The 57,671-nt window shown below is 36.6% G+C and carries 56 protein-coding genes and 4 pseudogenes; 28 read left to right on the top strand and 32 right to left on the bottom strand.

The features are described from left to right. Positions 1 to 68 precede the first annotated feature (68 nt). The 3 genes from CVV77_RS16265 (at position 69) to CVV77_RS16255 (ending at position 912) form a co-directional block, all read left to right on the top strand. The gene (locus CVV77_RS16265; RefSeq protein WP_088112513.1) at positions 69 to 218 is read left to right on the top strand and encodes a hypothetical protein; all 150 of its coding nucleotides are present in this window, start codon (positions 69 to 71) and stop codon (positions 216 to 218) included. Next, positions 215 to 391 carry a hypothetical protein gene (locus CVV77_RS16260; protein ID WP_080010745.1) on the top strand — a complete coding sequence of 59 codons (177 nt, stop codon included), beginning with the start codon at positions 215 to 217 and terminating at the stop codon, positions 389 to 391. The genes CVV77_RS16265 and CVV77_RS16260 overlap by 4 nt, the downstream gene beginning before the upstream one ends. 83 nt (positions 392 to 474) lie before the next feature. Next, complete coding sequence (locus tag CVV77_RS16255) at positions 475 to 912, top strand: carboxymuconolactone decarboxylase family protein (RefSeq protein ID WP_100275902.1); 438 nt, start codon at positions 475 to 477, stop codon at positions 910 to 912. Between the two features lie 88 nt (positions 913 to 1,000). Here CVV77_RS16255 and CVV77_RS16250 read toward each other — a convergent pair whose 3' ends face one another. Then, positions 1,001 to 1,681 (bottom strand): ArsR/SmtB family transcription factor, encoded by a 681-nt coding sequence (locus CVV77_RS16250; RefSeq protein WP_100275901.1) that lies wholly within the window; start codon positions 1,679 to 1,681, stop codon positions 1,001 to 1,003. Positions 1,682 to 1,770: 89 nt separating this feature from the next. Between CVV77_RS16250 and CVV77_RS16245 the strand changes: the two genes are divergently transcribed. Next, positions 1,771 to 2,388, top strand: coding sequence for a flavin reductase family protein (locus CVV77_RS16245; protein WP_100275900.1), 618 nt, complete (start codon positions 1,771 to 1,773; stop codon positions 2,386 to 2,388). A gap of 120 nt (positions 2,389 to 2,508) precedes the next feature. Further along, a complete protein-coding gene (locus tag CVV77_RS16240; RefSeq protein WP_100275899.1) occupies positions 2,509 to 3,951 on the top strand; it encodes a pyridoxal phosphate-dependent decarboxylase family protein in 1,443 nt (480 codons plus the stop codon). Between the two features lie 70 nt (positions 3,952 to 4,021). Here the strand turns inward: CVV77_RS16240 and CVV77_RS16235 are convergent, their stop codons facing one another. Further along, positions 4,022 to 5,470, bottom strand: a complete 1,449-nt coding sequence (locus CVV77_RS16235; protein WP_100275898.1) for an aminotransferase-like domain-containing protein — start codon at positions 5,468 to 5,470, stop codon at positions 4,022 to 4,024. Between the two features lie 134 nt (positions 5,471 to 5,604). On the opposite strand from CVV77_RS16235, the gene CVV77_RS16230 reads away from it, so the two are divergent. Beyond that, entirely contained in the window at positions 5,605 to 6,525 is a 921-nt protein-coding gene (locus tag CVV77_RS16230) for a DMT family transporter (RefSeq protein ID WP_100275897.1), read from the top strand. A gap of 115 nt (positions 6,526 to 6,640) precedes the next feature. Here CVV77_RS16230 and CVV77_RS16225 read toward each other — a convergent pair whose 3' ends face one another. From CVV77_RS16225 to CVV77_RS16210, 4 genes are all read right to left on the bottom strand, one after another. Continuing rightward, a complete protein-coding gene (locus tag CVV77_RS16225) occupies positions 6,641 to 7,387 on the bottom strand; it encodes a MerR family transcriptional regulator (RefSeq protein WP_100275896.1) in 747 nt (248 codons plus the stop codon). Positions 7,388 to 7,536: 149 nt separating this feature from the next. Continuing rightward, positions 7,537 to 8,835 carry an arsenical efflux pump membrane protein ArsB gene (locus CVV77_RS16220; RefSeq protein WP_060398002.1) on the bottom strand — a complete coding sequence of 433 codons (1,299 nt, stop codon included), beginning with the start codon at positions 8,833 to 8,835 and terminating at the stop codon, positions 7,537 to 7,539. A 12-nt stretch (positions 8,836 to 8,847) separates the two neighbouring features. After that, on the bottom strand, positions 8,848 to 9,195 hold the full coding sequence (locus tag CVV77_RS16215; RefSeq protein ID WP_019257581.1) for a metal-responsive transcriptional regulator AseR: 348 nt from the start codon (positions 9,193 to 9,195) through the stop codon (positions 8,848 to 8,850). Positions 9,196 to 9,249: 54 nt separating this feature from the next. Continuing rightward, positions 9,250 to 10,902, bottom strand: coding sequence for an FAD-dependent oxidoreductase (locus tag CVV77_RS16210; RefSeq protein ID WP_100275895.1), 1,653 nt, complete (start codon positions 10,900 to 10,902; stop codon positions 9,250 to 9,252). A gap of 392 nt (positions 10,903 to 11,294) precedes the next feature. Between CVV77_RS16210 and CVV77_RS22510 the strand changes: the two are divergent. After that, positions 11,295 to 11,630 (top strand): annotated as a pseudogene (locus CVV77_RS22510) (flavoprotein); the annotation flags it as partial. A 33-nt stretch (positions 11,631 to 11,663) separates the two neighbouring features. Here CVV77_RS22510 and CVV77_RS22090 read toward each other — a convergent pair. Together CVV77_RS22090 and CVV77_RS16195 are read right to left on the bottom strand one after the other, a co-directional pair. Next, positions 11,664 to 12,108: pseudogene (locus CVV77_RS22090) on the bottom strand (arsinothricin resistance N-acetyltransferase ArsN1 family A). A gap of 147 nt (positions 12,109 to 12,255) precedes the next feature. Next, entirely contained in the window at positions 12,256 to 12,834 is a 579-nt protein-coding gene (locus tag CVV77_RS16195) for a TetR/AcrR family transcriptional regulator (protein ID WP_019257578.1), read from the bottom strand. A 266-nt stretch (positions 12,835 to 13,100) separates the two neighbouring features. On the opposite strand from CVV77_RS16195, the gene CVV77_RS16190 reads away from it, so the two are divergent. After that, positions 13,101 to 14,291, top strand: coding sequence for an MFS transporter (locus tag CVV77_RS16190; protein WP_100275892.1), 1,191 nt, complete (start codon positions 13,101 to 13,103; stop codon positions 14,289 to 14,291). Positions 14,292 to 14,452: 161 nt separating this feature from the next. Here CVV77_RS16190 and CVV77_RS16185 read toward each other — a convergent pair whose 3' ends face one another. Next, a complete protein-coding gene (locus tag CVV77_RS16185; protein WP_019257576.1) occupies positions 14,453 to 15,325 on the bottom strand; it encodes a YitT family protein in 873 nt (290 codons plus the stop codon). A 413-nt stretch (positions 15,326 to 15,738) separates the two neighbouring features. Here CVV77_RS16185 and CVV77_RS16180 point away from each other — a divergent pair, with 413 nt between their 5' ends. Further along, entirely contained in the window at positions 15,739 to 16,068 is a 330-nt protein-coding gene (locus tag CVV77_RS16180; RefSeq protein WP_088111489.1) for a winged helix-turn-helix transcriptional regulator, read from the top strand. An 83-nt stretch (positions 16,069 to 16,151) separates the two neighbouring features. Further along, on the top strand, positions 16,152 to 16,724 hold the full coding sequence (locus CVV77_RS16175; protein ID WP_100275891.1) for an alpha/beta hydrolase: 573 nt from the start codon (positions 16,152 to 16,154) through the stop codon (positions 16,722 to 16,724). Between the two features lie 51 nt (positions 16,725 to 16,775). Here the strand turns inward: CVV77_RS16175 and CVV77_RS16170 are convergent, their stop codons facing one another. Together CVV77_RS16170 and pdxR are read right to left on the bottom strand one after the other, a co-directional pair. Continuing rightward, complete coding sequence (locus CVV77_RS16170) at positions 16,776 to 17,201, bottom strand: MaoC family dehydratase (RefSeq protein WP_003240530.1); 426 nt, start codon at positions 17,199 to 17,201, stop codon at positions 16,776 to 16,778. A 448-nt stretch (positions 17,202 to 17,649) separates the two neighbouring features. Further along, on the bottom strand, positions 17,650 to 19,041 hold the full coding sequence (gene pdxR, locus CVV77_RS16165) for a MocR-like pyridoxine biosynthesis transcription factor PdxR (RefSeq protein ID WP_032732234.1): 1,392 nt from the start codon (positions 19,039 to 19,041) through the stop codon (positions 17,650 to 17,652). 154 nt (positions 19,042 to 19,195) lie between these two features. Between pdxR and CVV77_RS16160 the strand changes: the two genes are divergently transcribed. From CVV77_RS16160 to CVV77_RS16150, 3 genes are all read left to right on the top strand, one after another. Then, positions 19,196 to 20,059 carry a DMT family transporter gene (locus tag CVV77_RS16160; RefSeq protein WP_100275890.1) on the top strand — a complete coding sequence of 288 codons (864 nt, stop codon included), beginning with the start codon at positions 19,196 to 19,198 and terminating at the stop codon, positions 20,057 to 20,059. A gap of 383 nt (positions 20,060 to 20,442) precedes the next feature. Beyond that, the gene (locus tag CVV77_RS16155; protein WP_019257571.1) at positions 20,443 to 20,961 is read left to right on the top strand and encodes a TetR/AcrR family transcriptional regulator; all 519 of its coding nucleotides are present in this window, start codon (positions 20,443 to 20,445) and stop codon (positions 20,959 to 20,961) included. Between the two features lie 75 nt (positions 20,962 to 21,036). After that, positions 21,037 to 21,990: an SDR family NAD(P)-dependent oxidoreductase gene (locus tag CVV77_RS16150; protein WP_100275889.1), complete on the top strand. Its 954-nt coding sequence runs from the start codon at positions 21,037 to 21,039 to the stop codon at positions 21,988 to 21,990. 281 nt (positions 21,991 to 22,271) lie between these two features. On the opposite strand, the gene CVV77_RS16145 is transcribed toward CVV77_RS16150, so the two are convergent. Further along, complete coding sequence (locus tag CVV77_RS16145; RefSeq protein WP_019257569.1) at positions 22,272 to 22,682, bottom strand: Lrp/AsnC family transcriptional regulator; 411 nt, start codon at positions 22,680 to 22,682, stop codon at positions 22,272 to 22,274. Positions 22,683 to 22,888: 206 nt separating this feature from the next. Between CVV77_RS16145 and CVV77_RS16140 the strand changes: the two genes are divergently transcribed. The 3 genes from CVV77_RS16140 to CVV77_RS16130 all read left to right on the top strand — a co-directional run bounded on the left by CVV77_RS16140 (position 22,889) and on the right by CVV77_RS16130 (position 24,809). Continuing rightward, positions 22,889 to 23,650, top strand: a complete 762-nt coding sequence (locus tag CVV77_RS16140) for an MBL fold metallo-hydrolase (RefSeq protein WP_100275888.1) — start codon at positions 22,889 to 22,891, stop codon at positions 23,648 to 23,650. 272 nt (positions 23,651 to 23,922) lie between these two features. Continuing rightward, positions 23,923 to 24,093 carry an ester cyclase gene (locus CVV77_RS22505; protein WP_250622092.1) on the top strand — a complete coding sequence of 57 codons (171 nt, stop codon included), beginning with the start codon at positions 23,923 to 23,925 and terminating at the stop codon, positions 24,091 to 24,093. 356 nt (positions 24,094 to 24,449) lie between these two features. Continuing rightward, positions 24,450 to 24,809, top strand: a complete 360-nt coding sequence (locus tag CVV77_RS16130) for a winged helix-turn-helix transcriptional regulator (RefSeq protein ID WP_100275887.1) — start codon at positions 24,450 to 24,452, stop codon at positions 24,807 to 24,809. Between the two features lie 69 nt (positions 24,810 to 24,878). On the opposite strand, the gene CVV77_RS16125 is transcribed toward CVV77_RS16130, so the two are convergent. The 5 genes from CVV77_RS16125 to CVV77_RS16105 form a co-directional block, all read right to left on the bottom strand. Then, a complete protein-coding gene (locus CVV77_RS16125) occupies positions 24,879 to 25,406 on the bottom strand; it encodes an NAD(P)H-dependent oxidoreductase (protein ID WP_100275886.1) in 528 nt (175 codons plus the stop codon). A 388-nt stretch (positions 25,407 to 25,794) separates the two neighbouring features. Continuing rightward, entirely contained in the window at positions 25,795 to 26,427 is a 633-nt protein-coding gene (locus CVV77_RS16120; RefSeq protein WP_181280845.1) for a TVP38/TMEM64 family protein, read from the bottom strand. Positions 26,428 to 26,546: 119 nt separating this feature from the next. Next, complete coding sequence (locus CVV77_RS16115) at positions 26,547 to 27,635, bottom strand: sensor histidine kinase (protein WP_100275885.1); 1,089 nt, start codon at positions 27,633 to 27,635, stop codon at positions 26,547 to 26,549. Continuing rightward, positions 27,632 to 28,318 (bottom strand): response regulator transcription factor, encoded by a 687-nt coding sequence (locus CVV77_RS16110; RefSeq protein ID WP_100275884.1) that lies wholly within the window; start codon positions 28,316 to 28,318, stop codon positions 27,632 to 27,634. Before CVV77_RS16110 ends, CVV77_RS16115 begins: the two co-directional genes overlap by 4 nt. Further along, positions 28,308 to 28,898 carry a class I SAM-dependent methyltransferase gene (locus CVV77_RS16105; protein ID WP_100275883.1) on the bottom strand — a complete coding sequence of 197 codons (591 nt, stop codon included), beginning with the start codon at positions 28,896 to 28,898 and terminating at the stop codon, positions 28,308 to 28,310. Before CVV77_RS16105 ends, CVV77_RS16110 begins: the two co-directional genes overlap by 11 nt. Before the next feature lie 694 nt (positions 28,899 to 29,592). Between CVV77_RS16105 and CVV77_RS16100 the strand changes: the two genes are divergently transcribed. Continuing rightward, positions 29,593 to 30,450 (top strand): YitT family protein, encoded by an 858-nt coding sequence (locus tag CVV77_RS16100; RefSeq protein ID WP_100275882.1) that lies wholly within the window; start codon positions 29,593 to 29,595, stop codon positions 30,448 to 30,450. A 179-nt stretch (positions 30,451 to 30,629) separates the two neighbouring features. On the opposite strand, the gene CVV77_RS16095 is transcribed toward CVV77_RS16100, so the two are convergent. Next, positions 30,630 to 31,175 (bottom strand): TetR/AcrR family transcriptional regulator, encoded by a 546-nt coding sequence (locus tag CVV77_RS16095; protein ID WP_100275881.1) that lies wholly within the window; start codon positions 31,173 to 31,175, stop codon positions 30,630 to 30,632. Between the two features lie 353 nt (positions 31,176 to 31,528). On the opposite strand from CVV77_RS16095, the gene CVV77_RS16090 reads away from it, so the two are divergent. Beyond that, positions 31,529 to 31,810, top strand: coding sequence for an HPr family phosphocarrier protein (locus CVV77_RS16090; protein WP_100275880.1), 282 nt, complete (start codon positions 31,529 to 31,531; stop codon positions 31,808 to 31,810). 101 nt (positions 31,811 to 31,911) lie between these two features. Next, a complete protein-coding gene (locus tag CVV77_RS16085; RefSeq protein WP_100275879.1) occupies positions 31,912 to 33,081 on the top strand; it encodes an MFS transporter in 1,170 nt (389 codons plus the stop codon). 125 nt (positions 33,082 to 33,206) lie between these two features. Here the strand turns inward: CVV77_RS16085 and CVV77_RS16080 are convergent, their stop codons facing one another. Together CVV77_RS16080 and CVV77_RS16075 are read right to left on the bottom strand one after the other, a co-directional pair. Further along, positions 33,207 to 33,800, bottom strand: coding sequence for a YdeI/OmpD-associated family protein (locus CVV77_RS16080; protein ID WP_019257557.1), 594 nt, complete (start codon positions 33,798 to 33,800; stop codon positions 33,207 to 33,209). 566 nt (positions 33,801 to 34,366) lie between these two features. Continuing rightward, entirely contained in the window at positions 34,367 to 34,744 is a 378-nt protein-coding gene (locus CVV77_RS16075; RefSeq protein ID WP_100275878.1) for a hypothetical protein, read from the bottom strand. A 490-nt stretch (positions 34,745 to 35,234) separates the two neighbouring features. Between CVV77_RS16075 and CVV77_RS16070 the strand changes: the two genes are divergently transcribed. Both CVV77_RS16070 and CVV77_RS16065 read left to right on the top strand, forming a co-directional pair. After that, entirely contained in the window at positions 35,235 to 36,122 is an 888-nt protein-coding gene (locus CVV77_RS16070) for an AraC family transcriptional regulator (protein ID WP_100275877.1), read from the top strand. 635 nt (positions 36,123 to 36,757) lie between these two features. Beyond that, on the top strand, positions 36,758 to 37,219 hold the full coding sequence (locus tag CVV77_RS16065) for a CarD family transcriptional regulator (protein ID WP_003240494.1): 462 nt from the start codon (positions 36,758 to 36,760) through the stop codon (positions 37,217 to 37,219). 625 nt (positions 37,220 to 37,844) lie between these two features. Here the strand turns inward: CVV77_RS16065 and cspC are convergent. Beyond that, the gene (cspC, locus tag CVV77_RS16060) at positions 37,845 to 38,048 is read right to left on the bottom strand and encodes a cold shock protein CspC (protein ID WP_003240492.1); all 204 of its coding nucleotides are present in this window, start codon (positions 38,046 to 38,048) and stop codon (positions 37,845 to 37,847) included. Between the two features lie 793 nt (positions 38,049 to 38,841). Here cspC and desA point away from each other — a divergent pair. Together desA and CVV77_RS16050 are read left to right on the top strand one after the other, a co-directional pair. Next, positions 38,842 to 39,867: a Delta(5) desaturase DesA gene (desA, locus tag CVV77_RS16055; protein ID WP_100275876.1), complete on the top strand. Its 1,026-nt coding sequence runs from the start codon at positions 38,842 to 38,844 to the stop codon at positions 39,865 to 39,867. A gap of 853 nt (positions 39,868 to 40,720) precedes the next feature. Continuing rightward, positions 40,721 to 41,173 (top strand): hypothetical protein, encoded by a 453-nt coding sequence (locus tag CVV77_RS16050; protein ID WP_100275875.1) that lies wholly within the window; start codon positions 40,721 to 40,723, stop codon positions 41,171 to 41,173. Between the two features lie 725 nt (positions 41,174 to 41,898). On the opposite strand, the gene CVV77_RS16045 is transcribed toward CVV77_RS16050, so the two are convergent. From CVV77_RS16045 to CVV77_RS16035, 3 genes are all read right to left on the bottom strand, one after another. Then, a complete protein-coding gene (locus CVV77_RS16045; RefSeq protein WP_019257552.1) occupies positions 41,899 to 42,816 on the bottom strand; it encodes an EamA family transporter in 918 nt (305 codons plus the stop codon). Positions 42,817 to 43,573: 757 nt separating this feature from the next. Beyond that, positions 43,574 to 43,930 carry a DUF2178 domain-containing protein gene (locus tag CVV77_RS16040; protein WP_100275874.1) on the bottom strand — a complete coding sequence of 119 codons (357 nt, stop codon included), beginning with the start codon at positions 43,928 to 43,930 and terminating at the stop codon, positions 43,574 to 43,576. Beyond that, entirely contained in the window at positions 43,920 to 44,159 is a 240-nt protein-coding gene (locus tag CVV77_RS16035; protein ID WP_100275873.1) for a helix-turn-helix transcriptional regulator, read from the bottom strand. Before CVV77_RS16035 ends, CVV77_RS16040 begins: the two co-directional genes overlap by 11 nt. Before the next feature lie 304 nt (positions 44,160 to 44,463). On the opposite strand from CVV77_RS16035, the gene CVV77_RS16030 reads away from it, so the two are divergent. The 4 genes and pseudogenes from CVV77_RS16030 to CVV77_RS16015 form a co-directional block, all read left to right on the top strand. Then, entirely contained in the window at positions 44,464 to 45,081 is a 618-nt protein-coding gene (locus tag CVV77_RS16030; protein WP_100275872.1) for a hypothetical protein, read from the top strand. Positions 45,082 to 45,775: 694 nt separating this feature from the next. Next, positions 45,776 to 46,039, top strand: coding sequence for a prephenate dehydratase domain-containing protein (locus tag CVV77_RS22710; RefSeq protein ID WP_100275871.1), 264 nt, complete (start codon positions 45,776 to 45,778; stop codon positions 46,037 to 46,039). A gap of 199 nt (positions 46,040 to 46,238) precedes the next feature. After that, positions 46,239 to 46,943: an alpha/beta hydrolase gene (locus tag CVV77_RS16020; protein ID WP_395940383.1), complete on the top strand. Its 705-nt coding sequence runs from the start codon at positions 46,239 to 46,241 to the stop codon at positions 46,941 to 46,943. 467 nt (positions 46,944 to 47,410) lie between these two features. Then, positions 47,411 to 47,569, top strand: a pseudogene (locus CVV77_RS16015) (DUF255 domain-containing protein); the annotation flags it as partial. 101 nt (positions 47,570 to 47,670) lie between these two features. On the opposite strand, the gene CVV77_RS16010 reads toward CVV77_RS16015, so the two are convergent. Continuing rightward, positions 47,671 to 48,090: a universal stress protein gene (locus CVV77_RS16010; protein ID WP_100275869.1), complete on the bottom strand. Its 420-nt coding sequence runs from the start codon at positions 48,088 to 48,090 to the stop codon at positions 47,671 to 47,673. 17 nt (positions 48,091 to 48,107) lie between these two features. Continuing rightward, on the bottom strand, positions 48,108 to 49,574 hold the full coding sequence (locus tag CVV77_RS16005; RefSeq protein WP_100275868.1) for a SulP family inorganic anion transporter: 1,467 nt from the start codon (positions 49,572 to 49,574) through the stop codon (positions 48,108 to 48,110). Between the two features lie 217 nt (positions 49,575 to 49,791). Between CVV77_RS16005 and CVV77_RS16000 the strand changes: the two genes are divergently transcribed. Then, positions 49,792 to 50,373, top strand: coding sequence for a recombinase family protein (locus CVV77_RS16000; protein WP_100275867.1), 582 nt, complete (start codon positions 49,792 to 49,794; stop codon positions 50,371 to 50,373). A 102-nt stretch (positions 50,374 to 50,475) separates the two neighbouring features. Here CVV77_RS16000 and CVV77_RS15995 read toward each other — a convergent pair. From CVV77_RS15995 to CVV77_RS22705, 6 genes and pseudogenes are all read right to left on the bottom strand, one after another. Then, positions 50,476 to 51,016, bottom strand: a pseudogene (locus CVV77_RS15995) (cupin domain-containing protein). Positions 51,017 to 52,101: 1,085 nt separating this feature from the next. Further along, the gene (locus tag CVV77_RS15985; protein WP_181280844.1) at positions 52,102 to 52,464 is read right to left on the bottom strand and encodes a hypothetical protein; all 363 of its coding nucleotides are present in this window, start codon (positions 52,462 to 52,464) and stop codon (positions 52,102 to 52,104) included. Between the two features lie 296 nt (positions 52,465 to 52,760). Next, positions 52,761 to 54,494, bottom strand: a complete 1,734-nt coding sequence (locus tag CVV77_RS15980; RefSeq protein ID WP_100275866.1) for an ABC transporter ATP-binding protein — start codon at positions 54,492 to 54,494, stop codon at positions 52,761 to 52,763. 165 nt (positions 54,495 to 54,659) lie between these two features. Continuing rightward, a complete protein-coding gene (gene lanKC / locus CVV77_RS15975; protein WP_100275865.1) occupies positions 54,660 to 57,230 on the bottom strand; it encodes a class III lanthionine synthetase LanKC in 2,571 nt (856 codons plus the stop codon). 21 nt (positions 57,231 to 57,251) lie between these two features. Beyond that, positions 57,252 to 57,431 (bottom strand): hypothetical protein, encoded by a 180-nt coding sequence (locus CVV77_RS15970; RefSeq protein WP_100275864.1) that lies wholly within the window; start codon positions 57,429 to 57,431, stop codon positions 57,252 to 57,254. Between the two features lie 111 nt (positions 57,432 to 57,542). After that, positions 57,543 to 57,671, bottom strand: a complete 129-nt coding sequence (locus tag CVV77_RS22705; RefSeq protein WP_198508146.1) for a class III lanthipeptide — start codon at positions 57,669 to 57,671, stop codon at positions 57,543 to 57,545.

The raw sequence follows: 57,671 nt of genomic DNA, 5'->3' as shown, positions 1-57,671 counted from the left end.
CGTTTTATCTTTCCAAATTTACATTTACAATAATGAGGAACTCACTATTCATTGAAGGAATGATCATCATGAAATCGATTGATCTCACAATTTTATCATTAAAAAGAAAAGGAATCCGAACTGAAAAAGTGTTAAAAAATCAGTGCCCTGATCGATTAAGCAATAAGAAAGACAAAAATACTCAATCAAAGATCACTTGTAAAGAAAAAGAGGAATGAACATGTATTGGTTTTTAGGTGCTTTATTATATTTTCTTATCGGTACTTGTGTATTCATTGGAGTCATTAGAGACAGTCACTCAGGCTCATGGATCCTGCTTGTATTAGCAGCTCCACTCATCATTTTGGGCTATCCCTATTTTTATTCAAAGCAGCTTCTTGCCAAAAGATAGGGAAGTATAATGCCACTGCACATTGGTAAAATGATCAATACCGGGATACAATCTAAGTATCTTAAGGAAAGGAGTCTTGCCTTATGAGTCAAAGAGTGTCCTACTATGATACTGCACCTGAAGGTATGAAGATGATGATGGATATGGAGAAATACACGAAGCAATCTTCAATTAACCGAACCACGAGAGAACTGATCAAAATCAGAGTTTCTCAAATAAACGGCTGTGCTTTTTGCTTAGATATGCATACTTCCGATGCCCGCAAAATGGGCGAAACTGAACAGCGAATTTACTGTTTAAGCGCTTGGAATGAATGTGATTTTTATTCACCTGAAGAGAAAGCGGCTCTCGAACTGTCTGAGCACATCACTCTCATTCCATCTAAAAGGGTTCCTGATGAGCTGTACCATCGAGTGCGGGAACATTATGATGAAAAACAATATGTTGACCTTGTTCTCATCATCAATCAGATAAACAGTTGGAATCGCATCTCTATTGCAATGGGGAATAAAGCAACTTAAACATAAAAAGAAGGAGTAAGATATTATCGAATCCCACTCCTTCTTTATTATATGTGAGTAAAAATGCCTCTCCTCCAATGCTCAAACCCTAAATATACATTTTCAAATACTTCTCAAATGCGATTTTGCCGCTTGGTGTAATCTTAACCGCTCTCGTTTTCGGCATACGAACGATCCATTTTTCTTCTAACATGCGTACCAATAGGGCATTTCCTAACGCTCCTGCAAGATGATGCTGCCGCTCACTCCAATCTAAACAGCAGCGGGCAAATGCCCTCCTCTTATTTCGTTGCTGCTCTTCGTTGATGCCAAAATTCGAAAAGAACAAAGAGCCCTCTGACGTCACCTCAAAGTTTAAATCGACTTTTTTTAACATCCCCTGCTCAACTAGTGAATTTGTGATTTGCACGCCCACATAACCTGCCAGATGATCATAACAGGTGCGGGCAAAATGCAAGTCACTTTTCTCTTTTGAATCTTTTAAAGACGTGACTTTTTCTTTAGGCGCAATACTAAGCAACTGTTCGATCACGCTGGCAGCCTCTGAGTTAGACAATCTATAATACCGATGCCTTCCATGCTTCTCTACGCTGATCAGCTTTGCTTCAAGCAATTTATTCAGGTGAAAACTTGCGGTTTGAGGTTTAATGTTAGCGAGATATGCAAGCTCTCCTGCAGGGTGTATCCTTCCATCCATTAGGCTGAGAAGAATAGAAGAACGAGAGGGATCAGATAGCAACGAAGAAATTTTTGCAATATTAGGATTCATGATTTTCCTCCTTACATTCATATTTCGATGATAGTTGAAATGTTAAACCTTTACAATATGTATGTAATGATGACAAGGAGGAATAAGCGTTGGACATTGAACAAGACACTCATTTTAAAGAAATCAAACCAAAAATCATGTATTATGGGTCCTCAACATTTCTTCTTTCCACATTGAATGAGGATGGCACCACTAATATTAGTCCTATGTCTTCTTCTTGGGCTCTTGGAAACTATATTGTCCTTGGAGTAGGCCTGGGAGGAAAAGCCATTGAAAATTTGGAAAGACACAAAGAATGTGTCATAAACTTGCCTGGCCCTGATTTATGGGAACACGTTGAAAGAATTTCGTCTTATAGCGGAAAAAAGAATGTGCCGCCTTTGAAGAAACAGCTCGGGTTTACATATAAAAAAGAAAAATATGAGGCAGCGGGTTTAACACCTTTGAAATCAAAGACAGTAGCACCAACACGAATTAAAGAATGCCCTATCCACATTGAAGCCGAAGTCAAACATATTCGGATACCAGAATATGAACCATCATTTGCGATTGTAGAGACACAAGCATTACATTTTCACGCCGAGGAAAGGATCATATTGAACGAAAACCATATAAACCCTTCTAAATGGAGTCCGCTTATCTATAATTTTAGACATTATTTTGGTTTAGGAAGAGAGAGAGGAAAAACCTTTCGTTCAGAAACATGACCCTTTTTAAGACAGCTATTTTAGTAACCATTGTTATTAGCAGATAAAGAGCATACTCATCCTCATGCTGTCATCATGATATAATTGAAAAAATTGTAATGACAGGAGAGTGAGGCCTCTATGGAATTATCTTTTTTACCTAACAACGCATTCATAGACCCTAATGGAGACAATGTAAATGAAATAAGGGGCTTAGTCGATCAATTAGTCGGATTAGTTATTGAAAACTCAAGTCATGCTGCAAAGAGAGAGACACTGCCTTCCATGGAGTCATTTGATTATAGTGATATCCCCGAGACTGGTATAGAACTTGAAAAACTCTTGCTAAACTTGCAGGGTATCATCAAAAACTCAATGAATCCTCAAAACCCAAGATATATGGGCCATATGGATTCGATCCCCACTCTCATGTCATGCTTGGGTGACTTCATAAGCAGTTCCATTAATAACAATATGCTAAGCCTTGAGATGTCTCCTGTTTTTTCAAAAATGGAAGCACAGTTACTCAAAACCATTGCCCGTATGTTTGGATATGATGATATGTCAGGGGGAGTCATGACAAGCGGCGGGAGCCTCGCTAATCTTCATGCACTTACAGCAGCGAGAAATTATCAATTAAATGTGAAAAAGACTGGTGTATTCGGACTTTCTGGACAGCCTGTCATCTTTGTTTCAGATGTAAGCCATACTTCCCTGCACAAAGCTGCTATGATCCTAGGTTTAGGAACCTCCAGTATCATTCCAGTAAAAAGTAACAAACTTGCTCGCATGGATATTCATGATTTAGAAACAAAAATTCATCGTGCAAAAAGTGAAGGCAAAATCCCATTGGCTGTTGTCGCAACTGCTGGAACTACTGTGACAGGAAGTATAGATCCAATTTTGCCTATCGCAAGAATCACAAAGGAAAACGGACTGTGGTTACATGTAGATGCAGCATATGGCGGCGCTCTAGTTTTTTCTGAAGAATATCGTAATAAACTGGCTGGTATTGAAATGGCTGATTCCATTACTTTTAATCCGCAAAAGTGGATGTACATCACAAAGACCTGTGCAATGACTCTTTTTAAAAACCGTGAAATCCTTGAAACTGATTTTCGTATATCTGCCCCGTATATGAACGATACTGATTTTATTAATCTAGGAGAAATAGGTGTTCAGGGCACAAGACATGCGGATATTTTAAAATTATACTTATCACTTCAACACATAGGAACAAAAGGATACAATCAGTTGATAAACGAAAGCTTCGCATTAAACGAAAAATTTATAAAACAAGTGAAACAACGGCCTTTTCTTGAGCTTTATTGCGAGCCAGATACAAACATCTGCTGCTTCCGGGGTATACCGATTGACATTGATAAGGGCCAATGGGATAACTGGAACCTGGAACTGCAGCAGTTCTTATTAAAAGAAGAAAATGTCTTCTTGTCATTGCCAGATTTTAAGGAACATCGCTGGCTGCGGGCAGTGTTACTCAATCCATTTATATCAGACACGCTTATACAAGAACTTTTTAGGAAAATAGATCAATTTTATGGTGAATATAAACAAACTGTTTAATAAAACTCATCAGATCAAGTGATTTTAGACTTGGTCTCTTTTTTTAGAAAATATCCATTTGGATAAATAGCTACCTGCTTGCCAATTCTTTAATCATCAAGCCCAATTCATAAATCCCTTTTTGAAGGTCTTCAAGGGATGCATAAGCATATGATAAGCGTACATAATTCCCCTTCTCCTGAGCATAGATACTGCCGAGATTAAGAAGAATCCCTTTTGATAAGGCTTTCGCATAAAGTAATTTCATTGATATAGTAGGCAATATTTTTATCCAGACAAAGAATCCTCCCTTAGGAACATTCCATGTTGCAACATTCTTCAAATGGGTTTCTAAAGCACTCAAGACCAATTCCCTTCTCACCTTTAATTGCTGTCTAACGAATTCTACATGCCGCTGGTATTGGCCGGATGTAAACCACTCTGCCGCTACTCTCTGGGATAACGAACTGGATCCGTAATCTGTTTGCATTTTAATGTCGGATAAACGTTCGATCACAGGTTCCGGTCCGACGATCCATCCGATCCTCAAGCCCGGGCTTAACGTTTTCGATAAACTGCCTATGTATAGCACATGCCCACTTTTATCTATTGTTTTGATAGGATCTGGCGGCACTTCATCGATCCATAACTCACGATAAATGTCATCTTCAATAATGGGAAGCTGTGTATTCTCACTTGCTGCTAAGATTTCTTCTCGTCGCTTTTTGGACATTAAAATACCGGTCGGATTATGAAAACATGGATTTGTATATAATATAGCCCTTCCCCGTTCTCCTCTAGGCATATAAATATTTTCCGGCAAAAGCCCGTCTCGATCCATAGGAAGGCCAGTCAGTTTCATACCGGCAGATTGAAACACGTGTAATGAATAAAGGTAGGATGGCTGATCAAGATAAACGGTTGATCCTCTTTGCAAAAGGCCCATTGATATCAGCTGTAAGGCCTGCAACGCTCCAGAAACAATCAGAATGGAAGAAGGTGAAGCATTGATTCCAATAGTTCTTAAATAGTTGCTTAATGCCTCTCTCAATGGGAAATAACCTTTTGGATCCTCATATCCGAATGCTTCCATGTTTTGAGATACCTTGCCCATCATCTCTTTCATAGCAGCCAAAGGAAAAATCTCAGTTGAAAGTTCGCCTTTGCTGAGCTGTATTAGATCCGTATTTGATTCCGATTGGTTTATCTCTTGAACGATTTTTTGGCTAGGCTGCTGGATTCCAGAGGTTACATATTGATCCCAATTAGGAGCAGAATTTTTAGCCAGCAGTGTCCATGTATTGTTGATAACAACTGTGCCCTTCCCCATTCTGCCTTCTATTAACCCGTCTGCCATTAATTCCTCTAAGGCTGTAATCACTGTGCTTCGATTTACCTGAAAGTCTTTTGCAAGCGTGCGCTGGCTTGGAATCTTGCTTCCAATCGGCCACTCTCCATTTCCTATTTTCTCCTTTATAAAATGAATGATTTGTATGTACTTAGGAAGTTTTTTCATCTTTTTTTCTTCTGGAAAGCTCATGATAAGCAGTCTCCTTCAAACTAAATTGGTTGGATTAAAATCCTTTTAACTGGTTGAAGCCAAAACACCAAATCTTTATTAGTATAGAAACACATTAAATAACTGGTTGGTTTTTGTAAAGAGGAGGGAGAAATATGCGAAAGAAAACAGTTCAAATGATCATATCTAACAGTCTGATGATCGGTTTGTGGGCATCAGCTTTTCCTGGGATTCGCGCAGGCCTGGAAGATTACACACCAGAACATCTTGCTTTATTTCGTTTATTAGTCGGCTCTCTGGCATTATTGCTTTTTGCGGTTTTTACACAGATGCGCTTACCTGACATGAAGGACATTCCTGCCATTTTCTTTTTAGGATTTTTAGGTTTTGCACTCTATCACAGTTTGCTGAATATCGGTGAAAAAACAGTGAGTGCCGGAGTTGCAAGCTTACTCGTCACCACGGCACCGATCTTTTCTGCTATGTTATCCTGCCTGTTTTTTAGGGAGCATTTTGGATTTACTAAATGGATAGGCTCTATCATCAGTTTATTCGGTGTGTCATTAATTGCATTTGGGACAGGAGACTATACATATTCATTGAAAGGTATTGTGGTCATTCTGCTGGCAGCTTTTTCAGAAAGCATTTACTTCGTTTTTCAACCCCGTTATATAAAAAAATATGGTTTTATTCCATTCGTTACATTTGCAATTTGGGGCGGAACAGTACCTATGCTTGTTTTTTTGCCAGGCTTAGGCGGAGAGATGATAAACGCATCCATGAACGCAACATTGTCTATTGTTTATTTAGGTTTATTGCCAACAGTTGTGCCATACTTTGCACTTGCATATGTCACTTCACTCGTCGGTGCTTCAGAAGCAACCCTTTCACTTTATGTAACACCGGCTTTAGCCTTGATCATTTCTTGGGTGTGGATAGGTGAAATACCCGTATTCTTCTCCCTGCTAGGCGGGGTGGTGACAATCGGCGGAGTGTGTTTCACCTACCTCAAAGGAAATAAAATGAATCAGATTTTAATCCCCCATTTTTCTTCTAAAAGGGGTAACAAACTCTAAAGCAAAAAAGATACCAAACATCGTTTGGTATCTCCTTTATTCGTTCCTGGTAAAAACATATTTTCATTTATAACCTCTTTTTGAAACTGGGCAATAAATAGCTTATGATTGAATGCTATTTTATATTTTCCAAATAAGCAGCTGCTGCTTTATTCAGGAAATAAGCGTAACCTGTTTGCAATTGCTCAAGCATATTTCTATGAAACTCATCAGCGATGAAAAACTCTGTCTGATTTAGAAAGTCTTGCGGTGTTGATGGATGCCCCTTTTTTCTCAAAAAGGCTAAGTGTTCTTTTACTCGATCCAAAACGTTTGGATCGTTTGCAGAGAAGCCTTCTTGCAAGAATCGAACCATACCTTCATTAAATGACTGCGCTTCTATGGCAGAATCGTTCATTGCTTCTACATCAATTGTTTGATTGGATAAATCAAAATCATACTCTTTTTTCAAATGTTCATTTTGGTCTTTTAAGGCTTCTTCCCATTCATCTTCAGTTTCAAAACCTTTAAACATTGTTTCCATATCTAAATCGACTCCTTCTTTGGCGCTTTTGATAGAGGAATTGATTGTCTTGACCAGTCCTTTAAATCGTTCGATTTTTTGTTCTAATAAATATTTTTGCTGGATCAGCATATTTTCTCTATCAGTTTCTCCATCTAATAATTGTTGAATTTCTTTGAGAGGAAAATCCAGTTCTTTGTAAAAAAGGATTTGCTGTAATCGTTCGATATCCTTTTTTCCGTATAAACGGTAGCCTGCTTCCGTCGTTTGCTCCGGAATCAAAAGGCCTAATTTGTGATAGTAATGTAACGTCTTCACTGTTGTGTGAGCTAACTTTGCAACTTCACGAACGGTATACACTTCAATTCCTCCTTTCCGTGTTCTTTATACTAAGGTATCCTCGAAGGTAAGAGTCAACACATTCATTTCACCTTTTATGACTAAAAACAACAAGCCATGTAATGAAAAAAAGAACCTTTTATAGGTTCTTTTTCATTACGATTTTCCGGTTAATGAATAATCATCAGCCAAATGTACAGGCCGACAAGTGTAATAAATAGTGTTGGGATTGTTAGAATGATTCCTGTTTTAAAATACGTGCCCCAGGAAATCTTCACACCTTTTTGTGAAAGGACATGGAGCCATAATAGTGTCGCCAAGGAACCAATCGGTGTTATTTTAGGTCCTAAATCTGAACCGATGACATTTGCATATATGAGCGCTTCTCTCATCATCCCATGTGTATCTGTGCCGGCAATAGCCAGTGCATCAATCATGACAGTCGGCAAGTTATTCATAACGGAAGAAAGAATTGCCGCAATAAAGCCCATTCCAATCGTACCTGCAAACACTCCTTGATCAGCCATGGCTTGAATCACATCTGAAAGGACATCTGTCAATCCAGCATTACGGACACCGTACACAACAACGTACATGCCAATTGAAAAGAACACAATAGCCCACGGCGCTTCTTTCAGCACTTTTTTTGTATGAACGGCTGGACTCTTTTGTGCAGCAATTAAGAAAAAGATTGCAATGATACCCGCTACCACTGATACAGGGATAGATAAGAATTCACTTGCAAAGTATCCAACTAACAACAACCCCAAGATATACCATGATAGCTTGAACATGTTCTGATCTTTTATGGCTTCAACAGGTTTTTTTACCTCAGTCAGATCATAACGTTTTGGTATGCTTTTTCTAAAGAAAAGGTAAAGTACAATGATACTTGCCAGTAACGAGAACAAGTTCGGGACAATCATTCTGGATGCATAATCAATAAACGTGATATGAAAATAGTCTGCTGAAACGATGTTGACCAAATTGCTCACTACTAATGGAAGCGAGGTCGTATCTGCAATAAACCCGCTGGCAATGATAAAAGGAAAAACCAATTTTTCATTGAAGTTTAAAGCTCTGACCATCGCTAATACAATCGGTGTCAAGATAAGAGCTGCACCGTCATTTGCAAATAAAGCAGCGACTATCGCTCCTAATATAGATACATAAACGAACATGCGCACACCATTTCCTTTTGCAGCCTTCGCCATATGAAGCGCTGCCCATTCAAAGAAACCGATGTTATCAAGGATTAACGATATAATAATGATTGCTACAAAGGCCAATGTCGCATTCCAAACAATCCCTGTCACAGTTAACACATCATGAAAATTCACAACCCCGGCTATTAGAGCCAAAACAGCTCCTCCACAGGCTGACCATCCTATAGACAAGTTTCTCGGCTGCCATATGACTAATACTAAAGTTAATAAAAAGATGAATAACGCCAAAATGACTGAAGTCAATCCAATGCCTCCTTAATGGCAACACGCTTGAGTTTCCTTTTGTTTAATGCGCTTTAACAATTCGTCCTCCTGATCGATTTGATGTAAGAGAAATTGCAGTGTATCAAACTCGGGACATGATTTATTTATTGAATAATAACGCCATTGCCCTCTTCTGTCCTCGTTCACAAATCCCGCGTTTTTTAATTTTCGCAAATGCTGGCTTATGGCGGGCTGGCTCATTTCGAACATATCAACCAATTGACAGACACAATATTCTTTTTCAAGAAATATTTTCATCATCATAAGCCTTGTTTGATCACTTAGTGTTTTTAAACAGCGGGTCATCGCAGCAACTCCTATTTTTGTATCAACAGTCATATGAACCCCTCCTTTAAATCAATATATAATTAAATCATTATATAGGCTAATTGATTATACATTACCCTTTAGCTTGATATATGTTTGAAAGTTTTTGTTTCCTCCGGAAAGATTGTAAACGTCTTTTATTCCCATATTGATCAAAATGTTTTGGGCTGCATTTCCTGTTACCCCGCTATTGCAATAAGTGATTGTGGTGAGATCAGGATCTAGTTTGTTTGCACGTTCCCGAAGTTCTGACAAAGGAATATTCAATGCATCAGGCACGTGTGAGACGCGATATTGTTTTTCAGCCCTTGTGTCGATAATTTGCAAACGTTCTCCATTATCCATCCTTTTCAATAATTCATTTGGCGTGATTAAACGATTTTTGTTTTTGATTGCATTATCAAGAGCCATTCCCGTATACATAACTGGATCTTTTGTGGTGCTGAATGGCGGAGCATATGCCAAATCTAAATGGAATAAGTCCTCTGCTTTCGCTTTAAACGTAATAGCTGTTGCAAACACATCAATACGCTTATCTACGCCTTCTGCCCCAACAATTTGGACACCGAGAATACGCCCCGTAGATTTATCTGCTACAGCCTTGATTACCAATTCTTTGCCGCCTAAATAGTCAGCTCTCGCAGGTTTGAGATTATATAGAACTTCAACGTCATACCCATACTCTCTTGCCTCTTTTTCGCTTAGCCCGGTTTGCCCTACAGTTAAGGCAAACACTCTCAGGATACCTGTTCCAAGGATGCCGCGATGCTCCAGATCCCCGCCGGTAAGTACATCCCCTGCAATCCGTCCCATCTTATTTGCAGTAGATCCCAACGGGCGATACATCGGATCACCTGTAATCAAGGAATAACTTTCTGCAACATCACCCACTGCATAAACATCCTTTACGTTCGTTTGCATTTTTGAATTCACTGCAATCGCACCGGTTGAACCAAGGGCAACACCAGCGTCTGCTGCAATTTTCGTATTAGGGCGGACACCGGCAGCTAAAATTACAATATCTGATTCAATGCACTGCCCTGATCTTGTATGAACTGATTTTTCCTCTATGGATGTGGCTTCTTCATTTAATAACAAATGGACTCCATTTCTTCGAAGTTCTTCTTCAACTCTAAACGCCATATCCTTATCAAGGTTTGGCATAACTTGGTGACTGCGTTGAATCATTGTTACGTCTAACCCTTTGCGGGTAAGCTGTTCAGCTAACTCCAGTCCAATATAGCCCGCTCCAATAATCGTTGCTCTTTTAGGATTTTCTTGTGTTACATACTGATCAATTTGAGAAGTATTCTGTATCGTTCTTACTTGAAAGACATGCTCTCTATCAACGCCAGGGATATCTGGAGTGATTGGAGATGCACCTGTGGCGAGAACTAACGAATCGAATGAATCAATCTTTTCTAATCCCGTTTCAAGATCCTTCACCACAACGTTCTTTTGTTCAATATTGATTTGAGTCACTTCGTGGCGGGTGAAGATGTCAACATGATATCGATCTTTAAACCATGCAGCACTTCTTGGAGTCAGGGAACTCAGATTTTCTACTTCCCCGCCTAAAAAGTATGGAATACCGCAAATTGAATATGAAATATCATAATCTGCATTATAAACTGTAATATCGATGTTTTCATTATTTCTTCGTGCTTTTGCCGCAACAGACGTACCAGCTGCAACTGAACCAACTATAATCATCTTCATTGAATAATCCTCCATTACGAGTAAATTAAATTTTTTGGTTACATGATGATGTATTCATCTCACTTTAAACACATATATGAAAAAACCGATTGGCCCTGTCATAAATACAAGTGCAGCCCAGATCATTAATTGGATTCCGTTTATCTTGTCTTGACGATAATCAAGTAACATAAGTCCGATGACAAAATAAACTTCGAAAACGAAATCTGAGTCACTGCCTACACCCTTAGCGCCCCAAAAAGTAAATCATTAGATTTTGTTCCACCGTCATTATATAAGCTTCTATTTATATAATCAATTGTTTATATTCAAAACAACAAGCAGTTATTGATGCTGCAGGCACTTGGCAAAATCCAAATCCGATAAACACAGAAGAACTCATTACAGATTAAGAAATCCGTCATACATTTGATTCGGCGTTAGAATGCGTACCGGACTTAGCTGATTTAATTGACCCAAACATCCACAGCTGCGGAACTGTTCGGCCGCATGGTGAAAAAGAATTAAGGCAGCCTGAAAAGAACTTCTATATTATTGGCTCAAAAAGCTACGGAAGAGCCCCTACATTCTTATTAGCTACAGACTACGAACAGGCTCGTTCTGTTGTCGCTTATATAAATGGTGACCACGAGTCTGCGCAACAGGTGAAATTAAAACTGCCTGAAACCGGAGTTTGCAAACTGACACCAAAACCGCCGGCTGCAAAAACATCCTGCTGCTGTGATTAATTTTAAAAAACAGGTCTCTCTTTAGAGGCCTGTTTACTTTGCAAGTATTTTCTCCATTACCATGACATCTACATAATGACCGTCGATTTTCCCCTGTTCTTTAAATACTCCAACTTCGCGATAACCCATTGAAGTATATAGCCCTTATCCCAATTGATTAAAAGGGAATGTAAATAATACGATTTTTTTGAATGCCCGATTGGATGGCTTCTTTTTCGATACCCGATAAGAGAACTTTTCCTATACCTTTTCCTCGATGATTTCGATCGTTATAAATAGGTAGATCAGCAACATCCTGGTATGCGGGCCGGTGAGATAGGGATTAAGAGAGACCCATCCCACAACACAATGATCTACTTCAGCAACAAGAATCTTATATTTCTCTGTGCGATCAGAAAACCAATTTGTCATATAATCCAAATCTTTTTCTTCCAGTTCTAAAGTGGGCAATACGATCAGCTATGCCTTGGTCATAAATATCTAAATTCTAACTAAATCCGTATCTTTTGCAGTTCTTATCAGCACCCCTCTTTATATTTTAAATGAAACAAGAGAAAGGAAACTTATCAAAACAACTTATATTGTGACGGCTACGGGCTGGTCTGTACCAGATCCCTAATATGATTCACGTAGCTTGAACTCCCTCAAACGCATTCATCACCAAATCATGCACATAGGAATCATTCACCTCGTCCCCTGTTATAAGCAGGCGATAGAAAATCGGTCCGTAAATGAGGTCAATGCTTACTTCAATATCAAGATTCTCTCTTAATTCACCTTTCTGAATTCCCTTTTCTAGAAGGCCTTTAGCTTGGAGGCGGCGAGGCTGAAAAAATCGTGTGCGATATTCTTCCGCCAATTTTTCATCCAACTGCCCTGCACCTATTAATTCCTTAATAACGGTTCCTTCCCGGCTTGTCAAAAACCTTGCTAAATTCGTGGCGTGGGTTACTATATCATTTACTGTTGATCCTGTATCAGGCACAGGCAGTCTTTCCGTTGCGGTTGAAAGAAAGCTATCCATTATAACGGCAGCCTTGTTTGACCACCATTTATAAATCGTTGCTTTACTCACTTTCGCACGCTCTGCAATTTTATCGACTGTCACCGCATCAAAGCCTTTTTCCAACAAGAGGTCGTAGGCAGCAGAAAGAATCGCCTTATGTGTTCCTTCATCACGCGGTCTCCCTCGTTTACTCTGCACATGAATCATTCCTTCCCGAAATAAAAACGATACGTTCAGTATACTTAACATGATAAAAAAAATAAAACAGAAACCCATTTACAAAACTAAACGTTCAGTATATTATTGCCTTATAAACAAAACTAAACGTTCAGTTTAGAAAATAACTTAAGAAAAGTCATTGTCAAAATTTCGCAAAACCTTATCACGAAAAATCTATGGAAAGGCGATGAATCTGCAAATCATTTATGAAACATCATAAAACCCTTAAAAAGGAGTTCATTCTTATGAAGAAATTAAACAAACAAACAGCAGATCAGAGGATTTCACCCAGTTTAACCCTTCTTCTCGCAACTGCATGCGGTATCATTGTCGCTAATCTTTACTATGCACAACCCTTGATAGGATTAATTAGTACGGCAATTGGACTTTCTCCAAGCAATGCCGGATTGATTGTCACACTAACCCAAATGGGATACGTTGCCGGCTTACTATTTCTGGTCCCTTTGGGAGACATTATCGAAAATAAAAAACTTGTCGTTGTATCGCTCCTGCTAAGCGCAGCGGCTTTGACTGCAACAGCATTTGTGAAGCAGGGAACACTGTTTTTAGCAGCTGCCTTTTTCATCGGATTAGGATCGATCGCAGCCCAAGTGCTCGTGCCATTTGCATCATACCTTGCATCAGATTCTGAACGCGGCCGTGTTGTCGGCAATGTCATGAGCGGCCTGTTACTCGGTATCATGCTTTCCCGCCCGATATCCAGTCTAGTCGCTGATATCTGGGGGTGGAATGCAATATTTGCGTTGTCCGCCGCGGTAAGTGTTGTCCTGGCAATCGTATTATCAAAAGTGCTCCCTGCCAGAAAACCAACAGCAAACACAAACTATACTGCCTTACTCGGTTCAATGTGGAAGTTGCTGCGTACGACTCCAGTCTTACGCCGCCGTGCCATCTACCATGCGTTTGTATTTGGAGCTTTCAGCTTGTTCTGGACTACTGTACCTTTATTATTGTCCGGTCCCGCTTTTCATTTTTCTCAGAAGGCAATAGCGCTATACGCACTTGTGGGAATTGCAGGTGCAGTCGCTGCGCCAATAGGCGGCCGTCTGGCTGATCGCGGCTTGACCCGGCTTGCCACTGGAATCGCTCTCGGTGTTGTCATCGTTTCTTTATTACTGCCGCTCATGATTCAGAGCAGCTCCCCCGTCGGAATAGCAGTTCTAGTGGCCGCAGCTATTCTGTTAGATATGGGCGTATCTGCAAACCTTGTGCTCAGCCAACGTGCCATTTTTTCGTTGGCGCCAGACATTCGCAGTCGATTAAACGGATTATTCATGGCGATCTTCTTTCTTGGTGGCGCTGTAGGGTCATCTATTGGAGGATGGGCATATGCCTCAGGCGGATGGAGTGCAGCATTATGGATTGGAATCGCTTTTCCGGTCATAGCTTTGCTTTATTTCGTCACAGAGAAATAAGTCTTTCACCAAAAATAAGCAGTGTGGAGTAAATAAACAAAAATACCAAGGGCGTATAAACCCTTGGTATTTCTATGATTGAGGCCTTCACCGATTATTCCCTAAACATATGATGGCAAAAACCTATTCTGGGAGTGATCATTAAAAAGGTCATTCTTTTTCTAATGATGATTAAGTTTTCTAAAATTGCTGCCCTTCACTTCAGCTACGTCATATACAGTAACAAAGGCAGTTCTGTCAATTTCATTAATAATTTCCTTTAGTTTGGTTTCTTCTAAGCGGTTGATGACACATGTGATTTCTTTAAACTTCTCGTGGGAAAAACCCCCGTAAGCGTCTTTATATGTGGCGCTTCGGCCTAATTGATCACGTATGGTCTCTACCATTAATTCAGGTTCGGCGGTAATAATTTGAAAGGTTTTAGAACCGCTTAAACCTTCCTCAACCACATGAATGACTTTGGATGCAATGTAGTAAGCAATGACTGAAAGCAACGCCCCTTGCAAACCAAATACTGTGGAAACAAAAATAAACACAAATAAGTTTAAGAATAGAATGAGATCGCTCGTTCCAAATGGCAGTTTTCGGGATAGCAGCACAGCAAGCATATCAATTCCATCTAACGCGCCGCCATTACGCAGCGCCAAGCCCATTCCAAAACCAAGGATAATCCCGCCGACAACGGTAATTAACAAGGTATCTCCCTCTATGATAGCCGGGGTATGGTGGAAAAAACTTGTACCCGCGGCAAGTGATACGATTCCGATAATTGATAATAACGCAAAGCTTTTCCCAATTTGCTTATATCCTAACCACACAAACGGAATGTTAATAACAGCAATCAAAATTCCCAGCGGCAAATTGAATAGCTGTGAACCAACGATGCTAAGACCAGTCACCCCTCCATCAGATACACTGTTTGGAATAAGCACTGTTTCTAGTCCATATGCCGCTATAATTCCTCCGATTATAACCATGATGACTTGCAGAATCATTTTCGCCTTAAATTTCTTACGTTTTTTGATTGTATCCATACCATTCCTCATTTCTTAAATATTTCGTTATATTTAACTATACCATAATAGATTTTTTCAGCTAAAAACATGCTTTTAAAAAAGGTTAATCAGGTATTTTTGTAAGAGTACCGCTTCTGATACCACTTTATCCCAAATACAAACCGAAGAATATCAAATCCTAAAGATAAGGTAACCCTTTATGACTTAGAACATTCAACATGTACCTGATGCAGATGAGATCTAGCAATCCTTTTAAAGCACAAATACAAAGGAACTTACATTCCTCGGTAACCTTCATACAAACGAGAAGACTTGAACCTCCTTGGGTTATTTACCGCACTAGGCCTCAAACATGTACGCTTCCAGATCAGAACACCGAAAATCCTGATTTATTCTGATATTATACTTTTAAAAGAGGAGGTTTGATTACATTGAATAGCTTATGCCGCAGCAAACAAGCCCCATTTGAATACACCATATCTCTTATAGGGGGCAAATGGAAAATGAGAATTCTCTATGAGTTAGGATGTGAAAAAACGATGAGATACGGAGAGCTGAAACGGGCTATGCCCTTAATCACCCATAAAATGTTAAGCGCACAGCTCAAGGAATTACAAACCGACGGCCTTATTCATCGGACAGAGGTTTCTCAAATCCCCCTCAAAGTAGAGTATTCGTTATCAGACAGAGGGCTGTCTTTGTATCCCCTCATAGATGAAATGTGCAAGTGGGGAATAACACAAGGCGCACCTCATGAATAAAAACCACTTACAAAAAAGTGCGTACTTGTCTCCCAATGAGAGGAATTTTATACTAAATAAAAATATTTTATTAGGAGAAAAAGATGACAAAACAAGTCTACATCATTCATGGCTACAGAGCCTCCTCAGCAAACCATTGGTTTCCATGGCTAAAAAAACTTCTGCTCGCAGACGGGATTCAAGCAGAAGTTTTAGACATGCCTAATCCGCTTGAGCCAAGACTAGAAGATTGGCTGGATACACTCTCTTTGTATCAACACAATTTACATGAGAATACGTATTTGGTTGCACACAGCTTAGGGTGCCCTGCCATTTTGAGGTTTTTGGAACGTACTCAATTGCGCGAACAGCTTGGCGGAATCATTCTTGTTTCCGGCTTTGCCAAATCATTGCCCAATTTAAAGATGTTAGATGAATTTACAGAGGGATCATTTGATGATCAAAAAATCATCAGGTCCGCAAAGCACCGTGCTGTCATTGCTTCTAAGGACGATCAAATTGTGCCATTTGCATGGAGCAAGGATCTGGCACAACAAATCGACGCTGCGTTTTATGAAGTCCAACACGGGGGTCATTTTTTAGAAAATGAGGGATTTACTTCTTTACCTATTGTTCATGATATTTTAAACTCCTATTTTTCAAAAGAAACCCGCTAAAACATTCTTAGTATTTGAATAAGCCCGCTTTAGAAAAGCGGGCTTTCTGCGTTATTGCTTAATCAATACCGATAACTCACCTTCAAATACTTTTTCTTCTTTATGATTAAAAGTAGATAACAATACAGTGAGTATTCCCATTTCGTTTCTCTTTGGCTGCTTATCAAGAACCTCAACAATTGTATGCAGTTCATCATCTGGATAAACGGGTTTTATGAATGTAATATGATTCATTTCTGTTCCGGCAATAATATCGTCTCCATAGAAACCTTCTTCAATCCAAAGTTTAAAAGAAATGGCCAGCGTTTGTATGCCAGAAGCGATAATTCCATTAAATCTGCCTTTATTCGCTTTTTCCTCGTCTAAATGCATATATTGAGGGTCAAATTCACCAGCAAACCGCATAATATCATCTTTTGTTAATTTTAAAGATTTCGTTTTGAATACCTGACCAATTGTAAACTCATCTAACTTCATGCTTACACCTCTATTTTGTCATTTGTGTACTTGTTTATTGTAGCACTGAGACATCAGCAAATAAAAAATTGCATTTACAGCTTCATCAATTGCCTATGATGCAGAAGGTTCTAATTGGTATTGTAAAAAGGGTATCAATAAAAAATCATCCAAGACTTATTATGAGCTGGAGACTGAAGGCACTCATATCTTCAATATTGTCATTCATTGCTGTTGATATTTTTAAAGCCATCATCCCCTAATGATTCCTAAGGTATCTCAACTTGATTTCACTCTTCACACAACTCTTCCCTAGTTATACTAAAGATATTTACGGTGCAATTATCGATCGTTACTGAGTTTAAGTTGTTAAAACGTAAAACAATAACTATTTGGTTTTTATCGTATTAAAGCTAGTCGTCTTAACCATTTCGAATATTTTATTTTCTAAACGAAGCTGAAAGACCTCTCATATCTTCCAAGCAGCTTTCAGTTTTTTTATGCCCTCTCGTATGTTGAATTCAGAAACCCCTGCAAATCCAAGTGAGACCGTTTTTGTAGGAGGATTGTTTTTATAAGAAAGAGAAACAGGATAAATTTTTACTCCATGCTCCTTTGCCTTCTCAATTAACTCTTTTTCGCTAAATGGCAAATAAACGTCAAGTAAGATGCGAAGCCCGGAGTTTTCTCCGCGAATCCTGACATGCTTTCCTAATTCACTTTGCACAGCCTCTAATAAAATGGCTCTTTTTTTACGGTAAAGCTTTCTCATTCTGTTGATGTGTTTTTGCCACTCTCCATTTTTTATAAATTCAGCTAGCGTCAGCTGACTGTGGCAGGACACCGTTTGCTTATATAATGACGTGATGTCATGGCCTTTTTTTAAAAGAGGCGAAGGAAGAATCATATAGCTGATACGCAGCGAGGGAAGAAGAGACTTAGAAAAAGTGCCCATATAAATGACACGGTTATGCTGGTCAAGCCCTTGCAAGGAAGGAACCGGCTGTCCTGTGTACCTAAATTCCCCATCATAATCATCCTCTATAATAAATGATTGATTTTCAGCCGCCCATTTGAGCAGCTGAATTCTTCTATTAATCGTCATAATGGTTCCCAGCGTAAATTGGTGAGAAGGCGTGACGTATACAAGGTTTGGCTGCTGTTCTTTGATCTTTTGTATGCAGATGCCTTCATCATCAACTGGTATAGGAAGTATATTCATGCGATTGGCTTCAAAAATCTTGCGTGCTCTTGGATAACCGGGATCCTCATATCCTATGGAAATATTCGGCTCAAAAACTTGACACAAGATTTGCAGAAGAATCGGGTTACCGGCACCTATGATGACTTGTTCAGGGATACAATGAACACCGCGTGATTGATACAGGTACTCTGCAATGAGTGTTCTCAGCTCAAACTCTCCTAAATCATTTCCCGGCCGATAAAGCTCGTGGCCATATTGGTCTAAACTATTGACCATGCTTTTTCGCCATGCGGAAAAAGGAAAGTAAGAAGAATCTACATTTCCATAGTGAAAATCAATCCATTGTTTATTTTCTTGTGCTTTTTCTTTAATTAGTGATGCGCTTGGCATTTTACGATAGGCAAAATCAGAATCATGATAATCAGCAAACCATCCGCTTCTTGGCTTGCTCACGATATAGCCCTCAGCGGCAAGCTGTTCATAAGCACGCTCTACAGTCGTTTGACTGATGGAAAGCTGACTCGCCAGAAGTCTTTTTGAAGGGAGCTTCATTCCTTTTTGAATACGCCCCTGATGCATGTTTTCTTTGAAATACCGATAAAGCTGCTGATAAAGCGGAATATCCAGATTTCTATTCAAAAAAGGCGTGATATCCATTTGCACGTTGTTCTCCTAACTGGTATGCATTTTTTTATGAAAACTGGCTGTTTATAAAAGGCCAATTCCAGTTTATAGTCATTGTAATCCTTAGATACTGGTTTTGTTAAGAAAATCCAGATCATTAAAAAGAAACATATTTGGAGTGATGGCAATGAACAAAACAACAAATGGCTGGATAAATGGTTTTATAGGCGTACTCATTTTCAGCGGCTCGCTGCCTGCAACCCGCTTAGCTGTGACGGACTTCAACCCATTGTTCCTCACCGTATGCCGCGCTGCGATAGCTGGTGTATTGGCTGGGGGTCTCCTTCTCATTTTCCGGCAGCAGCATCCTGCCAAAACAGACATCATTTCACTATTGGTGGTAGCATTCGGCGTGGTGATCGGTTTCCCGTTGCTGACAGCCTTAGCGCTTCAGTATGTCACATCCGCACATGCTATTGTCTTCATTGGGCTTCTTCCGCTTGCAACGGCGATCTTCGGCGTCCTGCGCGGAGGGGAACGCCCCCGGCCGGTCTTCTGGATGTTCTCAGCTGCTGGCAGCTTACTAGTAGCAGGCTTCGCCCTGATCCAGGGAGGAGGATCATCCCCGCTTGGCGACGCGTACATGCTGGCTTCTATCGTCGTATGCGGTCTTGGTTATGCAGAAGGGGCTAGGCTTTCACGGCGTCTGGGGAACTGGCAGGTGATCTCTTGGGCACTCGTTCTGTCGCTTCCTCTGATGCTGCCTTTGTCGTTCTTTTTTACACCGGACTCATGGTCAGGCATCGGCGTGCCTGCGCTGCTCAGTCTTGCCTATGTATCCTTATTCAGCATGCTGATCGGCTTCGTGTTCTGGTATCGGGGGCTCGCCCAAGGCGGAATTGCGGCGGTTGGGCAGCTGCAGCTTCTTCAGCCCTTCTTTGGACTGCTGCTTGCCTCAGTAATTCTGCACGAGAAAGTGGGCTGGGCACTCGTTGCAGTGAATATTGCCGTTATCATGTGCGTGGCAGCTGCTCGGCGATTTGCAAAGTAAGGAAGACGATTTTACAAAAGGCGAATAAGCTGAATACTTGCTCTAACAAATGAAGTAAACTTCAAAAATACATGAAGGCATAAAAAATACCAAGGGTCTGCACCCCTTGGTATCATTGATGCGGACGAGACGACTTGAATCTCAGGGGTTATTCACCTGCTAAGCCTTCAATAAAGTGAAAGCTTATCGTTTCTTATATATGCCTATGTTTTAGTGGGCACGATTTCTGTAACTATGCACTATCACTGATGTCACGTTGTGATATTACCGAAGAATGATCAAAACAATTCTTTTTTTTTTCACACTATAACGCTTGCAAAGTGTAACAGTTTAACATATTATGTTTAGTGATTGATCAATAACTAAACAAGGGAGCTCTCACAATGGCTAGACCAAGAAATCATAATCGGAAGGAAGAAATTCTCGATGCGGGAATAGAAGTATTTGCAGAAAAGGGTTATTACAATACAACAACAGCTCTTATAGCTGAAAAGGCTGGCATTTCTCAGCCATATGTCTTTAAATTTTTCAAAACGAAGGAAGAATTGTTTGTGGCTGCTTTAGATCAGGCATTTGAAAGAATCCTTGCAGCATTTCAAAAAGTGGAGTCCCGCCCAGATCAGCTCGTTAATAAAATGATTGAAGCATATGAAGAGCTGGCTGTGTCACACCCTAATGAAATGTCATTGCAGGTCATTGGCCTTTCAGTGCCAGAAGAAACCATCAAAAACTCTACAAAACAGGGTTTGTCACGCATTAGAAATTTTACATTGGAAAAATTTCAGACCACAGGGATCACAAATGCAGAGAGTGAAGTTACCACTTTTTTAGCAAGAGGAATACTCTGTAATATCTCCTTTTTCTTAGATTTTCCCGAGCTTATTGATGGTAAACAAAATTGAATGACCGATTAAGTTCGGTTATTTATTTTAATAATTATTTATTGATTGATCACTAACTAAATGGAGGGAATGCAAATGAAAACTGCTATTGTATTAGGAGCTACAGGGGGAACGGGGCAGGTTATTATATCAGAATTACTGACCAGAGGGATAAACGTGATTGCTTTTGGACGTTCCGAAAGCAAATTGAAAGAATTAATGAAAAAAAACAATTTTAATCAACAGCTGTCATTTAAACTGGGCGATATATTTGATTACAAAACCATTGTAGAAGCAGCAAAAGATGCAGAGGTTATTTTTCAGTGTGCCAATGTCAAATATCAAGAAATGGCAAGTCGGCTTCTATTACTTGGTGAAAATGTGATGAAAGCGGCAAATATTCTTCAGAAGAAAATTGTGATCGTAGATGGAATATATGTTTATGGGCATCAAGTAGGAAATGGCGATGAAAACCATCCAAAACAACCACATACAAAGAAAGGTAAACTAAGGGTCGCATTTGAGAATCTCATTTTCAGCCGCAAATGGGAGAATGCAAAACCATTAATTGTTAGACTTCCTGATTATTATGGTCCAACTTCACAAAACTCCTATTTGCAGCCTACACTGGAAGGGATGGCCGCTCATAAGATTCCTATTTTTATCGGGAACTTGAAAACCCCGCGGGAATATGTCTATTTACCAGATGCCGCCAAAATGATTGTCAATATAGCAGAAACGGAAGATGCCTATCGGGAGAACTGGAATATACCTGGAGCTGGATTGATTTCAGGAAAAGAAATCATAAACATAGCCCGAGAGATAACCGGAAATCGAAGAGTGGTCATTCCTTTAAATAAAACGGCCATTCGATGCATTGGCATGTTTGATCCGTTTATGAGAGAAGTGGTTGAGATCATGTACCTTACGAAAGAAGGATTTGTATTGAGCGGAGAAAAATATGAAAAACGGATTGGTTCTATTCCAGCAACTCCTTTCACAAAAGGTCTTGAAGAAACATTGCGGTTTTTAATACGTAATAAACAATAGGTCAAGCGATCCTTTAGATAACATTCTGTTCCCTATTTAAGAGAATGTTTACTGCTGTTATTTTGCAAAATGAATTAGGAATTGCCTATTGAGTTACCAAATCAATGATCTATTTGCATTCAGGAGTACAAATCGAATAAGTCTTTTTTAAACAAATTCAGCTTATTGTTTAGAAAATGTTCTTTACGGGAATAAGACAAAAACAAGTCACTCTCTTACTGTTGTTGATCAAACAACAGAGTCAAGGCTGCCGAAATGATTTCGACAGCCTTAGTCTCTTTCTATTTGTTAATCACAATCGATAATTTATAATTGACATGCTTGTTTAATTCCACTAAAAATTGATCTAACGCTTCATTAGACGGAAATCTGCATTCAAGAAGATAACAGCCATCCCCGCTGATTTTATAATTATTGATGACATATTTCTCCTGTGTTTTTATAAATGACAGGTATGGCTGATGATGGGTGCTTTTTGTATAGATATTAAGCAAAGCATGTATATAACACCCTAATTTCACTTGGTTCACTTTAATTGTATATCCCTCAATGATACCGTTGTCTTCTAATTTGGCAACCCTTGAGGCTGCTGCTTGACCTGTTAAATGAACTTTCTCACCTAATTCTTTCATCGTAATACGGCTATTTTGAGATAACTCCTCTAATATTTGCATGTCTGTGTGATCCAACATGAAATCAAATCCCTTCTAAAATCTTTCTGTTCATCATCTCTCTAAAAGGTGCAATTAACCTGATTCTGCCTTAATGACAATTTATACAAAATAAATTACATACTTTCAAAAACCAAGTCAATCAACAGAAAGACTTGATTTGTTCCATGTATTTATTCAGCGGCTGCCTGTAAACTATACACATCTTAAAAAAAGGAGTGTTATACATGAACATTCAACAAATTCGTAATGCCACACTTGTTGTCAAATATGCAGGCAAAACGTTTTTAATAGATCCCATGTTAGCTGAGAAGGGTGCTTATCCGCCATTTCCAAACGCGCCAAGACAGGATCAAAACAACCCTTTAGTTGAATTGCCAGCCTCTGTTGACCATATTATTAACGATATTGATGCTGTGATTGTTACCCATCTACACCTTGACCATTGGGATGAGGCGGCTAAAAAGGTATTGCCAAAAGATATCAAGCTGTTTTCCCAAAATGAAGAAGATGCAATAGAAATACGAAATGCTGGTTTCAAAAACGTCGAAGTTTTAACTAAAGACACAGTCTTTGAAGGCATTCAGTTAATTAAAACAAAAGGCGAACACGGAAGAGGAGAAATTCTAAAACTTGCAGGTCTTGTATGCGGTGTTGTGTTCAAACACCACAGTGAGAAAACATTATATATCGCCGGAGATACAGTCTGGTATGATGCGGTTCAAGAAGAGATTGATACACATCAGCCGGACATCATTGTAGTGAACGGCGGAGATAATCAATTCTTTGAAGGCGGTTCTCTCGTCATGGGGAAAGAAGATATCTATGAAACGTATAAGGCTGCTCCAAAAGCAAAAATCATCGTGAGCCACATGGAAGCTGTCAACCATTGGGGATTATCAAGAAAAGAATTAAAATCTTTTATTCATGAAAAAGGAATCTCCTCTCGTGTCTTAGTGCCTGATGATGGCGAATCATATTCATTTTAAATGTTTATGTAAGGACAGAAGTGGTCATGATGTCCGTTGAAAACAATAAAAAATGAGTGCGTCGTTTTTTTGAAACGATTGAACAAGAAAAGTACGATGCCTTAAAAGACTTCTGCCATAAAGACTTTGTATTCTACCCGCAATTAGATACACCGTTTCCGAGTGTAGATGGCTTAATAGAATCTGAAAAGAAAAACTTTGATGCTTTTCCCGGGTTTTAAAATGCCAATTAAAGCGACAGAGCTGAAGACGACCTTGCAGCCGATTGTTTTATCTTTAAAGGCAAGCACACAGGAACTCCATTTGCCGGTGTCCCTGCAACGGGGAAATCCGTTACGTTTTCTCTCATGATTCTTTTGCGTATTAAAGACGGTAAAATATTTGAACAAAGATCTCATGTCGATGTGCATGAGATTCTCCGTCAGCTCGGCGTTCCTTCCTAGATAATCCAGTGAGAGAAATAAGAAATCATTTTACTCAGTGATCAAGCAATGGCTTGGTCTCTTTTTTATTTTTTCTATAGGATTATCCGGCATGTCACTGGTGCACGGCTGTTAGAGTAACCAAAAATAAAGAAATATCAAAAGCGCATAGCCAAGTTTCCTCCTAACTCAAGATTTCTAGATGCTGTACCTCCTGATAGAATGAAAATACTCTACATCGATTGCTTTTATGTTAGCTGAAGCATAACAAAAAGATATTACCCGTTACTTTACATTCCTGTGATAAGAGTGCATAGTAATTTACTATAAAGTATTCATATTGAGAGCATACTCTTATCAGAAGGAGAGTGGGGATTGTGAGAGAAACCTGTGTTCCGACTGGCGTAGAACTAAAAAGCACTGGTTTTGGATATACGTTATCCTTAATAGGCGGTAAATATAAAATGATTATTTTGTATTGGTTGTCTGAAAATAAGGTTATGAGGTTCAATGAGCTGAAGCGATGTATTGGGATTATTTCCTTTAAAACACTAAGTGTTATGTTAAAAGAACTTGAGGAAGATGGTCTTATTATACGCAAAGAATTTCCCCAAATACCTCCAAAAGTTGAATATTCATTATCTGAACGTGGTTGTTCACTTATTCCATTGTTAGATATGATGTGCGAGTGGGGAGAGAAAAATAATTTTCAAGCTCAAGAAGATGTAACAAAATAGGCATAGTGTAAAAAAGAAGTACCTTCTCGTTTAGAGGTACCTCTTTTTAATTTTTATAAAAGTTATCCATTACATATTATCAATGAAATTTAAATAATCTTGAGTGCTTTTTTCTATTTCACTTACAGATGGCTCAAATTCTGCTCCATAAAATGCAAAGAACGAACGATAATCTGCTTTACAATAGATGGCTGTCAACTCAAACGGACGCAACACTTGTTCAAGTGTATAATGGTATCTTCCTGCTTCACTATAATCTGCATTTTTGATCCCGGCAGATACCCCTAAAGCAACTTTACGATTCTTTAATTTATCTCCTTTTGAACCATAAGCCCATCCATAAAGGAAAACATCATCCAGCCACTTTTTTAAGAGAGGAGGACAGTTGAACCAATATACAGGAAATTGGAAAACAAGGTTCCCGTGAGTTTCAACCAATTTTTGTTCTTTTTCCACATCAATGTTCCCATCAGGATAAACCTTATACAATTCGTGCACAGTATATTTTTCTGGATATTTTTTTAATTCTTCTACCCATCGTTTATTAACAACAGATGTTTCTAAGCTCGGGTGTGTTATGATAACAAGAGTTTTCAATGTTTCTCCTCCTTAGGCTGATTTTATTTTTATTGTAGAGTCGAAGCTAAGAATATGTAAGTACGCACTTTTATTACAGGTACTTACATAAAGGTAAGTACCTCCAAGTAACACCTGTTATGATAGGGGTTAGGCGTCCTTTTGACCTCAAATGTTAACTCTAGGAGCTTGGATAAAGACAAGACAGTGAGATTAACCATTTATACATGATGAAAAAATGAAACCCCTTTTTGGAATTCCGACATGCACTTGGCGGAATGTAATGGGTACTCTAAAAAACGCAAATAAAAAAGATACTAGTTTTGCATAGTATCTTCTTTAATAATTCTTTCTCTATTTCGCTCATTCATTTACTGATCCCGCGTCATAAACGACCTTAAATATGTCTCTATGCGCTTTGCTTCTGCTTAAGACTGTTCCACATTTTAATAGATACAATAGAAATCAAAGCAAATGATATGATAACCAATACAGTACCCACTATAGACTCACTAAAGTTGATGACAATAAAACTAGAAAAAATCAATAGAGGGATATTCATAATAACGACAGTTAAAATGTAAACACGATACTTTAACCCAACGGCTGCTGATAAAAAACACACGACATCTGTTGGGGCTATTGGACAAATCATCCCCAATGCCAAAAACTTATAATTGTAAGTCTCCAATAATTTTTTTAATTCCGGATGTTTGTGCTCCAAGTCCTTGATCATTTTTCCGCTTGAAAACATTCTAGAGAATAAATAAACCAACGTTTCGCTCAAAACAATGCCGGCCATCGATAATATGAAACTAACAATTGGATCGAAGCATATTCCTCCTAAAAACATGAGCGTTACACCTGGAATAAAAAAGAGCAGCCTTACTATCCACAGAGCAATAAACAGCAACATTGCGTATTTTGTATTGGTTGATATAAATTCCTGTAAATCACTCATTTCGAGTGACAATAAATGATATTCCTTTAGGATATAAATGGCTAACATCCATAAAGCTAAAACAACAAATTTATTTTTCAATTTCTTCCCTCTCCTCGCTTTCCATACATACATGATAAGCAATGAGAATGAAGAAACACCCTGCAAAATTCTTAAGGATTCTTAAGTTTTATTTTCCAAGAAAAAAGCTTATGGAATTCTTAATCCCATAAGCCATAATCTATTGGATGCTCAACAATAAAGCTCATCCAGCCTTCTCTATATTCCGCATGAATATTCCCATTATGAAGTTCAACAATTCTTTTTGAGATCGCAAGTCCGAGGCCGGTTCCTTGATGATCTGTTCTGGCCTGATCGCCTCTGAAAAACCGTTCAAACAACTTGTTTATGTTGTTAACCTCGAAATTCTCAACTTTGTTTGATACTCTCAAGATTGCTTTGTCACCAATGATCTCAAGGCTTATGAATAATTCAGATGGTTTCATGCTGTATTTTATCGCATTCATAAAGAGATTATCATAAACACGGACCATCTTTTCTATATCCATTAAAACAGGTACATTGTCTTCTGTAATTGATTTTTGAACACTTAATTGTTCCTTTTCAAAAATAGGAATGTATTCTCCGATTATCTGTTCCAATAAACCCGACAAATCTGCTTCTTTACAGGTTAACTTCACATTCGGGCTCGATAAATGAGTATACTCAAACAGTTCATCAATCAGGTATTTCAGCCTTTGCGATTTTGAATCAATCGTTTCGAGATATTCCTGAAATTGCGCTTTGCTGTCGTATTGCCCTTTTTTTAATAAATCCAAATATCCGATAATAGATGTTAAGGGTGTTCTTAAATCATGGGATACATTTGAAATCAGTTCACTTTTTGACCTTTCTAATTGTCTTTCGTGTTCAAATTTCTTTTCTAACTCTTTGGACATATCATTGATGTTTTGGGCAAGCTGGGTCAATTCATCCCTGCTCTCAATCCTAATGGTCAAGCCAAGTCTTCCATTGGCAATATCATGAACACTTTCAGTAATAAGCTTCAAATATAATATTTTCTTCCGTGCCATGATAAAAAAAACTGCAATAAAAGTAAGAATAGCTGCCGAATACTGAAGCAGGATCATAAAATAGCTACTGCGGATGCTAAGCTCTGTCAGATAATTCATCTTTTGCAGATACACGTTAAATAAAATAATGAGTATCATCATACCTAATGAAACAAGAAAACTAATTGCGACCGCACCAAGAAGCTTCACAATGATCTTATTTCCAAATTTCCTCATATTTTATATCCTGTTCCCCAAACCGTTTTAATGTAAATGGGATGCTTGGAATCCTCTTCTATTTTATCTCTGATTTTTGTAATGTGTACCATCACAGTATTGTCCGATTTAAAAAAGTCTTCCTTCCATACTGCTTCATATATCTTTTCAACACTCAGAACAATTCCTTTGTTTATGCAAAGCAGTTCAAGTATATCGAATTCTTTCGGAGTCAGCCTCACTTCCTGCCCCCGCACCCATACTTGCCGTGTATCTGTATTTACGGTCAAGTCACCAATTTCAATGATGTTCTTCGTGCTGCTCGTATCCGTATTGTATTTTTTATATCTCCTTAATTGGGATTTAACCCTTGCAATTAATTCTAATGGGTTAAACGGTTTCGTTAAATAATCATCGGCACCAGCAGCAAGCCCTTGAATTTTATCCATATCTTCCGATTTTGCAGAAAGCATGATGATGGGCAGGTTACGTTCTTGCCTAATCTTCATACATGCTTCAATTCCATTCATGTTGGGCATCATAATATCCAATATCATGAGGTCATACTCTTTTTGTTCCAATAGTTTTAAAGCTTCGATTGCATCTTTAGCCTTTTGAGTGTGCAGACCTTCATTTTCTAAATAAACAGAAATAAGGTTTCTAATATCTTTGTCATCATCAACAATCAGAATGTTAGACTCCATATAACTCCTCCAAATTAGATTGCGGCATCGAACAGCTGAAGACATAAGCTGGCGGCACATTTCTAAGTTCTTTTTTTACATCTGTTTTGGTAAAAAACTGTTCAAAAAACGTTTTTTTAAACGTAGTGTATTGAAAAGTAATGAATTCCCCATTTTTTTTTAACATCTTGGCGGTATCTAATAAAATGTTGGCTGAAACACTTTTTGGCAAGCTAGCAAAGGGAAGACCGGAAATCACATAGTCTATATAAGGCATACCATAATCCTTTACATACTGGCTGCTCGTTTCGGCAGATCCATTGACAATAAATACATTTCTTTCGTCTTTAAATTTTTCTTTCAATAATAAATAAAATGCTTTATTTTGTTCTACTAATAAAATAATCGTCTTCGGATTTCGCTTTTCAAGCAGTTTTTTTGTGAATGCACCTGTACCTGGCCCATATTCGACAATGTATTTGGCTGTCTTAAACTCAATTCCCTCCATCATTTTATCTCCAAGAAACCTTGAACTAGGAAGGATGGCACCAACAGCTCTTGGATGAACTATATATTGAAATAAGAATAACAGACGCTTCATATCTAATCTCTCCATTTGTTTGACATTTTTAATCCTACCTTACATGGAAAACCTGAAGAAAAAGGGGCAAAAGTTCTTAAGAATTCTTAAGTTTTGGCGAAGCTAACCAAAAATCGTTTCCTCCTATTAAATAAGTTTCAAAACGATCCCTATCTATTACACGGTAATATTTAGATGCACAAACTTTTATATGAAACTGAACGAGTTAATGGAGAGGAATGAAAGAATGAAGAAACTTAGCAAGATATGTTATTGGAATGTTGTCCTGCTGCTTGCCTTATTGCTTGCTAGGTGTACGGGCTAAGAACGAAGAATCAAAACAATCTTCAAATCATGATTCTGCTTTACACTCATATTCATAATAGTATTCACCCGATAACGATCGAAGCAACATATAGCTTATACAGCGAAAAACTCTTTAAATTTTGATTACGTGTGTACTAATAATCTATTTACAATTAATATTGACATCAATCAGGGAAATTTATATAATCATCGGAGATATCGAGCAATCCTCTCAAATGATTTTTTAAGATGTACTTTTAATTGAATAAATTATTTTGAGGAAAGTAGAGAAATAAATAAGTATCGTAATTCTTTCGTCTTAGAAATTGATTATGTTTTTAACATAACAATATCTGAGACGTTTTTTATTATTTTTTATGCAAATCCTATAGAAAAGGAGGTTTTTATAATGAAAAATATTTACAAAGATGTCCTTTTAATTATCATTGGAACATTTCTAATTGCTGCATCTATTGAGTTTTTTGTTATTCCAAATAAATTAGGTGATGGAAGCACAGTTGGTATTGCTTTAGTTTTATATTATCTATTTCATATTCCAACAAGTATAAGTACGTTTCTAATAAACCTTGTTTTTATAGCTGCAGCTTATAAATTCTTAACAAAGAAAACGATCCTTTATACCACATTCGGGGCCATTATGACGTCTGTTTTTCTTAAGATTGTAAGCTTTATTCCATTTGCCATCCATGACATCATTTTAGGTATTGTGTTTGGAGCTTTGTTGATGGGGGCAGGGCTCGCCATGATTTTTATTGCAGATGGTTCTACCGGAGGAACCACTCTTATGGCTTATTTATTAAATTATACTAAAGGGTATAGTATTTCAAAAAGCTTATTCTATATGGATAGCTTTATTATATTTGCCTCCATATTTGCTGTGGGAATTAATAACACATTATACACGTTTATTTTTGTTTATTTGTGCGTCAAGATCGTCGATATAATGATTGAAGGTTTTCATAATAAGAAAGCTATGACCATTATGTCAGATAAATATGAAAAAATTGCACAGTTCATTACTAGTGAGTTCGGCAGCGCCGCAACTATATTTTATGGATATGGTTATTATGCTAATAAGGATAAACGTATTATCTATGTTGTCATTAAAAAGAACGAGCTGCTAAAAATTAAGAAGAGTGTTCAAGACATTGATCCAAACTCCTTTATCGTTATTCATGAAGTGAAAGAAGCGGTAGGCGGGAAGTTCGGATTGATGAACAATAAGTTAGCTAAAAAGGCAAATTAAATAAACTCATTTTAATTTATTTGATGATTTTTGAAGGAGAGTGGAGGAGTGCTTATTAAAAAGCTCACTCCTCCCTTAATAACATTGTTTCAAAACAAGTGTTATCAAGCCGTTATATTTTTCTTTGCTTAACTCTTGCAAACTGACAACTCCTTTGGATAATTCCGGTAGTATATAAATTAAACAATCCTCTCTAACAATTCCCCCACTTTTTCTGCCATGACACGAGGCGGATAAGGCATTTCGTTTTTTAACCACCATTCCACTACCCCTACGTAAGCATTTGCAACGAATTCAACAATGACATCTTCACTTTGGCCGTGATTTTTTCCTTTCGTTATATCGACATCTTTCTTAAACTCTTCGATATTAAACTTAAGGAACTGACTGCGAAAATATCGCGCACCTTCACTGGCTAACATCGTTGAAAAGAATAAATAATTACTCTCAAGGTATTCCATGCAGTGTACAGTCGATTCAATCCAATCCATTTCAGCTGCCGATTCACAAAAATCTCCCATATTATTTATATGTTCTTCCATGATTTTATCCAACAGATCAAATTTATCTAAGTAATGAAGGTAGATGGTTCCTCGATTAACATTTGCTCTGTCAGAAATATCTTTAATTGTAATGTTATCAAAACTTTTTTCAGTCATCAGCTCAATCAGAGCCCTCTTAATAGCTTCTTGGCTTTTTGTTATTCTTCTATCCACTTTGGACATAGCTGGTCACCAAACTTTCTTAAGATAATCAACAATTTCGTTTGAAATGTTGAATAATCAACAAATTGCATGAATTTAACCATTGTACACACTATTTTTCTATTTACAATAATAAACAACTGCTGATTCATTAATCAATAATGCTTTTCCTTTTCAAATGAGATCAATGTCCATTTTAGTTACAAAATCTATTCTGTTCATCGCAGGTGAAAATGCCAACTCCAGGTACTTCAGCGAAGTTGCTTACAAATTGGCGGCAAACTCAATGCAGGGCATGTGGATCTGTACGACAAAAAGCAGTACATCCCGTTTAAAGGCTGCATTGTGTCAATCATGACCATATGAGGTGAAGAATGATTAAAAAACAGTTTACGATCATTAAGGAAACAGGATTTGCGAGACCAGCAACCTTGTTAGTAAGTTTATCTCATCGATTTACATCAGATATTTTTCTTGAATATCGAGGGAAAACTATTAATCTAAAACACGCACCTAAATCCATAATGGATATTATGGATTTAGGAATAAAACCTGGAACCCAAATATATATACATGCTGATGGAGCTGACGAGGCGCAGGCTATACAATTCATTAAAGATTATTTAATAAAAAGAGATTATGTACAGGAAACTTGATGTCCGCCCATCACAATTGTAAGAGAAAAGGTGGGCTGGATATAGAACCTGTATATAAGAGTTCAGCCTAATTATTAATGCTAAAGTTAGGAGTTGCTTGTTTGACCAAAAGAAATAATTTATTAATATTTATATTAACCGTCGGAACTTTCGGCATTATAAACACCGAAATGGGAGTTATCGGAATATTACCTTTCATTGCTGATTATTTTCATATCAGTGTCTCTACTGCCGGATGGCTGGTGAGTCTCTTTGCACTTACTGTTGCAATATGCGGGCCAACTATGCCGCTATTATTTTCGGGGATAAACCGCAAGAAGGCAATGTTGCTTGTACTTGGTATTTTTGTTCTTGGTAACATAGTCTCTCTATTTGCAACAAACTTTACGATCGCAATAATTGCTCGAGTGATTCCAGCCATTTTTCATCCCATTTATTTTTCAGCGGCTTTTACAATAGCTGCTCACTCAGTTCCCAAGGAAGAATCACCAAAGGCTGTTGCTAAGGTAATTATGGGAGTGTCTGCAGGTATGGTGCTTGGTGTGCCAATCGCAAGTTTTCTTGCTAGTACGCTTTCGCTTCAAATGGCCATGTCATTCTTTGCTATCGTGAATGCTCTAACATTCATTGCTACATTCGTATTTTTCCCTTCTATGCCTGTAAAAGAAAGACTTTCTTATGGAGCACAGGTAAGCGTATTAAAAAAAACAGTTACTTGGCTTTCCATTACTGCTGTTATTTTAATAAACTCAGCAATATTCGGGGTGTATAGTTATCTTGCGGAATATCTGAAAACAGTTACGGAAATGTCTCCAAATACAATTAGTTTAATATTAGTCATCTTCGGCGGGGCGAATATGATTGGAAACATCGCGGCAGGAAAGTTACTCACTAAAAATCCCATCAAATCTGTCATTTTTTATCCATTCCTATTAGGATTCGTGTACATCATATTATTTTTAATAGGGCAGTTTACTTTACCTATGGCTATCATTACTTTAGTTTGGGGAATAGTAGCTGGGATCGGAAATAATATCAATCAATATTGGATTACATCTGCAGCTCCAGAAGCTCCTGATTTCGCTAATGGATTATTTTTAACATCAGCTAACTTAGGAACAACCATTGGCACAGCTGCAGGCGGATTATTTATATCAGTATTTGGTATCCAATACGTCGTATTAGTGGGATTTTTATCCGTTGTATTAAGCTTGATATCGATTTTACTAAGAACTTCTATGTATAGTCCCGAGAAACAATTTTTCAGATAAACTGTATACCCGCAATAAAATGGTAGGTGAAATTTAAAAACATACCAATATCATTTGGTATGTTTCTTGTTTAGACAGACCTTCAGTATTGTGGACAAGTTCCATGTATGTTCTCACCGATCACACTAATCCTTTAATCCCTGTCCATTGAGGATTTTCTCCATATATTTTTCAATCCTTGACTCTCGTGTTTTGGATTGTTTGGCTTGAGAAAAATAAAGAATGTATGCTCTTTGCCGCCCCGGGGTTAATGCTTCAAAAGCAGCTTTCAAGGCAGGGATTTCATCGAATTTATTTTGAAGTTCTTCAGGAATTTTATATTCAGTATCCTTTTTAAAATCCACTTCCAAACCGGCTTTTTCAACCTCAATGGCTTCATGAATATAGGCTTTCAAGATGGTTTCCATTTCAACTATTTCCTGAACATTGGTGAACCGAATCTGACGTGCCGCCTGTACATTCTCCGTTTGTTGGATGAGAATCCCATGGTCATCCTTTATCAAGGCACCTTTGTGAAACAGAAGCGCACAATATTCTTTAAATCCATGTATTAAAACGATGTTTTTACTATTAAACGTGTAACAAGGATGCTTCCACTTAAATTCTTCGGTCAGCTCAAAGTCAAGACAGATATTTCTTAACTTCTCGTATTCTTCCTTCCACTTTGTAGCTTTACTTAAAAATTCATCAACCTTAGGATTCGTTCTGCTATTTGACATCATGATCCCCCTCTTTCCGGAGCAGTTCGGTTTATTCCTTTGCGTTATTCCACTAACAATTTTTTAGGCTCTTCCCGATTCTACATAGATATCACGCTCTGTTTTTCTTCATCCCCTCCCCCTGCCCTGTCAATTTTATTTTTGACATCACGGTATTTGTTTTATTCTCCTATCATCCATTGTATAGGTTCAAACTATATGATTTATTCAATAGATTAAGCTTACGGTGAAGATTATGCAACCATAAAAAAAGGCTTGGACAAGAAACTGCTGACCGTTTAGAGGACTTACTTTGAGGTAATAGGAAATTTGCGGGCTGTTGCATTTCACGTCGAGATACATCTCCTGATTTATAATAAACGTTATCAATGCAGGAAATCTTATAAGATATGCCCCGGCACACTTTGCTATTCAAGTACACCCAAGTCATAAAGGGCTATACCCATGTCCACAACACAAAAAAAGAGAAGGCCTCTTTCCTCGAAACTAGGGATAAAGCCTTCTAACCTTGTTTTATTATTTCACTGTCAACTTGGCAAGGGTGTTCATTAAATGTAACGATTTTATTAGTATTTAACTTCTTTATTCCTACCAATTAATAAGGTTACTACAACACTAGTTATGCTAACTAAAGTTCCTGCAATAGAAAGAAGAATTGTCAAAAAACCATTGGGAATAATAAATCCAACTGGAATGAGCCCCATAAAAATTAAAACGATAAAACATTGATATACTCCAGATATTATTCTTACAACCCAGTTACCAAAAAAGGACATGGCTAATGGAGGGATGAATAAAAATACAACGATCCCAATTGATATCATTAAGATAATAGGCTCATCAAATGAAATGACATGATCTCCAGGGGAATTTTTAGCAGCCACAAGCACAACAACTATAGACATAATTAGCGTAAGAAAAACCAAAGAAAACCTTTTTAACAACGTTATGACTCCTTTTTTTAAACGTACTAAAAACGGCTATCCTGCCTTTTTTCAATTTCCGTAACCATTTTATGTTATTCATTGGAGAATATGAATACAGTTCTTTTTTTCATTAATTCTTCTAGTGAATTCTGATAAAGCTCTTGCTATATCAATTCGTTGACATTAACCTCCTGAAATCTTCACTCCTTTTTCGCCAATTACTGTAATGTAATCTTTATCTAACAACATAACAAATTCATGGAAATCAGACAATTCAAAACTTACAGCGCTTCAAAAAAGAAATTTCAAAAACAAACCACCGAATAATTGTTGTAGTATGCATATGTCCTTATAGAATGTTTTAAGAAACCAACTTTTTTAAAAGGCCTGTACAAATACAGGTGAATAACATACTTTATTACATATAAGTTATCCTGCAAAACTGTGCACGAAATGTCGGGTAGATACATTTCACTCCTGTTATTCTTTTGTTAAAGGAGGTCAATAAATGGGTTCGCTTAAAAGTATGAATAGAGCATTAACGTATATTGAAGAAAACCTCACTAATGATATTGATTTTAAAGAAGTAGCGAAGCTTGCTTTCTGCTCTGAATATCATTTTAAAAGGATGTTTTCCTTCCTTGCAGGTATTTCATTATCGGAATATATCCGTCGCAGACGTCTTACTCTTGCAGCTTTTGAACTTAAAAACAGCAATGTAAAAGTTATTGACATTGCAATTAAGTACGGTTATCACTCACCAGATTCCTTTGCACGGGCATTTCAAAATTTGCATGGCATAAGACCATCAGAAGCTAGAAATAATGGCCATTCACTTAAAGCTTATCCACGAATGACCTTCCAATTATCAATCAAAGGAGGAAGTGAAATGAACTATCGTATTGAAGAAAAAGAGGCATTTCGCATCGTTGGCATTAAAAAAAGAGTTCCTATTATTTTCAAAGGGGTTAATCCGGAAATTGCATCTATGTGGAACAGTTTAGATGAAGAGGCAATCAATAAACTTAAAAAGCTTTCTAATGTAGCGCCTTTGGGTCTGATTAGTGCATCCACGAATTTTTCTGAAGGTCGGTTAGAAGAAAAAGGAGAGCTCGATCACTATATTGGCGCAGCCACAACGAAACAGTGTCCAAATAACCTCTCACAGCTTGAAGTTCCTGCCTCAACGTGGGCTGTATTCGAAGCAATCGGACCATTTCCGGATACACTGCAAGAAGTATGGGGACGCATTTATTCCGAATGGTTTCCATCGTCAAATTATGAACAAATAGAAGGTCCAGAAATACTGTGGAACGAGCATAAGGATGTAACATCGCCATCCTTTAAAAGTGAAATTTGGATACCAATTTCAAAAAAGAGAAATAAGAGGAACTAAAGGTTCTTTAAGGAAGGGGGCTAACCCCTTCCTCTTTATGCACCAACTCGATCTGCGGCAATTTTGAAATCACCATTGAAGCGCTGTCTGCATCTACAACGTGAATGTTGAGATGCTGCTTAATACCATTACTGTCAATAGAATTCGACTGATCTTCATTTATAATATCGATTACACCCATTTACACTATTTCACATTCCTTTTGGGCACAAAATGGGCACTGATTTAGATTTAAAATGAATCACTGAATTCGCAGTTTATTATGATAAAAATTTGTCTGCTGTTCATTTTTACAAAGGGTTTAAGAGAACCACTATAATTTGTAATAATAAATGGTTCAAGATGATATTTGATACCAAGTCATGAATTCCTAAAGGAGATTTAATTACTCATTTTTCAATGAAAAACTGATCTATGTTAATGAGTCGAGGTTTCAGGATATACACGGACCAATTGACCTTTCCTTTATTGGGAATACCACGTTCCCTATTGTTTTGATGTTGTTTTTACTTGATCTGATTTTTTTAAAAAAGTTATTGACAATAAAAATTTAATCATGTTATTATTAAAAGTTTGATAATCCACCTCCATATATGGTAATCTTAAGAAGGTTACCATATATGGAGGTGGATGATATGTTTCAAATTGGCGATAACATTGTTTATCCAATGCACGGAGCAGGTATAATTGAAGCCATAGAAGAAAAAGAAATCTTAGGGAAAAAACAACAGTATTATGTCATAAAAATGACTATTAGTAATATGCAAGTTATGATTCCAACGCGTAAAATATTGAGTTCAAGTATACGACCAGTTACTGATATACGTGCATTAAAACACATTATACACATTTTTCAGCATGGAGAATCAGATAGGTTACTGCCGTATAAGCAAAGGTATATAGTAAACACGAACAAAATAAAAACGGGTGAAATACAAGAAGGCGCTGAAGTTGTACGTGATTTAATGCGTATGAAGAAAGAAAAAGCACTTAATGCAAGCGAAAAAAAAATGTTGGATAATGCATATGAATTTTTGATTAGTGAACTGGAAGTAATTAAAGGAATCACTGAAAAACAAATAAAAAGTTTCTGTTAAGGTTAATTATAGATCATGTATTGCATGAATATCCTGAATTTTACGATAATATTATGATAAAAAGTAAATCCATTTCAAAAACGTTCAACTTCTTCAACTTACTTTTAGAACATTAACCTCTTTTGTTATTCCTTCTAATCCATTTTTATTATTTAAATGTCTTCACGAACATTTGAAGTTTTATCAAAAAACTCGAGAAAATAGTCACTCGATTTTTGTAATATCCTGATTCACACTGGCACGGACAAGGAGCCGTAAGGATGGAAGAGAGGCAGGGCTTTCATTGTGTTAGGTATATCTAAGTGATTATTTCTAGAAGAAAGTACAATTAATCTCCCCTCTATCTTTAAGAATTTCTTATATCCACTGCGACAGTGAATAGTAATTGTTTATCTTAAATGTAGGTCTATACGAAAAGAAAAGTAATTAATTTATATACATTCCGCATATTGTCAATCAAGTATGTTATACTATAAACAAACCTTTGAAGTGTTAAATCTTTTTCTATTACCTTGTAGCATCTCCCTACTCGAACGTTGAGTAGGGTTTTTTATTGAGTATTATACAGCAGAACATAAAAAAACAGGCCCTCTATAAAGAGCCTGTTTGTATACACGATTGAAGATTAAGCAGTTTTTTGAACGTTAGCAGCTTGAGCTCCACGAGCACCTTGCTCAACGTCAAACGTTACTTTTTGACCTTCGTCTAAAGATTTGAATCCGTCACCTTGGATTGCAGAGAAGTGTACGAATACATCGTCTCCATTTTCACGTTCGATAAATCCAAAACCTTTTTCTGCATTAAACCATTTTACTGTACCTTGTTCCATTTTGTTGCCTCCTAGTGCGTTACCACACATTGTTTTACTATCCCTGCCCAAAGTATCATCAAGACGAAAAGTCGATATTCATACTATCCTTTACACCGAACAAAAATAATTCTTCTTTATCTTAACACGAAACGGAAATAACTGCAAATTAATATTATCATTTTATTAATCGCATTATTTATTAAACATGTGGATATCAGTGCAGAATAAGAGGCCCATTAATAACTATGGTTTGAAAACACCGTGAAAATGAATCGCGAGTGTCTTCAAACCTTTTTCTTTGCTAAAAAGTACTTCATTATTGATTGTTAAAGATTTCTTTAAAAAGCTCAGCTGTTTCATGGCAAGTGCAAGATATTCTTTTTAAAGCAGGGGTGTTTACTGGTAAAGCTTTGTTTCTGCAGATGTTTCCAAACGGTCACTCATGGTTTATCCCCTTTTGCCAAGAATACTTGACCACAAATCATCTTCCTTTTCTTCATTATCACTTTTCAAAGCCTTTTTAATTAAGAAACTAGGAAATGACTCATAAATCAAACCATTTCCCATAGGGGAGCAGGGAGAGAGTTTAACCCGATAAAGAGCCGGGTATAGTCTCATACGCCTTTTGTATCCCGGCTGGCTCTGCTAATAAAGATTTAGTTGAGCTGGAAATCAGTTTATTATTTCCAATAATTTTACAGATGAATGGGAAAGATACTTATCATATATGGTGTATGACGCTGGGACTTCAAAGGCAATAAAACGTTTTCTATACTTAGAAGATCATCAGGGAAGGGGAAACTTTTAAAAAATGAATGAACAAAACCTAAGGACTTTGAGAAAACAGGTTACACCCTATGAAAAGTCCGATTTAGAAAAAAGTATTTGTCAAATCATTAACACATTGGTTCCATTTTTCCTGTTATGGTATTTGGCATATAAGAGTTTGTCGATTTCTTATTTCCTTACATTAGTGATTTCTGTCGTTGCGGCAGGTTTTTTAGTAAGAACCTTCATCATCTTTCATGATTGCTGCCACTATTCCTTTTTTAAGAACAGAAAGGCGAATCGAATCCTTGGAACAATAACAGGAATTCTGACTCTACACCCTTTTGATCATTGGGCACACGATCATTCTGTCCATCATGCGACAAGCAGCAACCTGGACAAACGCGGTACAGGCGATATTTGGGTACTGACCGTTGAGGAATATAAGGAAGCCTCAACGAAGACAAAACTAATGTACCGTTTGTACAGAAATCCGTTTGTTATGTTTATTATTGGGCCGATTTACGTCTTCGGGATTACCAATCGTTTTAATCGTAAAGGGGCAAAACGCAAAGAACGGATAAATACGTATGTAACAAACCTGGGGATCTTCGTTTTGGCAGCACTTTTATGTTGGGCTATTGGCTGGCAAAACTTCCTGCTGGTTCAGGTTCCAATTTTTATGATATCAGGATCTCTCGGAATTTGGATGTTTTATATTCAGCATACGTTTGAGGATTCTTATTTTGAAGAAGATGAGCATTGGGAATATGTAAAAGCAGCAGTTGAAGGGAGCTCTTTTTATAAGCTTCCAAAAGTCATGCAATGGCTAACAGGCAATATCGGTTTCCATCATGTTCATCATTTAAGCCCGAGAGTCCCAAACTATAAGCTTGAAAAAGTGCATAACAACACTGAACCATTGCAAAACGTACCAACTATTACACTGGCAACAAGTTTTAAGTCGTTAAAGTTCCGCCTATGGGATGAAGAAGGCAAAAAATTTGTAGGTTTTAGCCACTTAAAAAAAGCTAAAAGCCAAGTATCAACCCGGCTAACAACCGATTAAATACACTTCCTTAATCGATGATAAAGTGTATAATGCAGAATAAAAGTGCAGACTCGCACAACGGATTTGTGCAGAGGTCAGCACTTTTTCAATGCCAAATACACCTGCCGACTCCACAATGCGGTACATTTGTTTCTATTTTCCGCAAAAAAAATAATACCAAAGGTGATTAAACCCTTGGTATCATTGATGCGGCCGAGAGAACTTGAACCTCCACGGATTGTTCACCCACTAGGCCCTCAACATAGTGAAAACGTATCATGTATTACATAAACCTTATAAATAAAGCAATCTTTATCTTCATTTCCACCTATTTTCTTCTTTTTTCATGAATTTTGGGCAAAAATTGGGCACTACTTTTTTTAAAAAAAATCACTAAAAATATTAGCTTTAAATTTGTAATTCCAGCTAAGACCTAAGAAACCACTTACAAGAGAAGTAATGTGGTCTCGCCCACTGGATGCGATAGTTTTTTCTTTTGGTAGTATCTTGACTTGTCCGATTTTGTAATTCAGTGTAGATAGACAGAGTAAAAAAGAGTACGTATTAATCTTGAATAGCACAAAAAACACTACCCTTTTTGTTACTTTAGAGAAAGGATGTTTTTTAGTTTTGCGGGTATCGGAAAATCTTTGCTAATAGCAATACCTCAATAAGAAGATCTCAATTTCCACTTACCTAGCTATATCAAGGCTTACTTGTCTGATTTGGGATGTTTAGGGTACAAAAGTTGAGTTACAAACATTATCGTCCAAAAAAATCATTTACTGTAATTATTTTACATGGTATTATTTGTATTACACATGCGAAGTATGCATGTATAATAAATTAAATTAAAAAGGAGTGCTTGATCGTGAATCTTAAGTCCATTTTCAAAGGAGTAACATCGACTCTGATAGCTGGTGTAATTGTTGGAACTTGTACTATACCTGCTTTTGCGGAGTCGACTACAAGTGTATCGTCGAAAAATTATGCAGTTACTAGTAGTGGAGAATTCAAAGCTCTAGACAAGGAGGTTTCAGAGGGCTCTGTTGATCAATCAAGCTGGAGTCGGGAGTTCGAATTAGATGAGAATGACGGAGCACAAGTAAACTTCTGGATTTCAAATAACGGGAGTAATGACATAAAAATATCAATTGATGGAAAAGTCTCAAGAACCATCGCACCAGGCAAGCAAGGCAACATTTCGACTGAGGTTAAAAATGGTTGGTTTGGTTGGACATACAATTACACATTTACAGCTTCACCATCGGCTCAAGGTGGTAGTGTTAAGATGAAATATCGTATTGCTCAAAGAAATAATTAACGAATTACGGAAAGGTAATCACTCATTACCTTTCCGTAATTTCATCATTTTTTAGTCTTTTAAAAGATTCCTTACTTTCTATACTTTGGAGATAAATTCACACCAGGTTTTTCATCTTCTCTTTTTCTAAATAAAAGGTTTTGTATTAAATCCTATATGATGCAAATCAAACCCCTTAGTAACTACTTTTCTCCAATTTTCTGCTCCTGCTTTTCCTGCTCTTTTCCCCTCAACCTTATATTATCATGTCCTATATTTAAGGGTTATACAGCGCTCATTATCATTATTTATACCTTTTTTGATGTTTTTCATATTTTCTGGGCAGTAAAGAAACCTTGACCACTCGCCAAGATAAGTAAAATAAAAAACGAAGGCATCAATAAAGTGGAAGCTTATTATCAATTACAAAAGCCTGTTATTTCAAGCATTTGAAGTCATTCATTACACTCATTTATATCAATTTATATTCATTTAAGGCACAAAATGGGCACTGTTTTAACTGTAAATGAACCAAATGAATAATGAGTTATCGATGGTACATCCTCAATAGAAAAAGAAGAGGACACAGAATATTGGTGTGCTGCAATGGCACTACCCCATTAAAAAACCTTCAGGAAGTCTCTATACTTTGTCATGATAAAACTCCTTTTCAATGTATTAGTAAAAAGAGTTAGTAGCTTAATTCATGGGCGCCTTTAATGCATTGATCCCTTAGTTAAACGCAATCAAGAATGTTGCGAAGGAGAATCTCGGTGTGCCTGGCCAGAATCCAGTTTAGCTTTTGCACGTACATTACCGACGGCAATTCCACCTAATATGAGGATGACTCCCATCCATCGTACTATGCTCACATGCTCTTCTAACACTAGTGCTGCCATTGAAACAGCTACTGGAAGTTCAGATGCTGTTAATATAGTGCCAAGTCCTGGTCCAACATGTGGCATCCCAATGGTAAATAAAAGAGGCGGAAGGACAACTCCAAAAAAACCAAGAAGCAAACCATAGGGTGCCACGCCCTTTAAAACAGGAAGATCAAATAGATATATAGGGGGAAACAATAGAAATACAACGACTAAACCCCCAGTGGAAAGCAGAGCACTCTTTAGTAAGGGTGGAGTTTCTTTCCCAACTGAACCACTAAGAAGGATGAAGGTTGAAAACGTTAAGGAAGCGAGTAGTCCCCAGACTATACCTTGCCAAGTCATATTGATTCCCTTCTCTGAAATAATCCCAGCTGCTAGGATAGACCCGACTAGCAGGATAGCTATCGAAATTATTTTCCCTTTTGTAGGCTTTTTCTTATAAAACATCCACTCGAAAAATGTACCAATCCAAACAAATTGGAAAAGTAAAATGATAGCTAGTGATGCATGAAGTGATTGTAACGATTGATAATAAAATCCTCCTGTTAAACCAAAAGGGATACCCGATAGTAGTAACTTAATAGTTTGACTTCGCGTTACTTTTCGCTTTTTTGTATTCAAAACTAGTATCCAGACCATCAGTGTGCCAAATAAATACTGCCCGCCTGTCACCTCAGTGACCGAATAACCAGCTGAATAGGCTAGCTTAACGAATGTAGATAATATCCCATAACAGCACCCACCTAAAAATACAATTAATCCATAATGCCAACTTTTCAAAAGTTCTCCCTCCTTTTTTCATAAAAAAAGCCACACTACTATCAATTGACAGTAGTGTGGCGAAAATAGAGTTTCCTCTATAAAAATCCACGCTCTAAAATAGATTTTATTATTCAAATTTAACAGTATTATAAAATTAAAAAATGTTAATTGTCAATAACATAATTGATTCTGTTTACAAAACATATTTTAAATTTGTCCTTATAAAATTTAAATACCGTTTAATGAAAAAATGAACATGAAACGAAATGTATTTTTTTGGAAATTCATTCATAACTATGTTATGCACCAACTCGATCTGCGGCAATTTTAAAACCACCATTTGACGCACTGTCTGCATCTACAAAGTAAGTAAATGTTACGATGCTGCTTAATACCAATACGGTCAATGGCAGCAGACAATAAAATAAGCACAAAAAAATACCAGGGGTCTATAACCCTTGGTATCATTGATACGGCCGAGAGGACTTGAACCTCCACGGGTTATTCACCCACTAGGCCCTCAACATATTAAATCCATATCATTGATTATGAAAGCTTGTTTTCATTACACTTTCTAACTCCACTTTACATCATTTCTATAAGTTTGTATGAATTATGGTTAATAATTGGTGAGCAAAAAACACCATTACCTCCCCACTTCTCCAAATTCTCATTATAAATTGATTTAATATTCGTTACCTCTCCTAAAACAATTAAAACTACAGAGCCACTATATTTCTTAGTAATTGAATTTACATTTTCCCAATTTAGTTCTTTAGTTTAAAAAATCTTTTTTATATCGAACGGCTAGGTAGATTCCTGAAGCTAATAAGGCAAGAGAATATTTAAATAAGAAGAAAACTTGCCACATATATTCTTTCGGGAAAATCAAGTCGCACAAAATTACTCCATATAACATAAAGAGGGCACTTTTTAATGATATTTGATTTGTTCTTTCGTCAGCCTTACCCATTTTTTTAAGAAATACGAATGTCAGAATCAATCCGACTACAAGCAATACAAACCCGCTACCAATGAGAATACTCCAATTTCCTTGAGAATGTTCAGCCCAGGACTTTAAAGGGGAAAAAATTGCATCAGTGATAGTATCTGAGATCGAATTAATTTTCATTTTGATCATTTCCTTTCTCATAAGTAAAAATCTCGTTTACATCCACATTAAAAAATTCGGCAATTCGAAAAGCTAACAGCAGAGTCGGAACATAATTTCCTTTTTCCATTACGAAGATGGTTTGTTTGGAAACCCCGACTTTCTTTGCTAATTCTTGCTGAGACAACCTGGCAAGTACACGATATTCATAAACCTTATTTGAGATCGAATCACCCAAATCTTTCTTCATGACCATCACCTCTTGACCAAATTATAAACTCTACCTATACAAAAGTAAAGTAAACTTATACAAAAATACAAAATACCTTTATGTTTGCTCAGATAACCTCTCTAAAACCTCATCTAATAAGTGGATATTCATATTTCATTCATACATTCGTCTATCCTCTTTTTTTAACCGGCTGAATAGAAAGTTTAAATAAATGTTAATTTAATGTTTTCCTGCAAAAAAAGACATCATTTTCATTCTATTAATGCTATTATACTTCCACCCTATTGAATAATAGGGAAATTAAGTAGGGGAGTGTTGTCATATGTTTAAAACAAAGTTCAAAAAAACGATAGGGATGGGTATCGTCGCCGCAGCCTGTTTGATGACTGCATTGCCGGCAAGCGCTGCGCCGGCGAATGTCGCCAAGTCAAACGATTATACGATTAAGTCATTCCAATACTTATCTGTAGATGGAAAAGATGTAAGTTCTCCGCCCCAAGTGAACAACAAATCCAACAATATAAAAGTGACCATGGTTCTGCCTAAACAGAATAAAAACGGCGATTTGTTGGCATATGGATTTACGAGCAAGGTAACTTTAGAGGCATTTATCGCAAAAGATCAACAAAGGCTTCAAAACAAATTCCAGCCTACGGCCAGCGGCTCTTGTTGCACCGATTTCTATGAGTATAAAAATAAAGGCGGTCAGTATATTTATTGGAGAGACGGGTTTAAAAACTTGCCTTCCGCCTGGAATGACAGAATTTCCTCCTTAAGTACGGCTTCACCTTCTTCAAGTTATTCAACGACGCTCTGGGAACATACTTCAACTCAAGGATATGGCAAAGGAGTCATGTTTAGACATTCTGATTGGTATGGCAAAACGGCCAATATGGCTTCAGATTGGGACAACAAGGCTTCAGCGATCCAAATCAAGTAATCTAGGTAAAGAAGTTTCAAAATCACTATTCTCTCTTAAGAAGATGAGAATAGTGATTTTTTTATTGTCATCACAGTTGCCAGTCTGCTGTGCTACTTACACAGAGTCAGGCACGGTTTCAGAATCAATTTTTGCATTAAATTCTGCCTATTGATTTGGGTCGTCAATCCAGCTGTTTAAGTTGGTCCATGCGGCACAGAATCCGATTTTCTAAATCGTGAAATACATTATAAATAATTAGAAATGGCTGATAAGCTGGATGAATGATTCTAACAAGTGTAGTAAAAAGGAGTAAACCGTAAAAACAAAAGGGAAAACAAAAAAATACCAAAGGTCTACAACCCTTGGTATCATTGATGCGGTCGAGAGGACTTGAACCTCCACGGGTTATTCACCCACTAGGCCCTCAACATAGTAAATCCATATCATTGGTTATGAAAGCTTATTTTCATTACACTCAGTATATTCACTTTACACCATTTCTATACGTTTATATGAAATATGGTTAAAAAATGGTGAGCTAAAACGATAAAGATACATACCTGTTCATTCGGTATCCTCATTCTTCAAGTCCCTCAACCAAAATGGGCACTGTTTTTAGGTTATTAAACCACTGAATATTTTTTTATGGTATTGCACGTGTCACTGGTGCCTCGTCTGAAAATTATAGATGCGATATACTATGTAAAATAGTATAAAAGTAAAGAGGTGTAAAAATGAGAGTTGCTTATTTAGGCCTAATGGGAGTTTTTCAGCAGAAGCCTCATTTCAATACTTTCCAAAGGGTACTGAATGGAAAATGTGCGACACCATAATAAACGTTCTTGAAATTGTGGGTGAAAATCGGGCTGATAAGGGGATCGTACCGATTGAAAATTCTATTGAAGGTACAATTAATATTACGGCGGATGGCCTACTCCGAAATCAATTATTTATTGAAGCAAAGGAATCAAAATAAGAACTTGTAAACTTCTGAAGAAGTGGACAAAAGAAGGGTTTTAAATACAAAGTAGAATATGTTATACAGATATAGAGAGATAATATAATTCATTTGTGGTAAATTAGGAATAGTTTGATTTGTTTGAGACTACGTAGAAGAATATAAAATGTATGTGATTTTTTACCCAATCCTATATGTCTTATTCTATGGAGGAAATATGCTTAAAGATAACTTTAAAATTAGGAATATTCCCGCGGTTTTATGGGGAGAAAAGAGTGAAAAAATTTTTATTGCAGTACATGGAAATATGTCAAATAAGGAAGATGCAGTGATTCAATTATTAGCTGAAGAAGCCAATCAAAAAGGTTATCAAGTATTAAGCTTTGATTTACCTGAGCATGGAGAAAGAAAAAATGATAATACTCCTTGCAAGGTACAGCTTTGTGTTAGTGAATTATCTATAATTATGAATTACGCAAAAGAACACTGGAAAGAAGTAAATGTGTTTGCATGTAGTATGGGAGCTTATTTTAGCCTTTTGGCGTATCAAAATGATGTGTTAAAAAAGGCATTATTTTTATCACCCGTAGTTAATATGGAACGAATTATCGAAAATATGATGAAATGGTTTAATGTAACACCAGAGCTTTTGCAAAAAGAAATGACTATAGAAACACCTATTGGTCAAAAGTTATATTGGGATTATTTATGCTATGTAAAAGAACATCCTATTAATACATGGAATACAGATACATATATTATGTATGGAGCCAAGGATGAACTGTGCGAATTTGAAACTATTAACTATTTTACAAAAAAACACCGTTGTGAATTAGAAGTCCTGGATGCAGGTGAACATTACTTTCATACTGAAGAACAGTTGAAGGTATTTGAACAGTGGTTACACAAGCATATAGATTAACAAATTACAATTTATCTAAGAGATTTAATGAAGAACCTGCTAGAGAAGAATTATGAATATATAAACTGGTAGTATATTTGAAAGATATTATGAATGTGAATTTACTAACTTAAACAAACGGGTGCTTTAGTAAAAGAAGAAAGGGTTCTACATATTAGATATGACTAATATGTAGAACCCTTTAATTTTTCTATCTTTTTTTAAAATTAGGTTTTGATAACGTTCATAATGTTACTTCTGATGAAGATTATAAGAGATTTCAGAAAAAAGCTATGAAATTATTACAAAAAATAGGGAACAGCCTTCCAGAGGATTTATCAGAATGGTGGACCAATCACATCGATGACTAACTTTTTTTATGATTATCTTATTAAACGAATGTAATGCCACATTACTAATGAAAGTATATAATTCAATAATTGTGGTACGTTAAAAAAGAAAATTATTAGATGAAAGAAGGTGATCCCATGCCCACTAACAATAAGCCCAATAGATTAATCGCTGAGAAGTCTCCATATTTACTTCAACATGCTCACAACCCCGTTAATTGGTTCCCTTGGGGAGAAGAAGCATTTGAAAAAGCGAAACGCGAAAACAAACCTGTTCTCGTATCTATTGGGTATAGCTAGCTCGGGTAGCTACACGCACATGTCATTGGTGACATGTCTACTAAAATAACCACACAAAAAAAACAAGCCGATTTATTCTTAATCGACTTGTTCAACAATTACTTTACGATCAGCACAGGACAGTTCACACGTTTAGCAACTTTATGGCTTACACTACCCAACACCATCTCCTGTAATGAATTCAATCCCCTGCTGCCTACTATGAGCATATCAAATTGATTTTCATTTGCATAAGAGACAATTGTGGGTCCTGGTTCTCCATGTTTCATAATTAAACCATGTTGTACACCAGCTTGATCAAATTTTTTTATAACCGGGTCTAACTTCTTACGTCTTTCCATTTCCAATTCTTCAGTACTTGAAGTATGGAGCACTTCACTTTTTGCTTTTGAAAAGTCCTTAACATAAATGATTTCCACTCTTGAATCAGGTACCAGTTTTGCTATACGGATTGCATGTTCTGCTGATCTAATCGAATGATCTGAACCATCAGCTGCCAACAAAATATTTTTATACATACCCCTTCACCTTCCCCTTAGTGGCCTGACGGCTGTGCATTTGGATGATTGAAAGTAGCCAGCTTTTCAATCAAATGGCGGCTTGACTCGTTTAAGCCAACCAATTTAACATCTGCATGATGTTCTTTGAATTTCAAGACAACTTTATCCACTGCGGCGACACCTGAATCATCCCAAATATGCGCCTCAGAAAAGTTCATCACGATACGCTCTTTCACATCTTCATATGAAAATGAATTCACAAAATCCTGAACAGATGCAAAGAACACTTGGCCCTTAACATCATAAACAATCTCTTTGTCTGATACAGAAGAAATGTCCACCTTCACTCTTGAGATTTTAGAAGCGAAGAATATGGCGCTTAATAAGACACCTGCGATTACACCAATGGATAAATTATCTGTTGCTACAACTGTAATCACAGTAACAATCATGACAACCGTATCAGTAAGTGGGACTTTTCTAAGCGTTCGGAGCGAAGACCAATCGAATGTTCCAATTGAAACCATAATCATAACGCCAACCAGTGCAGGCATAGGAACTTGAATAACCCATTCACCTAAAACTAGTATTAAAAACATGAGGAATACACCAGCCGTAAAGGTTGACAGTCTCCCTCTCCCTCCAGACTTTACGTTGATAACAGATTGACCAATCATCGCACATCCAGCCATACCGCCGAATAATCCAGCAACGATATTGGCAATGCCTTGTCCCCGACTCTCTCTGTTTTTATTACTTTCTGTGTCTGTCATGTCATCAACAATTGAAGATGTCAACAACGACTCAAGCAGACCAACGACAGCTAGAGCAATAGAAGTCGGGAAGATAATTGATAACGTCTCAAAGTTTAATGGAACATCGGGAATCAAAAAGCTCGGCAAAGCCTGTTTGATTGTTCCTAAATCTCCAACTGTTTGAACATTAAAGTGACCCCAAATAGAAATGACCGTAAGAAATACAATCGCTATTAAAGGACTTGGAACAGCCTTTGTAATAAACGGGAACAAATAAATAATGACTAATGTTATGCCGACAAACACATATGTCATACCGGATATTCCAACAAAATGAGGAACTTGTGCCATGAAAATTAAAATGGCCAGCGCATTAACAAAACCTACCATAACCGATCGAGGTACAAATTTCATTAATCGCGCCACTTTCAGAACCCCAAATATGATTTGGATGATACCCGTCAGGATCGTAGCAGCAAACAGATACTGTAATCCATGATCCTTCACCAACGTTCCCATTAACAAAGCCATAGCCCCTGTAGCCGCAGAAATCATAGCAGGTCTGCCGCCTGCAAAAGAAATAACTACAGCAATACAAAATGAAGCATACAATCCTACCATAGGATCAACACCTCCAATAATGGAAAAACCAATGGCTTCAGGTATTAATGCTAAAGCAACTACAATACCAGCTAATAAGTCCCCTTTTATATTTGAGAACCATTCCATATTTAATTTTTTAAACATAAAATACAGTACACCTCTTTATGATTATTTTTGTTGACTTCTAACTCTCATAGAAGTCAGGGCCGTTTGTAACTATTTAAAATGTAACAAACAAGAATTCAAATATCTACAATTTTTTGTACCAAAATAGATCTTTTTTGGTACCACCGGTGTACTCTGCGCTACCCACCTTATTTTGTTATAATAAAATATACAAAATTCATCGGGGGTTGATGATTTGATTTTTGGATATGCACGTCCGTTTAGTCAAGATCAGGATGTAACAAAACAGCTAGCTGCACTTAAAGAATTCAACTGTGAAAAGATATATATTGAACAAACAAATTCAGCAAAAAACAGACCAGAATTTGAGTCATTATGTAAAAGTTTAAAAGTCGGGGATACCGTAATTATTTATAAGTTGTACAGTATTGCGGACTCTACAAAAAAACTAATTGATATCATTGATTTTTTCAAAACAAAACAAATCAACTTTATCTCAATATTAGATAAGGTGGACACCTCAAAGAAAAACGGTTCCATTTTCTTCGATTTTTTAGAAAGAGTCAGCGAATTTCAATTTGACATTATTAGTGAAAATACAAAGGTTGGAATTCAAGAGGCGAAATTAAAGGGGAAAAATACAGGACGTCCGAGAAAACCTGACCATAATGTCCGCCGCGCGATGGAAATGTATCAAAGCAAACAGTATACCATTCAGCAAATTACCAAAGAGACGGGTATCAGTAAAACAACACTGTACCGTTATTTAGATAATTGGAATGATTTTGATTCATTATTCATTCCCTCTCAAAAATGATCCACATAAACAACGCCGGATATGGTTTGTGTTAAAACCGAAAAAGATAAATGTTGGGAAATACTTTGTGAAACAATCTCATTAACCCGCTGAATTTCTGTATTAACTGTGCACCTTTTCCGCAGCTTCTGCATCTGCTTTGGTCACATGAACTGTGCCAAATGGATGGTTAGGCGGGGCATAAATGGAGTATAGTTTTAGCAGCTTATTACCTGTATTGATCAGATTGTGCCATGTGCCGGCAGGTATGACGATGGCTGAATCATCATAAACATTTCGCTGAAAGTTTACCAGATCTTTGCTCTTGCCCATTTTAACGATGCCGCGGCCTTGCTCAATCCGCAAGAATTGATCGAGGTAAGAATGTATTTCCAAACCGATATCTTCTCCAATATCGAGACTCATTACAGTAACTTGCAGGTGTGCTCCTGTCCATAGCGCGGTACGGAACGTATTGTTTTGTTTTGTCGCTTTGTTAATATTAATAACAAATGGTTTCGGCCCATAATCTGTCAAGTGAAGGTTTTGGCCTGCGTTTATGCTTACTTTTATTTGGGTTCATCCAATAAACCGACCTTCCGTCACAGCACCTTGGTGCATACACATCATAAGAATATTGCTGAATAACAGGTATATAGTACATGTTTCGATCCCCATTTTTTAGTTTTATGATATTACCCTATGCATGTGTGGTGGGAATGTACCACTGCATAACTTCTTTATGGAGGCCTGTGGTTCGTTCACGAGTGCAAATGAATTCATCAAAAAACACTTTCAAGTTTGAAAACTGAAATGAGATTGGCAGGCGTGCCTATGAAAGAGATCATGCAGAAAGGTTCAGCAATCGGTTAGATGGCATAAAACTGGGGATATATATCGATTCGAACAGCCTGTTGGAAAGCAATACACTTACGGAAAAGGGCCGGAGTACTCTTCCGAATTAGAGAAACTGCAGGCGGAATCGTTATCTGAGACAACAGAATGAAGTGTTAAAAAAGTACAACGAATTGGAAAAGAAGTTGATAGCGAAACGTCAGTCGAACTTGTAGAAGGATTGCACAGTACAATGACCGTGCAGAATATCTGTATTCATTTAGGTATCTCTCGAGCGTCTTATTATCGTTGGAAGAAGGATCTGACGAAAGATCATCCCAAACGGCATTTCGAAAAACAAATTGGCGTATTATGTATGCCGAAAGCACAAGTATCGAGATGGATATCGAGAATCTTTGCAATATTAAAAAAGGAAATGCATATTAACCATAAAACGGTTCAACATATGATGCGAAAATCAGTGGCAGTGCTGGGTTAAGATGAAGAAGCGTAAGAAGAAGTTAAAACAAAAGGCATTCTCATTTGAGCATGTCCCGTAAAGAAACGCCCGCTGATAATGCTTCCATCGAATCGTTTCATTCCTCGCTAAAGTCTGAAACGTTCTATCTACAGCGTTGATCGAGCCACGACCCCATCGTAGAACGCACTGTCAAAGATTTATTGATAACCATATTCGTATTCAAACGAACCGAAACAGCCAATCACCTATAAACGATCGGCAATTGGCTGTTTGTTTAAAAGGTGTTTTGATCCTTGTCTCAAAACGGGGTTCAGTCCCAAAGAGAAAGCCTCTCTCCTCAATATGTGGGAGTGCCTCCTAACCTTGTTAGTTACTTCACTGTCCACTTGACAAGAGCAGTTTAATAATAGAAACTTTTTTAATATTTAACTTTTTTATTTTCTATCAATCAAAAAGGTTACTACAACACTAGTTATACTAACTACAGTTCCCAAAATAGAAGCAATAATTGTCAAAATTCCATTTGGAATAAGAAATCCAATTGGAATTAGCCCCAGAAAGGTTAAAACGATAAAACATTGGTATACTCCAGATATTATTCTTACAACCCAGTTACCAAAAAAGGACATGACTAATGGAGGAATGAATAAAAATACAACTATTCCAATTGATATCATTAAGATACGAGGCTCATCAAATGAAATGACATTATCTCCAGGAGAATTTTTAGCAGCCACTAGCATAACAACTATAGACATAATTAGTGTAAGTAAAACCAGAAAAAACCTTTTCAACATCGTTATAACTCCTTTTTTATAAATCTTAGTAAAAACGGGTATCCTTTTTTTTCTGCATATTATTTTATGCTCTCCCATAAAATAATATGCAGAAAAATCAACTTATGGGTGATATCGTTACGAATTATCACCAAGATATAATATATAGAGATTGGTAAATACTACATTTAATTTCGAGATTATACTATATTTGGTGAGAAACTTTTTTTGTACTTAAATCCAAACTATACCTTAAGCTTTTGAGATTATGAAATCAAATTCATAACTCATAAATATATATAAGAGCAGATTATAATTTAGTTAGCCAATTGTTGGGCTGACACAAATCGCCTGTATTTTTCATGGGTGAGCATTAATTGGTTATGAGTTCCTTTACCAGTAATCACTCCTTGATCTAAGAAAATAATTTGATCTGCTTTTTTAATTGTTGCTAATCTGTGAGCTATTATTACTGTTGTTCTATTTTTCATTAATTCTTCTAGTGAATTCTGAATTTTCCGCTCACTCTCACTGTCCAAGCTAGCTGTTGCTTCATCTAATAAAAGAATATCAGGGTCCTTAATAAAGTTTCTTGCAATATCAATTCGTTGGCGCTGGCCTCCTGACAACTTTACTCCTTTTTCACCAATTATTGTATTATAACCTTTATCTAACAACATAACAAATTCATGGCAGTTAGACAATTTTGAATACTGAATAATTTCATCTTCACTAATTTCTCTTTTAATACCATAAGTTATATTATCTTTTATGGTACCATTTATCATTGCATTGTTTTGCATTACATACCCAATTTTATTGCGCCAATCTGATAGGTTAAACTTATTAATCGGTATTCCTTCCAGAGATATGTATCCATTATTTTGGGGTAATTCGTACAAGCGTGCAATTAAATTAAAAATTGTACTTTTACCAGAACCAGAGGGTCCTACAAAAGCAGTAACCTTTCTACTTGGAATATCAAAAGTTAGTTCATTCAAAATCGGTTTATCATCATATTTGAAACTTACGTCTGTAAACTTTAAACTTTGATTGCTAAAATTAATATTTGAAGCATTTTCACTCGACCTTACATCTTCTTTGCGCTCCAGTAATATTTCACTTAATCTTTGGCTAGCTCCTATAGCACGCTGGTAGTCTGTAAGTAACGTTGAAAAGTTTGTCAAAGGACCTGACAATTGAATGACATAGAAAATCATAGCTACTAGGGTGCCAGCAGATATTACACCCGTTGAGACTCTTATACCACCAAACCCGAGAATAATTCCTATAGTTAGTAAAAGGATGAGACTAGTTAAAGGTTGAATAATTGAAATGATCTTAGACTCTTTTAACCCTAATCTATAAACTTCAAATAGATTGTTATAGGCATTTTTTAATTCTTGATTCTCTGTATTAGATACCTTCACTAGACGTATCTCTGTTAAGACACGCCCTAATAAACCACTAAAACTGGCGATTTCCGATTGCGCTTTTTTTGAGATTTTCCTTACCATTCCGCCTAACGGGATAATTATTGCTAGAAATATAGGCACTATAATAAAAGTGATAAGAGTCATTTGCCAATCCATTCTTAATAAAATAATAACGGAGCCTAAAACAGTGATGATAGCTGGTATTATATTGGGTAATTTTTGAGATACAAAAGTGTTGATAACATTGGTGTCGTCTGTGATACGACTCATTATTGAACCACTTTCATTATTATCAAAGAAAGAAATTTTCAGTTTAATTATATGTTCCCACAGCATAAAACGAATTGCCATAATCATCTTTTCACCAATTTTACTAAGCAAATATAATCCAACACCGCTTAAGATCGCGTTAATTAAAAAGATGCTTAGAAAAATTACTATAAATCCCCTATCAAAAGTGTTTTCAGAGAATTTATCAACAACTCTACCTGTAAGTAGAGGTATAAACAAACCACTAATACTACCTATTGACGAAATGGTAATAGCAAACAAAATTAATAATAAAGGAAGTTTTATTTTACATAATAAAAAAAACAAGGGATTTTTAAACTTCATAATAATTCTCCTTTAAAATTAATTAGTTTATCCTCTATTCTGTCTTTTAAGAGGGATTAATTACAAAACTGTAAAACATAAGTTTTTCACTTTCAATCTACGTAGTTACATCACTATACCCATATACAGATAAACATTAAGAAAGGTTACATGGAGATAAAATAATTAAGAATTAGACTCAAATACTTTGTTGATGTTCATTACAGGGAGCCACATATAATTAGTATTGTTTATGATACCTTGTATTACGAGAAATAACCCTAAAGAACCAGAAAATATATCATTTGATAAACGATATCCAAAGTCTCCAGGAGTATATATCTCCATCTCTCCTTTAAAGAGGTGAAGATCTAATGTTTTTAAATTATCAGTACTTATACTTCTGTTATAATATTTATCAATTGCATGACTAACAGCGATTATCCCGGCAGTACCTCGAAATAACCCACAATTGTAAAAACACTTTGATTTTGCTATTTTGTAAATCCCTTCTAATTCTTCTCTCCATAAATCGTCCTTTAAAAGTAAACTCAATTCAATTAATACGAACCCAACACCAGCACTTCCACCATCTAAATAAGGAACTACTCTTGATATATCTTCTAATTGATAAGCGCCGTAATCATCAAATTTACCAGTGATTAAGTCTTTTTCAATAGATCTTTTCGATAAAATAAGCCATTTAGGATTTTTAGTTCTTTTATATAAAGAAGAATAAAAGAGTGAAACACCTGACCACCCATTGATAAGACCACGAGGAATTATATCTATATCATAAGGAACTATTGAAACATTTTTTTCTAATAATTCCTCTAGCCGGTTTGCAATTTCAATTGATTTGTTAAGATAATTAATAGAGTCTTTTTCATATGACAGTCCTAAAAAAGCTAAACCGATTCCAGATAATCCAGAGGATAATGTTACATCGTAGTTATCTTTAAAATTATTAATACTATTAAAAATAAGTTTTGCTTTGTCATAATATCCTGATTCCCATAAAGTAGTGGCTATTCCGGCCTTTCCAGTCAATAGTCCATCTTCCATCTTCAAAAGATCGTCCAAAGATTGATGACATATCCATTCGTGTAATTGTTCATTTTGAATATTTGCTCTATTGAAGGCTAATACAACTCCAAAACCGCCAGTTAAGATATTAAATAATCCATTTTTTAATTCATACTGTCTAATATCTCCTGGGATTACTCTTTCATCAACAAACAAATTTTTTATTATATTATTTTGAAGTGATATCTTCATTTCATTTAGTGTCATTTCTTTAATATGTTTATATTTATATTCATAATTCAGTAAATCTCTAGCTGATTTTGCCTGAACTCGCGAACATATATCTTGTATTTTATTAATTATTTTTATAGCTTCGGAGCCAAAATAATTTTCAATATATCTATCATGTATCTCTAAAATTTTTGAAGAAATATCTTGAACTGGACCAATAGGCAAAAATAAATATCTCGATATTCTTAGTAATGCAAACCAATCCGCTTGTTTTCTAGTCAAATTAGGCTCGCCAGTAAAACCAAATGTTTTTAAACCTGATGGTACACTATCATTAATAAAACTAGCAGTTTCAAAGTCTATCAATCGTATATTTTCTTCAGGTGTAATAATAATATTTGAGGGCTGTAAATCTCCTATCCCTATTCCGTGATTATGAATTTCAGTTAGAGCATCTATTAGTTGATTCAAAATATTTAATGCTGATTTTAGATATTGATACTCCTTATTTGGTTCATTCGTATAAAAAGGATATTTTATTGCAAGCCAAGTTCTAAGTGATGTGCCTTCAATATATTCTTCTATAATAAAATGATGTTCCCACGCCCTAAAAAAATCATATATTTTTACGGGATAATGCGTCCCTTCAAGTTTTTCTAAAATCATCGCTTCATTTTTTATTCTTGTAAAGGCATCAATTCCAAGACTGTCTAATCCTATATTTGGTCTTCCTTCCTTAAGGATAACTTTATTATTTAGTTTATCTACTGCTAAATATACTCCTCCTCCATTACTATAATGAATTGCATGGATAATCTCTATATCATCTAATCGAGTAGGTTCAGCTATCTCGTTTTCTAATTTAGTATCCATTTCTCTTATAGGGGCAGGTTCAGTGATAAATTCGGGTATAGAATAATGAGGCCTTCTTGAGTCTTCAACTAAATCCCCAGAGGGACTTTGAATAGCATATACCTTTTTATTATCTTCATAAAAATACATGCCAATAAATGCACCATATCTAAAGTAAACATTACTGTCGTACCATCTTTTGTCAGTTAAAATATAAGGACCTTTAGGAAGAGTGTCTAGCTGCCTGCTTAATATTTTCAACAAATTTAAAAATACTTCCTCATTTGACGGGAAAATCGTAATAAACTTACCTGCAGAAGATCTGTCGCTATACTTTGAATTTTTAATACTTAGTTCCCATAAACTTTTAACATATTTAAAAGAGACTTTATAAGCGAACAATATATTTGATACAATTTCCAATGTTTTTTCTGCAGAATCTATTGTAGTACTTATATGAATTTTCCAACCTTGCATTGGAAGTTCATAATCTTTATTCATAATATGAATCCAATGATTTTCTTTTATAGTTTTATAATTATTAGGTATATTAGAAATATACAAAGCCGACTCCCTATTAGGGGTATCCGGCTTTGTGTAAAAAGAATTGTTTGTCGAACTAAGATAATTAAAATATCGCAAATCCATATTTACAACCCTTTCAATTGATTAGTTATTGCAAAAAGCTGCACTCACTGCGCTGACAGGAAGAGGAGAAGCACAAAAGGCTATACTATAAAAAGATAGTGATTGACCTTCTACAGTTCCTGTCGCCCCTGCATTATATGCTGAACCACTCTCCAAACTCTGCAATTTTAGTATGTTATTAATTTGCTTTCTTCTTGACATTTACATCAACTCCTATTACATTTTAAAATGGAACATTATATTTACTTTACTTTTGGGTTGGAAAGAGAGGATGATCCCCTCTCTTTCTCTAAGTAAGGTTGTCCATAACCATTAGTTACCACAGAAATACATACTAATTGTGCTGATCTTATCGCAGCCTAAACTTACTGATGACTTACCTTTTAAAAGAGTAACTTCTTTATCAAGTGCTTTGTGCTGAAGTGATAATAGCTTTTTCAT

It is taken from the genome of Bacillus sp. SN1 (assembly GCF_002796895.1).
GTDB classification, from domain to species: Bacteria; Bacillota; Bacilli; order Bacillales; family Bacillaceae; genus Bacillus; species Bacillus inaquosorum.
The sequence above is the reverse complement of the archived record's forward strand: the minus strand, read 5'-3'. Positions and strand labels throughout refer to the sequence as shown.

What these genes read in the sequence shown, in the direction of transcription:
- CVV77_RS16065 (WP_003240494.1), top strand. Translation starts at nt 36,758, where the DNA reads ATGTTTCAAATTGGCGATAACATTGTTTATCCAATGCACGGAGCAGGT.
- CVV77_RS16175 (WP_100275891.1), top strand. Translation starts at nt 16,152, where the DNA reads ATGACAAAACAAGTCTACATCATTCATGGCTACAGAGCCTCCTCAGCA.
- CVV77_RS16170 (WP_003240530.1), bottom strand. Translation starts at nt 17,201, where the DNA reads ATGAAGTTAGATGAGTTTACAATTGGTCAGGTATTCAAAACGAAATCT.
- CVV77_RS16145 (WP_019257569.1), bottom strand. Translation starts at nt 22,682, where the DNA reads ATGTTGGATCACACAGACATGCAAATATTAGAGGAGTTATCTCAAAAT.
- pdxR (WP_032732234.1), bottom strand. Translation starts at nt 19,041, where the DNA reads ATGGATATCACGCCTTTTTTGAATAGAAATCTGGATATTCCGCTTTAT.
- CVV77_RS16255 (WP_100275902.1), top strand. Translation starts at nt 475, where the DNA reads ATGAGTCAAAGAGTGTCCTACTATGATACTGCACCTGAAGGTATGAAG.
- CVV77_RS16010 (WP_100275869.1), bottom strand. Translation starts at nt 48,090, where the DNA reads ATGTATAAAAATATTTTGTTGGCAGCTGATGGTTCAGATCATTCGATT.
- CVV77_RS16100 (WP_100275882.1), top strand. Translation starts at nt 29,593, where the DNA reads ATGAAAAATATTTACAAAGATGTCCTTTTAATTATCATTGGAACATTT.
- CVV77_RS16030 (WP_100275872.1), top strand. Translation starts at nt 44,464, where the DNA reads ATGTTTAAAACAAAGTTCAAAAAAACGATAGGGATGGGTATCGTCGCC.
- CVV77_RS16215 (WP_019257581.1), bottom strand. Translation starts at nt 9,195, where the DNA reads ATGACTGTTGATACAAAAATAGGAGTTGCTGCGATGACCCGCTGTTTA.
- CVV77_RS16005 (WP_100275868.1), bottom strand. Translation starts at nt 49,574, where the DNA reads ATGTTTAAAAAATTAAATATGGAATGGTTCTCAAATATAAAAGGGGAC.
- CVV77_RS16035 (WP_100275873.1), bottom strand. Translation starts at nt 44,159, where the DNA reads ATGAAGAAAGATTTGGGTGATTCGATCTCAAATAAGGTTTATGAATAT.
- CVV77_RS16265 (WP_088112513.1), top strand. Translation starts at nt 69, where the DNA reads ATGAAATCGATTGATCTCACAATTTTATCATTAAAAAGAAAAGGAATC.
- CVV77_RS16160 (WP_100275890.1), top strand. Translation starts at nt 19,196, where the DNA reads ATGAACAAAACAACAAATGGCTGGATAAATGGTTTTATAGGCGTACTC.
- CVV77_RS16115 (WP_100275885.1), bottom strand. Translation starts at nt 27,635, where the DNA reads ATGAGGAAATTTGGAAATAAGATCATTGTGAAGCTTCTTGGTGCGGTC.
- CVV77_RS15970 (WP_100275864.1), bottom strand. Translation starts at nt 57,431, where the DNA reads ATGTCAAGAAGAAAGCAAATTAATAACATACTAAAATTGCAGAGTTTG.
- CVV77_RS15980 (WP_100275866.1), bottom strand. Translation starts at nt 54,494, where the DNA reads ATGAAGTTTAAAAATCCCTTGTTTTTTTTATTATGTAAAATAAAACTT.
- desA (WP_100275876.1), top strand. Translation starts at nt 38,842, where the DNA reads ATGAATGAACAAAACCTAAGGACTTTGAGAAAACAGGTTACACCCTAT.
- CVV77_RS16090 (WP_100275880.1), top strand. Translation starts at nt 31,529, where the DNA reads ATGATTAAAAAACAGTTTACGATCATTAAGGAAACAGGATTTGCGAGA.
- CVV77_RS16105 (WP_100275883.1), bottom strand. Translation starts at nt 28,898, where the DNA reads ATGAAGCGTCTGTTATTCTTATTTCAATATATAGTTCATCCAAGAGCT.
- CVV77_RS16230 (WP_100275897.1), top strand. Translation starts at nt 5,605, where the DNA reads ATGCGAAAGAAAACAGTTCAAATGATCATATCTAACAGTCTGATGATC.
- CVV77_RS16210 (WP_100275895.1), bottom strand. Translation starts at nt 10,902, where the DNA reads ATGAAGATGATTATAGTTGGTTCAGTTGCAGCTGGTACGTCTGTTGCG.
- CVV77_RS16140 (WP_100275888.1), top strand. Translation starts at nt 22,889, where the DNA reads ATGAACATTCAACAAATTCGTAATGCCACACTTGTTGTCAAATATGCA.
- lanKC (WP_100275865.1), bottom strand. Translation starts at nt 57,230, where the DNA reads ATGGATTTGCGATATTTTAATTATCTTAGTTCGACAAACAATTCTTTT.
- CVV77_RS16155 (WP_019257571.1), top strand. Translation starts at nt 20,443, where the DNA reads ATGGCTAGACCAAGAAATCATAATCGGAAGGAAGAAATTCTCGATGCG.
- CVV77_RS16040 (WP_100275874.1), bottom strand. Translation starts at nt 43,930, where the DNA reads ATGAAAATTAATTCGATCTCAGATACTATCACTGATGCAATTTTTTCC.
- CVV77_RS16070 (WP_100275877.1), top strand. Translation starts at nt 35,235, where the DNA reads ATGGGTTCGCTTAAAAGTATGAATAGAGCATTAACGTATATTGAAGAA.
- CVV77_RS16020 (WP_395940383.1), top strand. Translation starts at nt 46,239, where the DNA reads ATGCTTAAAGATAACTTTAAAATTAGGAATATTCCCGCGGTTTTATGG.
- CVV77_RS16240 (WP_100275899.1), top strand. Translation starts at nt 2,509, where the DNA reads ATGGAATTATCTTTTTTACCTAACAACGCATTCATAGACCCTAATGGA.
- CVV77_RS15985 (WP_181280844.1), bottom strand. Translation starts at nt 52,464, where the DNA reads ATGTTGAAAAGGTTTTTTCTGGTTTTACTTACACTAATTATGTCTATA.
- CVV77_RS16250 (WP_100275901.1), bottom strand. Translation starts at nt 1,681, where the DNA reads ATGAATCCTAATATTGCAAAAATTTCTTCGTTGCTATCTGATCCCTCT.
- CVV77_RS16235 (WP_100275898.1), bottom strand. Translation starts at nt 5,470, where the DNA reads ATGAGCTTTCCAGAAGAAAAAAAGATGAAAAAACTTCCTAAGTACATA.
- CVV77_RS16185 (WP_019257576.1), bottom strand. Translation starts at nt 15,325, where the DNA reads ATGGATACAATCAAAAAACGTAAGAAATTTAAGGCGAAAATGATTCTG.
- CVV77_RS16080 (WP_019257557.1), bottom strand. Translation starts at nt 33,800, where the DNA reads ATGTCAAATAGCAGAACGAATCCTAAGGTTGATGAATTTTTAAGTAAA.
- CVV77_RS22705 (WP_198508146.1), bottom strand. Translation starts at nt 57,671, where the DNA reads ATGAAAAAGCTATTATCACTTCAGCACAAAGCACTTGATAAAGAAGTT.
- CVV77_RS16260 (WP_080010745.1), top strand. Translation starts at nt 215, where the DNA reads ATGAACATGTATTGGTTTTTAGGTGCTTTATTATATTTTCTTATCGGT.
- cspC (WP_003240492.1), bottom strand. Translation starts at nt 38,048, where the DNA reads ATGGAACAAGGTACAGTAAAATGGTTTAATGCAGAAAAAGGTTTTGGA.
- CVV77_RS16110 (WP_100275884.1), bottom strand. Translation starts at nt 28,318, where the DNA reads ATGGAGTCTAACATTCTGATTGTTGATGATGACAAAGATATTAGAAAC.
- CVV77_RS16150 (WP_100275889.1), top strand. Translation starts at nt 21,037, where the DNA reads ATGAAAACTGCTATTGTATTAGGAGCTACAGGGGGAACGGGGCAGGTT.
- CVV77_RS16190 (WP_100275892.1), top strand. Translation starts at nt 13,101, where the DNA reads ATGAAGAAATTAAACAAACAAACAGCAGATCAGAGGATTTCACCCAGT.
- CVV77_RS16095 (WP_100275881.1), bottom strand. Translation starts at nt 31,175, where the DNA reads ATGTCCAAAGTGGATAGAAGAATAACAAAAAGCCAAGAAGCTATTAAG.